The 56,531-nt window shown below is 54.5% G+C and carries 56 protein-coding genes and 3 pseudogenes (1 of these 59 running past the window's edge); 35 read left to right on the forward strand and 24 right to left on the reverse strand.

Translation table 11 applies throughout. The features are described 5' to 3' along the window. Window positions 1-271: 271 nt before the first annotated feature. From AC0B60_RS16700 to AC0B60_RS16710, 3 genes are all read right to left on the reverse strand, one after another. Window positions 272-712 (reverse strand): hypothetical protein, encoded by a 441-nt coding sequence (locus tag AC0B60_RS16700; RefSeq protein WP_069183772.1) that lies wholly within the window; start codon window positions 710-712, stop codon window positions 272-274. 271 nt (window positions 713-983) lie between these two features. Next, a complete protein-coding gene (locus tag AC0B60_RS16705; protein WP_465087078.1) occupies window positions 984-2,786 on the reverse strand; it encodes a ParB/RepB/Spo0J family partition protein in 1,803 nt (600 codons plus the stop codon). A gap of 212 nt (window positions 2,787-2,998) precedes the next feature. Next, window positions 2,999-3,235, reverse strand: coding sequence for a hypothetical protein (locus AC0B60_RS16710; protein WP_465087079.1), 237 nt, complete (start codon window positions 3,233-3,235; stop codon window positions 2,999-3,001). Window positions 3,236-3,941: 706 nt separating this feature from the next. On the opposite strand from AC0B60_RS16710, the gene AC0B60_RS16715 reads away from it, so the two are divergent. Next, complete coding sequence (locus AC0B60_RS16715) at window positions 3,942-4,568, forward strand: hypothetical protein (RefSeq protein ID WP_465087082.1); 627 nt, start codon at window positions 3,942-3,944, stop codon at window positions 4,566-4,568. After that, the gene (locus AC0B60_RS16720) at window positions 4,568-4,807 is read left to right on the forward strand and encodes a hypothetical protein (protein ID WP_069183777.1); all 240 of its coding nucleotides are present in this window, start codon (window positions 4,568-4,570) and stop codon (window positions 4,805-4,807) included. The genes AC0B60_RS16715 and AC0B60_RS16720 overlap by 1 nt, the downstream gene beginning before the upstream one ends. 44 nt (window positions 4,808-4,851) lie before the next feature. On the opposite strand, the gene AC0B60_RS16725 is transcribed toward AC0B60_RS16720, so the two are convergent. The 7 genes and pseudogenes from AC0B60_RS16725 to AC0B60_RS16755 form a co-directional block, all read right to left on the reverse strand. Next, entirely contained in the window at window positions 4,852-5,331 is a 480-nt protein-coding gene (locus AC0B60_RS16725; protein WP_465087083.1) for a hypothetical protein, read from the reverse strand. Between the two features lie 207 nt (window positions 5,332-5,538). Next, a complete protein-coding gene (locus tag AC0B60_RS16730) occupies window positions 5,539-6,048 on the reverse strand; it encodes a PD-(D/E)XK nuclease family protein (RefSeq protein WP_465087084.1) in 510 nt (169 codons plus the stop codon). Next, the gene (locus AC0B60_RS16735) at window positions 6,038-6,472 is read right to left on the reverse strand and encodes a CFI-box-CTERM domain-containing protein (RefSeq protein ID WP_069183780.1); all 435 of its coding nucleotides are present in this window, start codon (window positions 6,470-6,472) and stop codon (window positions 6,038-6,040) included. Before AC0B60_RS16735 ends, AC0B60_RS16730 begins: the two co-directional genes overlap by 11 nt. Window positions 6,473-6,475: 3 nt before the next feature. After that, the gene (locus AC0B60_RS16740) at window positions 6,476-7,888 is read right to left on the reverse strand and encodes a fused MFS/spermidine synthase (RefSeq protein ID WP_465087086.1); all 1,413 of its coding nucleotides are present in this window, start codon (window positions 7,886-7,888) and stop codon (window positions 6,476-6,478) included. Window positions 7,889-8,338: 450 nt separating this feature from the next. Then, window positions 8,339-8,554: pseudogene (locus AC0B60_RS16745) on the reverse strand (transposase); the annotation flags it as partial. Further along, window positions 8,547-8,651 (reverse strand): annotated as a pseudogene (locus tag AC0B60_RS16750) (IS5/IS1182 family transposase); the annotation flags it as partial. The pseudogenes AC0B60_RS16745 and AC0B60_RS16750, both read right to left, overlap by 8 nt. 84 nt (window positions 8,652-8,735) lie before the next feature. Then, window positions 8,736-9,665, reverse strand: coding sequence for a LysR family transcriptional regulator (locus AC0B60_RS16755; RefSeq protein WP_465087087.1), 930 nt, complete (start codon window positions 9,663-9,665; stop codon window positions 8,736-8,738). Between the two features lie 84 nt (window positions 9,666-9,749). On the opposite strand from AC0B60_RS16755, the gene AC0B60_RS16760 reads away from it, so the two are divergent. The 6 genes and pseudogenes from AC0B60_RS16760 to AC0B60_RS16785 all read left to right on the forward strand — a co-directional run bounded on the left by AC0B60_RS16760 (window position 9,750) and on the right by AC0B60_RS16785 (window position 14,710). Then, window positions 9,750-10,757 (forward strand): zinc-dependent alcohol dehydrogenase family protein, encoded by a 1,008-nt coding sequence (locus tag AC0B60_RS16760; RefSeq protein WP_465087088.1) that lies wholly within the window; start codon window positions 9,750-9,752, stop codon window positions 10,755-10,757. Window positions 10,758-10,788: 31 nt separating this feature from the next. Next, a complete protein-coding gene (locus AC0B60_RS16765) occupies window positions 10,789-12,096 on the forward strand; it encodes a flavodoxin (protein ID WP_465087091.1) in 1,308 nt (435 codons plus the stop codon). A 43-nt stretch (window positions 12,097-12,139) separates the two neighbouring features. Next, complete coding sequence (locus AC0B60_RS16770; protein ID WP_465087092.1) at window positions 12,140-12,289, forward strand: hypothetical protein; 150 nt, start codon at window positions 12,140-12,142, stop codon at window positions 12,287-12,289. 52 nt (window positions 12,290-12,341) lie between these two features. Next, a complete protein-coding gene (locus AC0B60_RS16775; protein WP_465087095.1) occupies window positions 12,342-13,127 on the forward strand; it encodes a class I SAM-dependent methyltransferase in 786 nt (261 codons plus the stop codon). A gap of 139 nt (window positions 13,128-13,266) precedes the next feature. Then, window positions 13,267-14,117, forward strand: a pseudogene (locus tag AC0B60_RS16780) (IS5 family transposase). 317 nt (window positions 14,118-14,434) lie between these two features. Continuing rightward, the gene (locus tag AC0B60_RS16785) at window positions 14,435-14,710 is read left to right on the forward strand and encodes a transposase (RefSeq protein WP_465087096.1); all 276 of its coding nucleotides are present in this window, start codon (window positions 14,435-14,437) and stop codon (window positions 14,708-14,710) included. Here the strand turns inward: AC0B60_RS16785 and AC0B60_RS16790 are convergent. Beyond that, window positions 14,707-14,919 (reverse strand): hypothetical protein, encoded by a 213-nt coding sequence (locus tag AC0B60_RS16790; protein ID WP_465087097.1) that lies wholly within the window; start codon window positions 14,917-14,919, stop codon window positions 14,707-14,709. The genes AC0B60_RS16785 and AC0B60_RS16790 overlap by 4 nt on opposite strands. Window positions 14,920-15,151: 232 nt before the next feature. Here AC0B60_RS16790 and AC0B60_RS16795 point away from each other — a divergent pair, with 232 nt between their 5' ends. The 6 genes from AC0B60_RS16795 to AC0B60_RS16820 all read left to right on the forward strand — a co-directional run bounded on the left by AC0B60_RS16795 (window position 15,152) and on the right by AC0B60_RS16820 (window position 20,140). Beyond that, entirely contained in the window at window positions 15,152-15,766 is a 615-nt protein-coding gene (locus AC0B60_RS16795; RefSeq protein WP_149600559.1) for a tyrosine-type recombinase/integrase, read from the forward strand. Window positions 15,767-16,122: 356 nt separating this feature from the next. Beyond that, window positions 16,123-16,743 (forward strand): glutathione S-transferase family protein, encoded by a 621-nt coding sequence (locus AC0B60_RS16800; protein WP_041654905.1) that lies wholly within the window; start codon window positions 16,123-16,125, stop codon window positions 16,741-16,743. A 63-nt stretch (window positions 16,744-16,806) separates the two neighbouring features. Then, window positions 16,807-17,475, forward strand: a complete 669-nt coding sequence (locus AC0B60_RS16805; RefSeq protein ID WP_008170339.1) for a cupin domain-containing protein — start codon at window positions 16,807-16,809, stop codon at window positions 17,473-17,475. Between the two features lie 43 nt (window positions 17,476-17,518). Beyond that, window positions 17,519-18,085, forward strand: coding sequence for a TetR/AcrR family transcriptional regulator (locus tag AC0B60_RS16810; protein ID WP_014422282.1), 567 nt, complete (start codon window positions 17,519-17,521; stop codon window positions 18,083-18,085). Window positions 18,086-18,163: 78 nt separating this feature from the next. Beyond that, complete coding sequence (locus tag AC0B60_RS16815; RefSeq protein ID WP_008170335.1) at window positions 18,164-18,970, forward strand: dienelactone hydrolase family protein; 807 nt, start codon at window positions 18,164-18,166, stop codon at window positions 18,968-18,970. An 84-nt stretch (window positions 18,971-19,054) separates the two neighbouring features. After that, entirely contained in the window at window positions 19,055-20,140 is a 1,086-nt protein-coding gene (locus tag AC0B60_RS16820; protein ID WP_041654908.1) for an aldo/keto reductase, read from the forward strand. 281 nt (window positions 20,141-20,421) lie between these two features. On the opposite strand, the gene AC0B60_RS16825 is transcribed toward AC0B60_RS16820, so the two are convergent. The 5 genes from AC0B60_RS16825 to AC0B60_RS16845 are packed head-to-tail and all read right to left on the reverse strand — an operon-like array spanning window position 20,422 to window position 26,412. Continuing rightward, the gene (locus AC0B60_RS16825) at window positions 20,422-23,460 is read right to left on the reverse strand and encodes an efflux RND transporter permease subunit (RefSeq protein WP_014422284.1); all 3,039 of its coding nucleotides are present in this window, start codon (window positions 23,458-23,460) and stop codon (window positions 20,422-20,424) included. After that, complete coding sequence (locus AC0B60_RS16830) at window positions 23,457-24,509, reverse strand: efflux RND transporter periplasmic adaptor subunit (RefSeq protein WP_041654911.1); 1,053 nt, start codon at window positions 24,507-24,509, stop codon at window positions 23,457-23,459. Before AC0B60_RS16830 ends, AC0B60_RS16825 begins: the two co-directional genes overlap by 4 nt. A 37-nt stretch (window positions 24,510-24,546) precedes the next feature. Next, the gene (locus AC0B60_RS16835; RefSeq protein ID WP_014422286.1) at window positions 24,547-25,449 is read right to left on the reverse strand and encodes an alpha/beta fold hydrolase; all 903 of its coding nucleotides are present in this window, start codon (window positions 25,447-25,449) and stop codon (window positions 24,547-24,549) included. Continuing rightward, complete coding sequence (locus tag AC0B60_RS16840; protein ID WP_014422287.1) at window positions 25,439-25,930, reverse strand: PaaI family thioesterase; 492 nt, start codon at window positions 25,928-25,930, stop codon at window positions 25,439-25,441. The genes AC0B60_RS16835 and AC0B60_RS16840 overlap by 11 nt, the downstream gene beginning before the upstream one ends. Continuing rightward, complete coding sequence (locus tag AC0B60_RS16845; protein ID WP_014422288.1) at window positions 25,927-26,412, reverse strand: PaaI family thioesterase; 486 nt, start codon at window positions 26,410-26,412, stop codon at window positions 25,927-25,929. The genes AC0B60_RS16840 and AC0B60_RS16845 overlap by 4 nt, the downstream gene beginning before the upstream one ends. Before the next feature lie 258 nt (window positions 26,413-26,670). Here AC0B60_RS16845 and AC0B60_RS16850 point away from each other — a divergent pair, with 258 nt between their 5' ends. Beyond that, window positions 26,671-27,285 carry a TetR/AcrR family transcriptional regulator gene (locus AC0B60_RS16850; protein ID WP_014422289.1) on the forward strand — a complete coding sequence of 205 codons (615 nt, stop codon included), beginning with the start codon at window positions 26,671-26,673 and terminating at the stop codon, window positions 27,283-27,285. 45 nt (window positions 27,286-27,330) lie between these two features. Here AC0B60_RS16850 and AC0B60_RS16855 read toward each other — a convergent pair whose 3' ends face one another. Continuing rightward, the gene (locus AC0B60_RS16855; protein WP_014422290.1) at window positions 27,331-28,398 is read right to left on the reverse strand and encodes an AraC family transcriptional regulator; all 1,068 of its coding nucleotides are present in this window, start codon (window positions 28,396-28,398) and stop codon (window positions 27,331-27,333) included. 129 nt (window positions 28,399-28,527) lie between these two features. Between AC0B60_RS16855 and AC0B60_RS16860 the strand changes: the two genes are divergently transcribed. The 5 genes from AC0B60_RS16860 to AC0B60_RS16880 all read left to right on the forward strand — a co-directional run bounded on the left by AC0B60_RS16860 (window position 28,528) and on the right by AC0B60_RS16880 (window position 34,581). Beyond that, a complete protein-coding gene (locus AC0B60_RS16860; protein ID WP_008170311.1) occupies window positions 28,528-28,848 on the forward strand; it encodes a 2Fe-2S iron-sulfur cluster-binding protein in 321 nt (106 codons plus the stop codon). 14 nt (window positions 28,849-28,862) lie between these two features. Then, complete coding sequence (locus AC0B60_RS16865) at window positions 28,863-30,275, forward strand: cytochrome P450 (protein ID WP_041654913.1); 1,413 nt, start codon at window positions 28,863-28,865, stop codon at window positions 30,273-30,275. Window positions 30,276-30,292: 17 nt separating this feature from the next. Beyond that, window positions 30,293-31,930 (forward strand): GMC family oxidoreductase, encoded by a 1,638-nt coding sequence (locus AC0B60_RS16870; protein WP_225316732.1) that lies wholly within the window; start codon window positions 30,293-30,295, stop codon window positions 31,928-31,930. Window positions 31,931-32,018: 88 nt separating this feature from the next. Further along, the gene (locus AC0B60_RS16875) at window positions 32,019-33,269 is read left to right on the forward strand and encodes an NAD(P)/FAD-dependent oxidoreductase (protein WP_041654915.1); all 1,251 of its coding nucleotides are present in this window, start codon (window positions 32,019-32,021) and stop codon (window positions 33,267-33,269) included. Window positions 33,270-33,555: 286 nt separating this feature from the next. Beyond that, window positions 33,556-34,581: an IS110 family RNA-guided transposase gene (locus AC0B60_RS16880; RefSeq protein ID WP_008170306.1), complete on the forward strand. Its 1,026-nt coding sequence runs from the start codon at window positions 33,556-33,558 to the stop codon at window positions 34,579-34,581. Between the two features lie 897 nt (window positions 34,582-35,478). Here the strand turns inward: AC0B60_RS16880 and AC0B60_RS16885 are convergent. The 6 genes from AC0B60_RS16885 to AC0B60_RS16910 all read right to left on the reverse strand — a co-directional run bounded on the left by AC0B60_RS16885 (window position 35,479) and on the right by AC0B60_RS16910 (window position 42,969). Further along, entirely contained in the window at window positions 35,479-36,150 is a 672-nt protein-coding gene (locus tag AC0B60_RS16885) for an OmpW/AlkL family protein (protein ID WP_008170303.1), read from the reverse strand. Between the two features lie 84 nt (window positions 36,151-36,234). Continuing rightward, window positions 36,235-37,920 carry a long-chain fatty acid--CoA ligase gene (locus AC0B60_RS16890; RefSeq protein ID WP_227716479.1) on the reverse strand — a complete coding sequence of 562 codons (1,686 nt, stop codon included), beginning with the start codon at window positions 37,918-37,920 and terminating at the stop codon, window positions 36,235-36,237. A gap of 37 nt (window positions 37,921-37,957) precedes the next feature. Then, window positions 37,958-39,556 carry a GMC family oxidoreductase gene (locus tag AC0B60_RS16895; RefSeq protein WP_014422295.1) on the reverse strand — a complete coding sequence of 533 codons (1,599 nt, stop codon included), beginning with the start codon at window positions 39,554-39,556 and terminating at the stop codon, window positions 37,958-37,960. A gap of 27 nt (window positions 39,557-39,583) precedes the next feature. Then, window positions 39,584-41,038, reverse strand: coding sequence for an aldehyde dehydrogenase family protein (locus AC0B60_RS16900; RefSeq protein WP_014422296.1), 1,455 nt, complete (start codon window positions 41,036-41,038; stop codon window positions 39,584-39,586). A 51-nt stretch (window positions 41,039-41,089) separates the two neighbouring features. After that, entirely contained in the window at window positions 41,090-41,608 is a 519-nt protein-coding gene (locus AC0B60_RS16905; protein WP_014422297.1) for a rubredoxin, read from the reverse strand. 137 nt (window positions 41,609-41,745) lie between these two features. Continuing rightward, the gene (locus tag AC0B60_RS16910) at window positions 41,746-42,969 is read right to left on the reverse strand and encodes an alkane 1-monooxygenase (RefSeq protein ID WP_197463861.1); all 1,224 of its coding nucleotides are present in this window, start codon (window positions 42,967-42,969) and stop codon (window positions 41,746-41,748) included. Window positions 42,970-43,365: 396 nt separating this feature from the next. Here AC0B60_RS16910 and AC0B60_RS16915 point away from each other — a divergent pair, with 396 nt between their 5' ends. From AC0B60_RS16915 to AC0B60_RS16950, 8 genes are all read left to right on the forward strand, one after another. Continuing rightward, the gene (locus AC0B60_RS16915) at window positions 43,366-45,810 is read left to right on the forward strand and encodes a LuxR C-terminal-related transcriptional regulator (RefSeq protein ID WP_227549427.1); all 2,445 of its coding nucleotides are present in this window, start codon (window positions 43,366-43,368) and stop codon (window positions 45,808-45,810) included. Window positions 45,811-45,842: 32 nt separating this feature from the next. Further along, on the forward strand, window positions 45,843-47,003 hold the full coding sequence (locus AC0B60_RS16920) for an NAD(P)/FAD-dependent oxidoreductase (RefSeq protein ID WP_041654924.1): 1,161 nt from the start codon (window positions 45,843-45,845) through the stop codon (window positions 47,001-47,003). Between the two features lie 133 nt (window positions 47,004-47,136). Next, complete coding sequence (locus tag AC0B60_RS16925; RefSeq protein WP_081496573.1) at window positions 47,137-47,403, forward strand: EAL domain-containing protein; 267 nt, start codon at window positions 47,137-47,139, stop codon at window positions 47,401-47,403. Between the two features lie 819 nt (window positions 47,404-48,222). Next, window positions 48,223-48,360 (forward strand): hypothetical protein, encoded by a 138-nt coding sequence (locus tag AC0B60_RS16930; RefSeq protein WP_157807853.1) that lies wholly within the window; start codon window positions 48,223-48,225, stop codon window positions 48,358-48,360. 289 nt (window positions 48,361-48,649) lie between these two features. Further along, window positions 48,650-48,886: a hypothetical protein gene (locus AC0B60_RS16935; protein WP_100689807.1), complete on the forward strand. Its 237-nt coding sequence runs from the start codon at window positions 48,650-48,652 to the stop codon at window positions 48,884-48,886. Then, window positions 48,886-49,227 carry a hypothetical protein gene (locus AC0B60_RS16940; RefSeq protein ID WP_465087110.1) on the forward strand — a complete coding sequence of 114 codons (342 nt, stop codon included), beginning with the start codon at window positions 48,886-48,888 and terminating at the stop codon, window positions 49,225-49,227. Before AC0B60_RS16935 ends, AC0B60_RS16940 begins: the two co-directional genes overlap by 1 nt. 2 nt (window positions 49,228-49,229) lie before the next feature. Continuing rightward, window positions 49,230-49,694: a single-stranded DNA-binding protein gene (locus AC0B60_RS16945; RefSeq protein ID WP_465087112.1), complete on the forward strand. Its 465-nt coding sequence runs from the start codon at window positions 49,230-49,232 to the stop codon at window positions 49,692-49,694. Window positions 49,695-49,775: 81 nt separating this feature from the next. Next, complete coding sequence (locus AC0B60_RS16950) at window positions 49,776-49,967, forward strand: hypothetical protein (RefSeq protein WP_342632640.1); 192 nt, start codon at window positions 49,776-49,778, stop codon at window positions 49,965-49,967. Here AC0B60_RS16950 and AC0B60_RS16955 read toward each other — a convergent pair. Continuing rightward, window positions 49,954-50,274: a hypothetical protein gene (locus AC0B60_RS16955; RefSeq protein ID WP_465087115.1), complete on the reverse strand. Its 321-nt coding sequence runs from the start codon at window positions 50,272-50,274 to the stop codon at window positions 49,954-49,956. The genes AC0B60_RS16950 and AC0B60_RS16955 overlap by 14 nt on opposite strands. A 57-nt stretch (window positions 50,275-50,331) precedes the next feature. On the opposite strand from AC0B60_RS16955, the gene AC0B60_RS16960 reads away from it, so the two are divergent. The 7 genes from AC0B60_RS16960 to AC0B60_RS16990 all read left to right on the forward strand — a co-directional run. Then, window positions 50,332-51,288 (forward strand): recombinase RecT, encoded by a 957-nt coding sequence (locus AC0B60_RS16960; protein ID WP_465087116.1) that lies wholly within the window; start codon window positions 50,332-50,334, stop codon window positions 51,286-51,288. Between the two features lie 74 nt (window positions 51,289-51,362). Continuing rightward, window positions 51,363-51,656, forward strand: coding sequence for a hypothetical protein (locus AC0B60_RS16965; RefSeq protein WP_227521132.1), 294 nt, complete (start codon window positions 51,363-51,365; stop codon window positions 51,654-51,656). 71 nt (window positions 51,657-51,727) lie between these two features. Further along, the gene (locus AC0B60_RS16970; RefSeq protein WP_465087121.1) at window positions 51,728-52,732 is read left to right on the forward strand and encodes a YqaJ viral recombinase family nuclease; all 1,005 of its coding nucleotides are present in this window, start codon (window positions 51,728-51,730) and stop codon (window positions 52,730-52,732) included. Between the two features lie 302 nt (window positions 52,733-53,034). After that, window positions 53,035-53,994, forward strand: coding sequence for an AAA family ATPase (locus tag AC0B60_RS16975; protein WP_069183803.1), 960 nt, complete (start codon window positions 53,035-53,037; stop codon window positions 53,992-53,994). A gap of 2 nt (window positions 53,995-53,996) precedes the next feature. Next, complete coding sequence (locus AC0B60_RS16980) at window positions 53,997-54,737, forward strand: hypothetical protein (protein WP_465087123.1); 741 nt, start codon at window positions 53,997-53,999, stop codon at window positions 54,735-54,737. A gap of 90 nt (window positions 54,738-54,827) precedes the next feature. Continuing rightward, window positions 54,828-55,742: a DUF3150 domain-containing protein gene (locus tag AC0B60_RS16985; protein ID WP_069183805.1), complete on the forward strand. Its 915-nt coding sequence runs from the start codon at window positions 54,828-54,830 to the stop codon at window positions 55,740-55,742. A gap of 10 nt (window positions 55,743-55,752) precedes the next feature. Continuing rightward, window positions 55,753-56,531, forward strand: partial view of a vWA domain-containing protein gene (locus AC0B60_RS16990; protein WP_465087124.1) — the 5' end (the start) only. It continues 994 nt past the right edge of the window; 779 of the gene's 1,773 nt are visible here — the first part of the coding sequence; it begins with the start codon at window positions 55,753-55,755; its stop codon lies beyond the right edge, outside the window.

A 56,531-nucleotide genomic window follows, 5' to 3' on the forward strand; every position in this document is an offset into this window, starting at 1 on the left:
AACGCTAATTTTTTCTTACGATCGCAGGAGCCGGATTTTTCCAACTCTGGGTGGGCCTGATACGTGATTAGGGCAGACTGTAGTTGCCCCCAGCTAAACACAGAATTCGAATGTTCGCTTTGCGACCTTGGCGTCAGCTCAAAACGGAATCTGAATGTTCGCTTTCGACCAGCTTGCATTGATTGCGAATAGCGAACCGGTTAAATATCTATCTTGAACAGTTCTGCTTCTAAAAGGGATCAGTTAATCGCCGGCGATTTTACCCAGTATGTTATCTGTCGAAAGGAGAGGGTGGTTCGTGCCCGTAGTAAGCCTCGTGCGATTGATCGTAAACAGCATCTGTTGGGTGCAGCGGATCTTTGAATACAGATCCAGGAGTTCGGTGATCGTGATGCTCATCAGAGCCATCACCCCGCAGTATTCGCCAGATGATTGAGATGCCAGCCAGAACGAGAGTGAAAACAGCGCTGATCAGCCACACCATAACTTTGAACCACCAGTATTCGCGGTACTTCTGGGCAGACCGCTCGTAGACCTTTGAAATCGGGTGAATCGCAGCAAATCCGCACAGTATGCCACCGCAAATCCATCCCCAAGTCTCTTTGAATGAAACACCATCACCGGCAGATAGGCTGACCAGAAACAGCAGCGCGACGCCCGCGCCAAGGCTACACTTTCGTGCTATTCCGTTGTGAACGATTGTCTTGTCCATGACGCTGAATCCCGCTCAAAAAATGATCGATTGTGACAGGTCCAAGTAAGGTCTGCGCTGGACGACCGACAGCGCACTTTATCAATAAGGTTATCCACAGAATTTGTGGAAAAGTCGCCGATCCATTCGGTTTCAAAGCCAGTTTATGGTTATGCAAGTCATGACTTTTTTCCGCTGTAGTCCTTAGGTATACACGACTATGCTTCACTGGCAAGCCCGAAACAAAAAGGGAGCCGGAATCAGGCTCCCTTTTTTCACTCTGATTGCGCCCCTATGCTGCTTTGGTGAGTGAATCGGGGAGCCAACCTTTCGTTTCATCCAGTTCATCCAGAATCGTCGCCAGATCGCCTTTCTTGGCGTCAGCCTGAGACAAAGCGAACTCATCGCCTTTCAGGTCTTTCAGGATTTCGATGAGCTTGCCTTTCCTGATCCTGTTGAAGTAATTCGCCTTCGTCGGTTGCCAGTGCTTACTCAGGTCGAACTTGATCTGTTCAGCAACGTATTGCTCAACTTCATTGGTAGCGCAGCGGAGCGTTTGAGCACTGCAATGGGCGAGGATGTTCAATTTGCTCGCTCTGGATAGTTTTTGGAATGTTTTGAACTGTTCCAAGTCTCCTTCTTGGGCCAGCCAGTTCAGTTCTAAGGCATCACGATGCTTCCGAATTTCAGCAGCAGCGGAGGTTTCCTCAATGTCTTTGGTGGCAGAGAAGGTGTTCACATCCAGATCGATTCCAAGGGGTCTCCGGTACCACGTTGAACCCGCAAGCACTGTCTTGGCCATTGTGAAAATGGTCATGTCCAGACAGATTTCTGCTTTTTGCATGATCGCGGCTTCAAGTGCCTGGAGCCGGTATGCCTCAAGATCGACTTTAAGCGCGTTGCTCTCGGTAGGTTGAGGTGTCTCGGCTATAGTGCCATCTCCGTTTTGCGCCTTTTCGGACTCCTTTTTTGGCAAAACGATGCCAACCTTTGTCACCAGTTCGCCTGTCCGGAAGTCTACGGAAAGCAGAACGCCCGTTGACTGTTTCTGTTCGTTGGAGAATGCACGAGAAGCGTCGATGGTGTCCTTCAGGTCACTCAGTTCTTCATTCAGTTGACGGAACCGTTCGTTGGTTTCTTCGTCCTCGTGATCCGAGGCCGCCTCCATCAGGGCCTCAAGCTCCCGTTCCTTCGCCTCATAATGCTGAACTACAGAGTCTGGTGCGGTGATGGTTTCACCTTCGATACACGGAGCAAACCGAAGTGGGTGGCTGTACCCACCATCCAGAGTTGCCTCCACGAAGCCCCAGCCCTCAGCCTTGAAAGACTCTTGTAGCTTTTCGAGCTTTTCATCGGCCAGACGATTCAGGAGGTCGACGTCGTTGACGTATTGGCTGTCCGCGAACAAGTCTTCGGACAGCGTGCCACCGGCGGCCTCGTAAGCCTCTTGCCCGACAAATTTAAAGGTGGTGTCCTCAGTCGTAACATCGGTGTTGAGCAGCTTTTGACGCACGAATCGGGGAGAAGGGTGATACTGCTCTTTTACCTCTGCGAAGACGGAATCCTGAGCCTTCTGATCGTCCGTGACGGTAAAGGCCATGACCATGTCAAAGTTCATCTCCTGTGATCGGAAGGCGTCCAGAATCACCGGCGAGACAGCCCCAAGTTTCAGGAGTTTCTTAACTTCGGTGACAGGCTTACCGAATCGTTTCGCGATGTCCTCGATGGATCGTCCTGCATCCAGCATGGCCTTGTAGGCAACAAAGCGATCAGCGGGATGCATATCCGAGCGATAGTTCTCGGCCAGACTGGCTTCGATGGCTTCAGATTCCGTCTTCACGACGCACCGGACTGGAAATTCGGCATCGATCTTTCCTTCGGCAAGAAGGTGGTTCAAGGCGCTGAGTCGGCGTCCACCGGCAATAACCTCATACCGTCCCTCGGCATCGGGTGACGGAATGACAATGAGATTCTGCAGAACACCCTGCGACTCTATCAGAGCGCGGAGCTGCGCATCTTCTTCAGCCGATGTTTTAACTTTCCGGACGTTGAGCGGTGACAGGGTCAGATTCTTGAGAGAGATTTGAGTTTCCATTTCGTGATTCCTCTGAGTGAATTTCGTTGGTGTTCACTCTTAAAATCTCATGGAAATGACCACGGCCAACCCCTGAAAACGCTATTTATAACAATAATATATCTATATAATAAGCCTCTTCCATAGCCATTCGTAATACCTTTTTTGAACGTCGATTTTGGGTCGATGGTGGACATGGAATCCCACCAACGATCCCTTTTCTGGTCAGCGAATCAGACCAGTCTGAACAGCACCTCTCCTTCATCGCTTGTCGCCGTTCCGTCTTCCAGAGTTCCTGCGCTTACCCAGAGGTCGCGCTTTCCGCACGGGGTCTCATCCGCAGGTATTCGCCCGAAAACTTCACCATTGCGAATGTCCGTAAAGGAATAGAGAACTTCTCCGTTTTTGTCTCGGATGTGGACTCCGCAGAGCCGGCCGAGTATTTCACCTTGCTTGGTTGTTGCATTCATCGTGTTGACCTCCTCAGTTGTCCGGTAATGGGTCATCCCTGACTCTAAACACGTCCGCAATAAAATGTTGATCTTTTTCTGGTTAGCCTGGAAGGCAGTCCATCTGCAATAATGCTGTATATTCAAACAGTATATATTTCATGGAATTCAGACGCCGTCACAATTGTGTTTACAAAGAACTCGGGGCCTTCGCGAGCTGCGAACCGATTGGGTTTTGCACGGCTGATGGCATTGAGATAGGTAATTGGATCGGTATTGCCGATCGTGAAGTGGTTCGGCAGCTACCTTCGGTCCGTCCTGTACTTCTGGATATTGAGTCTTGGCGCCGCCACTTGCTTGAACCTTATCAGCGCCTGGGGCCCGGGGTGTATATGGTGGGCATCTGTCTCGGAGACTCATCCTCAGTGTTGGGCGTGATGGATCGCAAACAGCCAATGCTTCGACGGAAACCTGGTAAAGATATTCTGGGTCGGAAATAAACCTGAAAATTCTTCTTACCGGGGGTTGGCCGCGAAGATTTCCATGAGATCTTGAAATGACTAGCGAGCGTGGCTCCTGGGTGAGAGAGAGTGAGGGTTGGCCTTTCCGCTTGCGGGAAGGCCTTTTTTTGTCCCCGCATTCTAAACGGTCATAGGTCACTGACTTTTTGAATCTCATCCGCGGCATGAGCCAGGCCTAAGATCTGGTTTTTGACTCGGATATCACCATGAAAACAAAACAATCGCTCTGTCTGATTCTGGCCTGCTCGACCCTCGTTGCTTGCGGGGGAGGGGGTTCTTCATCAAGCTCTGGTCCCTCGGCGCCGGCACCGGATGTTGAAGAGAGGGAGTTGGTCTTCGAATTCTCTGAGGCCCCATTAGAGCCAACCGTCTTCAATATTGCTGCTGGCACCGGTGATCCTGAGGATCATTTTTCACCGAACGACACGATCAGCATTACCTGGAAGATGGAGGTGTACTACGATGATCAGTCCGTCCCGGAATTCAATGAATCCTTTCCGTATACGGCGTCGGTCTACCTGAGTGAAGACGGTGTTTTCCAACAAGAAGATGACCTCGAGCTCTTCAGCATTTCCTGCATGTGGCCATCGGACTCGGACTACGCCTGCGGGCAGTTTGCCTCATTCGATTGTGATTACGCGCCAGGCAATCAAAATGTGATTTCCTGCTCGAGCATTCCCGTAGGCCGCACCAACGGCATCAACGATCTGACCGTCGACACCTCCGCGTTTCTGAACGTGATTCCCAAGAGTTCCGACGTGCTCTATGTGGCATGCCTGGACGAACAACCGAACAAGTGCACAACGTTCACCGGTTCGCTGCAGCTCAATTGATGTCACCTCTGTTGATCAGCACCTGTTCCGACAAGTCCGAGCTCGCCTGGGCGATTGAAATTGCACTGGGCGTTGCCACGATCAATGAGGATCGTGACTACCCATCTGACAGGTGCGAATTCCAAATCAAATTGAGGGACGTGAGGACCGTTGGTGAATTCAATGCCATTGCGATGAGATTGAATACCAGCTGGTCAGAACTTGAGGCCCGGCGAAAACGACAATTGGTATTGTCATGAGCTTGTAGCTCAACGGAGTTGATGGCCTCTTATTTTCCATTGTTTCAGCGTCGATTGAGTATGTTTCGGCTATTCAAAAACGCTTCAACAGCCTTTTCAAACCCTCCCGATTCGTACCAGTTTTGTAGCAACTTTTTTGTTGTACCTCTGAACGCTGGGATTGCGATGTCTATGAGTTCGGATTCCGTTTTCGCGTCGGGAAAACGTCCTGACATGACGAAATTGATGCCATGGTCGGGAATGCTGAAACCAGTCACTCGTTCGCCGACGGTCAAATGGACGAAGTACGAGACTGTTCCCGCTCCCGTGGAGAATCCGCCCGCAACGTTGATCGCACCACCGAATGAATTTAGCCGTTCGCACATCTGCTCGCGGGCTTGCCACTGAGGGAGTATTGATCCAATGGTTAGTGCCCTCTGGACATTGCCATCCACGATCGTGAAATGAATCTGGCAATTACTGGCCTGGGCTATTGGCGCAATCAAACAGCAGGCAAGCAAGCTTGAGGTGAGTAATCGTTTCATCAGTCCTTCCCTTGAAATTCAGAACCACTGCTTCCCTGAAACTATCAACTTCTCGCTATTGATAGTTGGAGTTAAGATTAACGTTGAGTGCAAAGTCGCGATGGTTATTGGAGGGATTACCCTGACTAAGGGTATCTGCCATCAAATAACCTGATGTTGAACGAATTTCCTCAGCGATTTTGAGAGCTGCACCTCTTTTTCTGGGTTTCAGGCTGCCGAATCGTCGCAGTCCCCGCGGAAGCCACAGCTGCGACATTTCTTGAGCTCAGGACGGCTCGGTACCGCATGACCAAACTTTGCTTGTCGGGCATGGGCGACAGCGGGCTGAATGCGATCGAACAGCGCCTCGTCGGAAGAAGGAAGCTTAAATATTTCCTGGACGGCAGAGGTCTTGATCAGAACCTCAGTCACCCGGTATCCATCTCCCCGGGCAGCCAGGGCCGCACAAAAGGCTTGGGTGACATCGCTCTCAAACACTGGACCGTTTCGGCTCTTGTACTCAACAGAAAGAACACCGGTGCGAGTCCGATACAGCGCATCCGGCTTTCCAAAGACCTTGAAAGCTCCGTTGAAGAAGGGTTTTGTGTGGCGGCCGTCGTCGATCCATATCAAGTCGCCTTCAATGCCCAGCTCGTCAACGAGGCTGTTACGGCGCTGTCGCCAGACGATGAACAGCACAGCCACAACCGCGATAAAAATGAGCAGCTCATGAATCATGGTCTTTTCCTCGTCGTTCAGCTCGCAGAACAAGCCTGTCCACGATTCGCCTCAGCACCAGGTCAACCCAGGAAGACTTTTTGCTGATTTCGATGACCATCGGAGACAGCCGGTAATAGACTGCAATCAGGATCCGGCCGCCGGGCATGTTATCCAGTGTGTTGTCACGAAATTGGCGGAGAGTTTCCGTGCGCTGATCCTCCATTCCGTAAAGGTAAGAGGCCACGTAACAGCGTTTGTCTGTGCTGATCTGGCGATTGAACTGCTCATGCTTCAGGTTGCCCCGATCCTGAGCGGCAACGGCCCTTCGCGAAGGTTTGGCGCCGGCGTATTTCAGTGCGACTGAATTCGGGCAAAACTCGCTCCGGCCTACGTCTGAGGCTGAAATCCACTCGGAATTTCTCTTTGAATTGTCGTGGCGCATCGCTTATCTCGACGATCCATGAAGTGCCGACAGGTATCCGTCGACGGTTACCCTTGTTGTATCATCAAAATAAGCACGGGCAACTCTGTCCACGCCGGACGACCGCTTTCCGCACAAATACACCAGGTTCTGCAGGGAGTCTTTATAGCTGGTGATATCCGTGATACACCGTGAGAATGCCTGCCGGACTGTATTGTCCATCGTCTGGGAATACCGATCCGTAAGCCGCGGATTGGCAGCAATATTCAGAACAGCTTTCCCGTTTTCGGTTAGGCGCTCCGACACCAAGCTGAAAAATTCAAAGGTGGCTGTGTGCATGGGAATAGTGGCCGCATTGGTGTAGAGATCAACCACAATGACATCCCATCGCTTTTCATTGGTGAGCAGGAATGCTCTTGCATCCTGAGTAACGAAGTCTCCTTTGATGGGCTCGCCCAGAAAGTCGCCCTCTGCCACGGATTTCAGCATCGGATCGATGTCCAAGTAGGTGAAGTTTGCGCCTTTGGTGTCTTCGGCAGACAAGGTGAATCCGCCGGCGCCCAGGACGAGGATGTCTTTGCCAGCTACGTCGTCTGCAAATATCGCCGATTTGATCATCTCAATGTATGGCCAGCCCTGGCGAGTCTCAGCATCAATGAATGAAGCGGAGCTGCGGTTGATCACCAACCTTTTACCCCCGTCTGTGGCTTCAACCCGGATGTCGCTGTATGGGGTAGTAGCTGCAAAAAGCTGGTTTGGCATCCGGACGTTGGCGACGAACGCCACCGCCAGTGACAGACTTGTGATGCTCAGCAGCATTGGCTTCAGGACGGTTTTTTCTGGACGCAACACAAGCAAGACACAGAAGCTTAGGATCATGCAGTTCACCAGAATGGAATACCCGACGCCCAAAAAATACATCAGCACCAGTGAAGTCAGAAGACACCCGACGACGTTGCCCACGGTACTGATGGCAGTCGCACTCCCTGCAGCCTCGCTTTTGCGAGTCTCCTGGTCTGCAGTGTTCAACAACAGGGGGACCGTCTGCCCCAGCAAAAATACCAATGGCGACATGACCAAGAAACAGAACGCGAAGAGATGGACCAGGGGATTCCCCAGGATTGGCAGCCCAAAACTGATGTCGGCAATAGACAGAAAAAACATGCTGACAAAGGGGTAGGAGAGGCCAATACCAAACAACGCGATGGCGCCAACCAGGTTGAAAAGCAGTGCCCGGGAAAACTTTTCAGGCGCGGTCTTGCCGCCAAAGAAGTAGCCAAGGGCCAACGCACCCAGGAAACAACTGATGATGATCGACGTGCACAGTACCGAGCTGCCTACGAACGCGACGGTCTGTCGTATCGTGACCATTTGAACACCGCTGCTGGCGAGACCTTCCAGTAAGAGAATCAGATAAGCACGTTTCGTGGAGAACATGGATGCATGGTCCTGTTGGAAAGCAAAACCAGAGGCTATCAAGTGCTTCGGCTTGAGATGGGGTTTAAAAGGTCACGGCCCTGTGACCTTATAATGATGACTGGCAACCCGGTAATACCAAAATGTTAGCCAGACCCGCCACATCATTATGATATGACCGCTCTGTCGCACAGACGGGTTGCGGTTGGGCATTGTACGTTGGGGGGGTGCAGCCGGCCCCGGAATGTAGTTCGCACTTAAACAAAAGCGAACATTCGAGTCAGGTCATCGCTGACCCTTTCCGGGGCAAGCGATCTGTATTTGCGTCCCCAAGCGGCTTTGCGTCCATCGCAGTCGCTTGGCAACTTGCCGGGCCTTACAGTTCGTCGCATGATCGCGCCTAACAATTCATTCAAGCCGAACTTGCTTCGCAAGTCGGCTTAATTCAGCAACTGTCTTGAAGCTTGCCGCTCAAGCCACAGCCACGCGCTCCGCCTGCAGCTCATCGCGCCGCTTGGCATTGACGATCCCAAGCAGTTTGCGCATGCACGCCACCAGGGCCACCTTTCTAAGCTTCCCGCGTGCTCGCAGCTGCTGGTAATGCGCTTTCATGGTCGGGTCCCAACGCACGGCAGAGAGCGTCGCCATGTAAAGGGCGACGCGGACCGGGGCACGGCCGCCCCGGATCCGGCACGACGCGCTCCATCTCGGTCAAGAACACCTCTCGCCGTGTCTGCTTGCGCTTGCCGGCGTGCTCGGCGTCGGAGAAGCTCAACTGCGTCATTGCATCGCGCCCGTTGTCAGGAAATTGAATTATCGGCGATCTGGCCGGGTTTGTTCAGAGCATCCTTAGGCGTTGGGCGGAGCGTCATACCAACGCAGCGAGCCTGTCACGCAACCAGCTTTGTGCTGGATGGTTGGTGGTCCGGTCGTGCCAGATACTGGCGATGGCAAAGCCGGGGATGTGGAGTGGAGGTTCCACCACCTGCACCCGGTCTGACCAACCGTCTGCGATCCGACGTGGAATCACCGCGATCATATCGGATCGTGACACGATCTCCGGCACGATCAGGAAGCCCGACGTGGACAAGGCAACGGTACGACGGCGGCCGATCGCCTCAAGCGCCGCATCGGTAGGTCCGGCAAAGCCTCCGCCCAGTTTCGAAACGACGACGTGGTCCAGCGCGCAGAACAAGTCCAGATCAAGAACACCGTGCACGGCCGGATGCCCCTGTCGCGCGACGACCACATACTCCTCCGTGTAGAGCCGGCGCTGGCGCATCGCCGCCGGCGCTTCTTCGGGCCTTGCCAAGGCCAGGTCCGCCTCGCCACGCTCCAACTGTGTCGTGAGTGCCATTACGTCGAGCGCCCGCCAGGCGATGCGGACCATCGGCGCCTCGGCCCGCAAAACGACCGAGTAGCGTGCCAGCAGCGCGTACTGGACGTAGTCGCTCGCCGCGATCATCACGGTTGCACGCAGGGTCTCCGGATTGATCGGCGCTCCTTGCTCAACGACGCGGCGAACACCCTCCAGTGCCTCGTGCAGTGGCTCCATCAGCTCGAGTGCCCGCTGGGTCAGAACCATCCCGCGCTGGCCCGGGATCAGGAGCGGATCACCGAATGCATCGCGGAGTCTTGCCAGCCGTGCCGACAAAGCAGGCTGGCTGAGGTTCAGCCGGCTCGCGGCGCGTGTGACGTTGCGCTCCGCAAGCAGGGTCTCAAGCGTCACGAGAAGTCCGAGATCGAGGTTCCTAGTATCCATCGCGTCGATAACAACACATAAAAGGTTCGATTTCAATACCCGAGGTGATTGCGCTACTTTAGCTGGGAGCAGGTCAGATCCTGCGGTGCCACAATCGACGACACGGATACCAGTTCGCCTATGAAAGCTATCCAGGCTTATCCGCACCAAGGGCTCGACGGCCTGACGCTGGTGGATCTCCCCGACCCCGGCGAACCCGGGCCGACCGCCATCCGCGTGCGTGTGCATGCCACCTCCCTGAACTTCCACGATCTGGGTGTGGTGACGGGACGGCTGCCGTGCGCCGATGGACGAATCCCCATGGCGGATGGCGCCGGGGTGGTGGAGGCGGTCGGTTCCAAGGTCACGGAGTTCAAGCCCGGTGACCATGTCGTATCCACCTTCTTTCCGACATGGTTGGACGGCGAGGCCACCCTCGCCGACTTCGCCACCACGCCGGGCGACGGGATCGACGGCTACGCCCGGGAGGTCGTGGTGGCGCCGGCCACCTCATTCACGCACGCGCCGGCCGGCTGGAGCCACGCCGCGGCAGCAACCCTGACCACGGCCGGCGTGACCGCCTGGCGGGCCCTGGTGGTCAATGGCGGACTCAAGGCCGGCGACAGCGTGTTGGTCCTCGGCACGGGCGGTGTGTCGATCTTCGCGTTGCAGATCGCGCGGGCCATGGGAGCCACGGTGATCGCCACTTCCTCCTCCGACGAGAAGCTGGAGCGGCTTCGCACGATGGGCGCTGCGCATGTCATCAACTATCGCCAGGACGAGAACTGGGGCGACCGGGTGCGGGGCCTGACGGGCGGCAGGGGCGTGGACCATGTCGTGGAGGTAGGCGGCCCCGGCACATTAGCGCAGTCGATTAAGGCTGCGCGGGTCGGCGGCCACATCTCTTTGATCGGCGTGCTGACCGGGAGCGCGGGCGACGTGCCAACAGCCATGCTCATGGCGCGGCAGCAACGGCTCCAGGGCCTGATTGTCGGCAGTCGCCGGCACCAATTGGACCTGATCCGCGGTATCCACGCCGTTCACAGCCACCCGGTAATCGACCGCTCCTTTCCGCTGGCCGAAATCGCGGACGCCTTCCGGCTCCAGGAATCTGGCGGCCATTTCGGCAAGATTGTCGTCGAATTCTAGCAACCCCCCCAACTATCAGGAAGAGATATTCATGAAAATTCTCGTAGTTTACGCGCACCCCGAATCCACTTCTCTGACACGGCAGTTGGTCGACGTGACTGCCGAGACGTTGTCGGCAGCGGGACACACCGTGATCCATTCGGACCTCTACGGCATGAAGTGGAAGGCGGTGTATGACGCCGATGACTTTCCAGTGCGTGACAATCCCGAACGGCTGTCGTTCGTCATGGAGTCGGGCCACGCTTATGCAAGCGGGCATCAGACGCCCGACGTGATCGCCGAGCAGCAGAAGCTGCTTGAGGCCGACGCTGTGATCCTGCAATTCCCGCTGTGGTGGTACGGCGTGCCCGCGATCCTGAAGGGCTGGATAGAGCGGGTCTATGCCTTCGGCTTTGCCTACGGCTATCAGAATGGCTCCAACGATTTCCGCTTTGGCGAAGGCATCCTGAAGGGCAAACGAGCGCTGGTCAACGTGCAGGCAGGCGGCCCAGCGGCCGACTATGGCCCGCGGGGTATCAACGGGCCGATCGATCAACTGCTGTTCCCTCTGACCCATGGCGCGCTGTTCTACCCCGGCATGGACGTGCTCCCGACGCACGCGGTCTATGGCGCGGCTCACGTTTCCACGGCGGAGGAAGTGGAGGCGATCAAGGCAGCATGGCGTGCGCGTCTTGACGGGCTATTCACCGACACACCGATCCCCTTCCGGTCGCAGAATGGCGGTGACTTCCCCGATCGCCACACCATGGCCGACCATGTCGTGCCGGGCCAAACCGGCCTCGTCGCGCACGTTGCCGATCCGGCCGACGCATTAAGTACCATGATGAATGCGATAGATTGGCCGCAAGGTTATCTGCCCGGCACCACTGATAATTTCGTTTCTAACGAGGCCATCGTCGCCGGGCTGACCGCCGCCGAGATCTGGCCGTTCCTCGCCGAGCCGACGCGCTGGCCGAGCTACTATGCCAACAGCGCCAACGTGCGCTTCCCTAACGGCGATGGCCCGGCGCTCGCACTCGGCCGCCGCTTCTCTTTCGATACGTTCGGCTTCCTGATCAACGCCGAGGTAGTGGAGTATGTCGCCCCGGCCGGCGACCAGCCCGGCCGGGTTGCCTGGCACGGTTGGGGCGGCGAGGGCGATGGCCGCCTGGACGTTCACCACGCGTGGTTGGTCGAGGACCTGGAGGGGGGCCGTGTCCGCATCCTGACGCAGGAGACGCAGAACGGCGCGCCGGCCAAGGACTTGGCGACGACCTGGCCGAACCCCATGCTCAACGGCCATCAGGAATGGCTTGACGGGCTGGTTTCCGCAGCTGGCGCCAAGCTTGTCGGTCATTAAAGGTCGAAGGGCAGTGGCGGTACCGCAGACCGCAGCGCGGCTAATGTCGCGATCCTGTTGCGTCGACGCCGCCCGCGTCCAGCCGGTGAGCGACCGCTCCTTTCCGCTGACCGAAATCGCGGACGCCTCCCGGCTGCAGGAATCCGGCGGCCACAGATTGGACGTCGAGGAACCTCACCTGATTCCGGACTGAGACGGAGGGCGCTTTCGTCTTCCAGTAACCGCCACCAATCGGAGGAAACCAAATGCGCATTATGAAACCGCTCCTGCTCCCGCTTATACTCGCCGCGTCATTGCCGATAGCGACAGTCCAAGCCGCTCCCGCCGATGTGCGGGCGGCCGTCGCCGCTCCCGGGAGGCCGGCCGAGGCGGTTGCACTCGACGAAAGCCGCAAGCCCGTCGAGGTGCTGGAGTTTCTCGGGCTTGAACAGGGCGACCGCGCGCTCGACCTGTTTACCGGGACCTCGGCCCCGTTTACACGCGTCGGCTATTATGCCGAGATCATGGGCCGCGCGGTCGGTCCTGAGGGTGCGGTGGTCGCGTGGGAGCCGGCCAGTCTGCTCAGCGATGCAGGCGAGAAGAACTTTGACGGCCTGATCGCGCGCGTTCCCAGTGTCCACCTGATATCGAGCACTGCCGTGGATCTTACGCTCGACCCTGCGAGCTTCGACTTTGTGCTAATGCACCTCGTCTATCACGACACCTATTGGGAGAACGAACAGTTCCAGTTTCCGCGGATGGACCCGCACGCGTTCCTCGCCAAAATCTTCGCGGCGACCAAGCCCGGGGGGATTGTCGGCGTCGTCGATCACGTCGCCGCGCCCGGCGGCGACACACGCGCGGTCGTCAGAAAGCTCCACCGCATCGACCCGGCGGTGCTCCGCGCGGATTTCGAACGCGCGGGGTTTGAGCTCGAAGCCGAGTCCGATCTGCTGCGCAACCCCGCCGACGATCATTCGAAGCTGTCGCTCGATCCCGCGATCCGCGGAAAGACTGACCGCATCATTTACCGCTTCCGCAAACCCCGCTGAGGGCGCGCTGTCATCCCTGAAATTCCACGACCTAGGCGTGGGTGGCAGGACGGCAGCCGGCCGTCGATGGCCGCGCAGCTAAGGATGCTCTGAACAACTCCTTCGGAGACAATAGCGCAAGGTTCAACGGATGACGACGATGCAGCTGAGCTTCGGGGACGCGGAACACACGGGCAAGCGCAAGAAGACGCGGCGCGAGGTCTTCCTGGCAGAGATGGAGCAGGTGGTCCCGTGGAACGCGTTGCTGAAGCTGATCGCTGCACACTATCCGAAGATGGGCCAGCGCGGCCGCCAGCCGTACCCGCTGGCCACGATGCTGCGCATCCACTTCCTGCAGCAGTGGTACGCGCTGAGTGATCCGGGCATGGAAGAGGCGCTGTACGAGATGCCGGTGATGCGCCGCTTCGCCCGGCTGGGCGGATTGGACACCATCCCGGACGAAACGACGATCCTCAACTTCCGGCGCCTGCTGGAGACGCATGGTCTTGCACCGCAGATCCTGGAGCGCGTGAACGCGCCACCTGGCGCGCAAGGGCCAGAGCCTGAAGGCAGGAACGATCGTGGACGCGACGATCATCCCGGCGCCGAGTTCGACCAGGAACAAGGACGGCGAGCGTGAATGACGTGACGCAGGTGCACAAGCTGCTGCATGGCAAAGAAGACTAGGTGTGCGGGGACAGCGGCTACACCGGTGCGGACAAGCGTGAGGAACTGCAGGACGTGAAGGCCGCGTTCTGGATCGCGGAGAAGCCGTCGAAGCTGCGCGCGATGAAGAACAAGCGCGAGCGCCGCTACGCCGAACGTTGGGAGCACGTCAAGGCCAGCGTTCGGGCGAAGGTGGAGCATCCGTTCCGGGTGGTGAAGCGACAGTTCGGCTACACGAAGGTGCGCTACCGCGGCCTGGCGAAGAACACCTCGCAGCTGTTGACACTGTTCGCGCTGTCGAACCTGTGGATGGCGCGGCGAGGTTTGTTGCATCCGACGGGGTAAATCCGTCTGGCAGGCGGGGAAACCCGCAGAAAAATCGCCTGAAGTGGCGAAAAAATGATCAGATCGAGGCTCATCAAGCGCTCTGACGCAGAAATCCAGGCATCAAGGCGCTTTGATCAGGCCTTCCCTAATTGTCCTCAAGCTGACCGGTGAGGCGGCGTGGACAACCAGCTTCTCGCGCGACTGCCAAGATTGGCTCAGGAACAACCTCTAACAGCGTCTCTGCAGTGAGAGAGGCGCCTAACAATTCGTCCAAGCCGAGGCGGTAGTTCCTTCGCTTAAGTGGACACCCTGACCTGACGATCAGGAGTGTCTCGATGCCATCCCCAGGTCCCAGAACGACGTATCGCTACAACGATCATTTCAAGGCCACCGCCGTACGCTTGAGCCAGTTGCCCGGCGTGTCTGTCGGCGATGTTGCCGAGTCGCTTTACATCCATCCCTTCATGCTGTCTCGTTGGCGCAAACTGGCCCACGAAGGAGTGATCGTGACCAAGGGGATCGAGCTGGACAAGGCCGTGGCTGCCGAGCTGAAGGCGCTGCGTGAGACGAAGCGGAAGTACGAGCGACTGCAGGTCGAGCATGACCTTTAAAAAAAAGCCATCGCGTTCACTTCGAGTCCAAGGCCGACATCTTCGCGTTCATCGCACACCACCAGGAGAGCGCCCCGGTGAGGACGATGTGTCGCCTGCACGGCGTCAGCGCGTCGGGCTTCTACGCGTGGCAACAGCGCCCACCCAGCCCGCGATCGGTGGCTGATGCAGCGGTCACGGAACGCATCCAGCATGTGCATTGTAAACATCCCTGTTTCAGTTGCACCGCTGATTAGAGTTTTCCGCTCTTTGGTGCTTTGCCAGATACCCCATTGCGTCAGGCCTTCAAGTGAATCGTGGGAAGGAAACGGGATCACGCGGCTCGGGAAAAGGTCCACTTTGTGGTCGATCTGAATGTTCGCTTTGCGACCTGGCTGGCCAGCAGAAAACAATATTCTGAACCATACTTAAAGGCCTTTACCCTCCAAAGAGGGCCACGTCATGACATTTCCTATCAGCAAAGCTCCCTGGAACAAGGGAAAGCTCGTTGGCCAGAAGCTGCCGCTCAAACTCGAACAAATATGGGCTATCCGGATTCGGTTGGAGATTGCAGAGAACATCCGCGAGCTGGCGATGTTCAACATGGCAATTGACTGCAAACTCCGATCCTGCGATCTGGTAAAGCTATTGGTTCGAGATATTTCCAGAAACGGTGAGGTTCTGGACCGGGCGCAAGTCATCCAGCAGAAGACTAGTCAGCCTGTTCAGTTTGAGATAACCAAAAAGACGCGCGAATCGGTCGAGGCATGGATCGAGTTGCGCGGACTTTCGGGTATGGATTATTTGTGGCCGAGCCGGATGCGAAAGTTCGACCATATCACTACTCACCAATACGCCCGTCTTGTCAAAAAGTGGATTACCAGCATCGGACTTGACCCTTCAGTCTACGCAACCCATTCAATGAGACGCAGCAAAGCGACATTGATCTACAAGAAGACCAAAAATCTTCGAGCCGTTCAGTTGCTGTTGGGACACACGAATATGTCGAGCACCGTGCGGTACCTTGGTGTGGAGGTTGAGGATGCTCTGGAGATAGCCGAGAGTATTGAGATCTAAATGCGTAACTTGGCTCCTTGGTCGCTGGATGTTGCAGACGCTGGCAGATCCGGTTGATGAACACCTTCGGGTTTCGATCAGGCTCCTTCAGTCGTAAACATAAGCGAACATTCACGGCTGCTCTTTCGCACACGCTTCTTTCAACAAAAACACTTCGATATTTATCAAATCGTCTAACTGAGAAGCTGGCTTTTTGGTTTGGCTATGTACTGCAAGAAGGTCCGGGCTGTTCTTGGCGTTTGGAATGTCTTGTCAACAGCGCAAAGAAAAGCAGAACAATCAAATTGCCTCTTGCACATCTACCTACTAATAGGTAGATTAATTGGCGCATGTTTAATGACCAACAGAGGCAATCAATGAAAATCTACGATATCGAAGGCTTCCCGAACCCGCTCCGCGTTCGCATCGCTCTGGCAGAAAAAGGCGCAACAAACCAGGTGGAATTCGTCCCGGTCGATGTCATGGGCGGCGAGCACCGTTCCGAGGCGTTCAAGACGAAAAACCCGGATGCCACCGTGCCCATGCTGGAACTTGACGACGGCACCTGCATCGCCCAGTGCAATGCCATCACCGAATATATCGACGGCGTCTTTGATGGTCCGTCCCTTATGGGTACAACCCCAGCGGAGCGTGCCCGTATCGCAATGATGAATCTGCGGGCAGAAAACGGTCTGATGAACGCCGTGGGTGCCTATTTCCACCACGCGACCCCGGGGCTTGGTCCGGATCTGGAAACCTGGCAATGCGCTGAGTGGGGTAATAAACAGAAAGAAATTGCCAGCGCAACCATGGCCTACCTTGACAGCGTTCTGGCGGACAACGAGTTTCTCGCAGGCGACAGCTTCTCGGTCGCAGACATCACCGCCTTTGCCGGCCTGGGGTTTGCGGATTTCGCGAAGGTTGACATTCCCGAGTCTCTGACCAATCTCCAGGCCTGGCGCGCAAAAGTCGCAGCCCGTCCTTCAATTGCCGGGTAATCCGAAACCTTCGGATTTAATGCAAGCGCTGAAAACATGAAGGGCACAAAAGGGAGGAATATCATGGAGATTAATGCAGATTTCTCCAAACCGGTGGTTATGCATTCCGACCAGATTGAATGGCAGCCCTCGCCCATGAAAGGGGTGGAGCGGCGCATGCTGGACCGGATCGGGGACGAAGTTGCCCGCGCCACGACCATCGTGCGTTATGCGCCGGGCAGTCATTTCTCGGCGCATACCCATACCGGTGGAGAAGAATTCATCGTACTCGATGGCGTGTTCCAGGACGAGCACGGTGACTTCCCTGCTGGCACCTACGTGCGCAACCCCCCAACCACGTCACATATTCCGGGCTCTGAAACGGGCTGTACGATATTTGTGAAACTGTGGCAGTTCGACCTGGCCGACCGCACCCAGTTCAGCAAGAATATGGAGGCCGAGCTGGGCGCCCCAGTGGGCGGCGTTGCCACCGCAAAGCTGCATGAGGACGATCGTGAGATCGTGACCTACAGCCAGCTCGATGCGGGGGCGACACTGACCTCTGAGGCGCCCGGCGGAATCGAACTGCTGGTGGTCGAAGGTTCGGCTATCAGGGATGGCGAGGTGCTGGCCAGGCATGACTGGCTGCGCCTCCCTGAAGGACACAGGTTGTCCGTGACGGCCGGGGACGACGGCGCCAAGATCTGGATGAAAACGGGGCACCTGCGATTTGCCGGGGCACCGAGGGTATAAGCCCGGCAATAGCGGGATTGAAAAGGCAGACAGGTGAACAACCATGAACCGTGATACCAGAACAGCCCTGATGGATCTTGCCGAGCACACCGTCCGGTCACGGGGCTTTGACGGGTTCAGCTACGCGGATCTGGCCGAGGCCATCGGCATTCGAAAGGCCTCGATCCATTATCATTTCCCCACCAAGGCGAAGCTCTCCGAAGCCTTGATCGAGCGCTATCAGACCAGTCTGCAGCAGGGTCTGACCGAGATAGACGCAGCCCATGCCAGCGCTGGCGCGCGCCTCAAGGCACTCATTGCCCTGTACCGCGGGGCGTTGCATGATGGCCAGACCGTGTGTCTGTGCGTTGCCTTTTCGACCTGCCGCGAAAGCCTGTCCGACACCGTTATTGCCAGAGTCGGCGCCGTTCGCGCAATGGTTCTGCAGTGGATTACGGCAACGTTTGAACTGGGACAAAGGGATGGATCCGTCTCGGCCATCCTGGGTGCCGCCGATGAAGCGCAGGCGACCCTGGCGATGCTGGAAGGGGCCCACCTTGCCGCGCGCACCGAAGAAGACCTCGCCGTGTTTGATGCCGCAACGCGACTGCTGCGCGCCCGCTGCCAGTAACGACGGGACAGGAATCGCGCTTTGATGTACAGAATCGCTACGCAAATTGACTCATAACGAGCGAAAAGGAGCAAACAGATGATGAGCACCCTGAAAACAGCACTGGCAGCAGCCACGCTGTCACTCACTGTTGCAAGTACGCAGGTACTGGCAGAAACGCAAACCAGAACCATCGAGTATCAAGTCGGCGACGAGACCTTCACCGGCTACATGGCCTGGGATGATGAATTCGGGCAAAAGCGTCCGGGGGTTCTGGTGGTCCATGAATGGTGGGGGCACAATGAATTTGCCCGGAATCAGGCAGAACGACTTGCCTCGGCCGGCTATACGGCGTTTGCGCTGGATATGTATGGCTCTGGCAAACAAGCCGACCATCCCGATACCGCCCAGAAGTTCATGCAGGAAGCCACTCGGGACATGAGTCAGGTCAAGGCGCGCTTCATGAAGGCGATGGACATCCTGAAGAACCACGAAAGTGTTGATGCGTCCCGAATTGCGGCACAGGGTTATTGTTTTGGCGGCGCCGTGGTTCTCAACATGGCGCGCATGGGCGTCGATCTGGACGGCGTTGTCAGCTTCCACGGCGCGCTCGGCAGCCCCCTCACGGCTGAACCCGAGTCCGTGAAAGCCAGGATCCAGGTGTACACCGGCGGTGCCGACAAGCTGGTCCCCTCGGATCAGGTCGCGGGCCTGGTCAAGGAGATGCAGGATGCCGAAGTCGACCTGACACTGGTGAGCTTTCCCGGAGTACTGCACTCATTCACCAACCCAGGCGCCGACAAGATCGCCGAGGAGTTCGGCATGCCGGTTGGTTATGATGAAGAGGCTGCCAGCCGTTCCTGGGATGGCACCATGCGTTTCTACAAGGCCATCTTCACCCAGTAACACAAGCGAGTGCAAACAAACCGAAACCGGCAGTATTTACAGTGAATTCTGGAACACCAACCGAAAAGCATGATGAGGTGCAACATGGCAACTGAGAGTTTACCACTGTTCGATGGAGACAATCGTCCAGGCTACAAGTCGCTGGGCAACTCGGGGCTGTTCGTATCCGAACTGTGCCTGGGCACCATGACCTTCGGCGGCGATGAGGACATCTGGGGCCTGATCGGCCAGTTGCAGCAGGAACAGGCCGACGAACTCGTGAAGATCGCCCTGGAGGCGGGGGTCAACTTTATCGATACCGCCAACATCTATGGTTTCGGCGCCAGTGAGCGCATCGTCGGCCAGTCCCTGAAGAATCTCGGCGTTCGCCGCGAAGATGTGGTGCTGGCGACCAAGGTGCTCGGCCCCATGGGCGCAAGCCCCAATGCCCGTGGTGCTTCCCGCGGCCATATAATGAGCGAATGCAAGGCGAGCCTGGCGCGCCTGCAAACGGATTATATTGACCTGTACCAGATCCACGGTTTTGACCCGGCCACGCCGATCGAGGAAACTCTGGAGGCACTGAACACCCTGGTGCAGCAAGGCCATGTGCGTTACGTGGGCCTGTCCAACTGGGCCGCCTGGCAAGTGATGAAAGCCATCGGCATCACCCGGGCCCGCAACCTGTGCCCGATCATATCCATGCAAGCCTACTACACCCTCGTAGGTCGCGATCTGGAGCGGGATATTATTCCGATGCTGAAATCTGAGAACGTTGGTCTGATGGTGTGGAGCCCACTGGCCGGGGGTTACCTGTCCGGTAAATACGAGGGGCCGGACGTTTCCGAAGAAAACCGGCGCGCCAAGTTTGACTTTCCACCCGTCAACCGCGAGCGGGGCAGCGAAGTCATCAAGGTTATGCGGGAGATTGCCGATGGCAAACAGATCGACGGCGAACCGGTCAATGTGGCACAGATTGCCCTGTCATGGCTGCTACACCAGAAGCCTGTGACCAGCATCATCGTTGGCGCCAAGCGGCCCGAGCAGCTCAGGGACAATATCCGCGCGGCCCAAATCCGCTTGTCCGACGATGAACTGGTAGCCCTGGATGAAGTCAGCCGCCTGCCCGAGGAGTACCCGGGCTGGATGATGGCAATGATGGCCGGGTACCGAAACTCTACCGAGTCCTGATTCCAAAACCGACCCAACCCAACCCAACCTTCACATCGTGCTGCGCCCCGACGGCGCAGCCGCTATGCTGGAAAAACCGTTAATGCTGTCAAAACGTAGACGTCCGTGCCTACTGGCCACTTCGACGACTCTCCTGGCTGCTTCAACACCTGACTTTACCGGTTCTGGTGTTGTCGGCAAAACAGGTCGTGTGTAAGGGTTATTTCAGAACTCAATCACCTTCCTGGAAGACTTAAGTGAGTTGTAATTGCTAACAAAATTGGCGCTCATTCAAACCTACCTCAATCTTTTATCTGTAAGCGAAACCAAAGGGCATAAAGCGCCGGGACAAACAATAGCGTGATCAGAGTGCCCACTGCTACGCCACCTATAAGCACATAAGCCAGCGGCCCCCAGAACAGGTCAAAGGTCAGAGGAACAAACGCCAGAACGGCCGCCAGAGCGGTGAGCACCACGGGGCGGGAACGTTGCACTGCCGCCTCGACAACGGCTTCTCTCGCAGCCATCCCCGCTTTGAAGTTGTCCTGCACCTGCTGCGTCAGAATCATGGTGTTTCGCATCAGGATGCCGCCCAGGCCAATCAGCCCCAGCAGCGCGGTAAAGCCAAAGGGTTGATTAAACAGCAGCAGAGCCAGCACAGCCCCAATCAGCCCCAGTGGCGCGGTGGCAAGAACAGTCAATGTGCCGATAAAGGAACGCATCTGAAGCATGATAAAGATCAGCATCAACGCCAACATCACCGGTTGTAATGTCTGGATTGAAGCATTGGCTTTGGCTGATTGTTCCACCGTACCGCCGATTTCAATACGGTAACCCTCCGTCAACTGTTCGCGCAGGCCCGTCATCGCACTCCATATCTCCTTGGTAACATCCGGTGGCTGGGCACCTTCTACATCGGCCTGAACGGCCAGGAAGGGGTCACGGTTGTAACGCTTTATGACGGGGTCCTCGTAACGAACCTGCCACTTGCCCAGTTGCTGTACGGAAAGTTTGCGGTCGTCGCGGGTTTTGATTTCAAGATCTTCCGGCATGATCACTTCGCCACGGGCATTACGCGCCACCAGTTGAACACTCCTTATGCCCTGACGTAGTTCGGTGACGGCCACTCCGCGGAGTTGGAACTGCAGTTGCCGGGCAACTTCCGCCGGGGTCAGGCCCATCCAACCCAGGTTTTGCGGGTCCATATCAAGATAGAGAGTGGGCACGCGCTCATCCCATTCGAGATGCGGCATGACGATATTCGGATGCCCGGTCATGAGAGTGCGGATCTGGTGCGCGATCTCTCTGAGTTGATCGGATTCCGGACCCAGCACACGAAAACTGACCGGCCAGACCACCGGGGGACCGTACAGCAAACGCGTCACCCGCACTCGTGCCTCCGGAAATTCACCCGCCGCGATTCTGGTTTCCAGCGCCGAGATGATGCGATCGCGCCCTTCAACGTCCTGCCCAATGGCAATCAACTTGGCAAATGCCGGGTCCGGCTGCTCGGGGTTGGCCGATACGAAGAATCGGGGCGCACCGGCACCGATGTAAGCAGAAAGGCTTTTCACCTCCGGCATGTCCATCAGAATCGCTTCCAGGCGTCTGACACTTTGATCCGTGGTGGCAATAGCGCTCCCCTGCGGAGCATAGACACTGATCAGAACTTCGGGGCGATCAGAACTGGGAAAAAATTGCTTCTGCACCTGGGTTGCCATACCGAAAGCACTGATCGCCAGCAAACCCACTGTTATCAAAACAACGGTTTTCCGGTACTGTACACACGCTGTGATCACCCCGCGCAACCGCTGATAAAACGCGCTTTGGTATAGGTCCTGGCCCGTATGCCCGGTGTAATCGGGCAAGAGCTTGACGCCCAGATAAGGCGTAAAGGTTACCGCCACCACCCAGGAAATCAACAACGAAAAAGCCAGCACCCAGAAGATGTTGCCGGTGTATTCTCCCACCCCGGACTGGGCAAATCCGATGGGAACAAATCCGGCCACCGTCACCAGCGTTCCAAACAGCATGGGCGCGGCGGTTACGCTCCAGGCATGACTGGCTGCCCGTACCCGGTCCCAGCCGCTCTCCATCTTCACAATCATCATTTCAATGGCGATGATCGCATCGTCCACTAACAGGCCTAGTGCGATAATCAACGCACCCAGGGTGATGCGATCAAGGTTAATGCCTGCCATTTTCATCAATAAGAAAGTCAGGCCGAGAGTCACGGGAATCGCAATACCCACCACCAAACCCGCGCGCAGACCGATCGCCAGTATGCTGACCCCCATCACCACGACCAACGCAACCAGAAACTTGACCTGAAAAAGATCAACCGCCTGAGTGATGGCTTCCGCCTGATCGGTCAGGGTCTGTATTGACATTCCCAGCGGCAGCCTGCCCTGTTCGGCACTGACAAACTCGCGCAGCCGCTCACCAAACTCCAGGCCATTTTCACCCGCGCGCATGACGACACCTAACAGGATCGCATCCTCACCGTTGGAGCGGACGATGTAGCTCAAAGGATCTTCATAACCTAAACGCACCTCGGCCAGATCAGACACGGTGATAAGCTGGTCTCCGATACGCAGAGGTACTGAGGTGAGGCGCTCAAGGTCAGACAGGTCGATGTTGCTGCGGACATAAACCCGCGGGCCGGCAAGATCAACAAAGCCAAGAGGCTGAAGACGGTTGTTGGCCTCTATCGCCTGCAACACCTCTTCTGCCGACAAACCGAGGTTGTTGAGCCGGTCCTGATCAAATTCGAGATACACCCGCTCAGGACGCTCCGCCAGGAGCTGTGCTTTTTGCAAGCCGGGCAGCCGTTGCAAGCGATCCCGTATCGATTCTGCCTCTCGGGTCAGTTCACGCATTGGCATCCCGGGTGCCGTCAGCGCCAGCAGGGAGAAATACACATCCGCGAAATCATCGTTGACGATGGGGCCGATCACACCCCGGGGCAGATTGGGCTTCTCATCGAGCATGCGTTTGCGGACTTGATAAAAGAGGTCCGGCACTTTTTCGCTGGGCGTCGAATCCTGGAATCGGATAAGCATGGCGGCCTGCCCGGGCCGAATGGTTGTTTCAATGGTATCGGTATACGCCACCTCCTGAATTTGCTTTTCCAGACGATCCACGACCTGATTCTGCAGCACCTCGGGGGTTGCTCCTGGCCAGGCTACCGAGACCACCATCGCCCGGACGGTGAACGCAGGGTCTTCCGCCCGACCCAGGGACGAGAACGCGTAGAAACCGGTAACAACGGACAGCAAAAGAAAAAAGAGGGTGACCGAACGCTCGCGCACTGCCAGCGCGGAAAGATTCGGTAAGCTCATTGAGCCAGCTCCCGCACCGCCATGCCAGGCGTGAGTAGGTGTGTCCCCAGCGCGACGATGGGCGTTCCCGCCTTGATGTCGACCTTGATCTTCGCATACTCCTCACCCAGATCGATAACATCGACCGCCAGGGGCGTTACCGTGCCGTCGGAAACCAACCAGATCTGCGGCGTTTGCCCTCTCTCATCCAGGGCACCCAGCGGTACGCGATGGCTGGGGGCGGTTTGCTTCTGCGCTAACCGCACACTCACCACCGACCCCAGGGTTAAAGACGAGGGGTAGGGCCCCTCCAGGCTGTATCGGGCACGCCAGCTCCGGCTTGCGCGGTCGGCAGCCCCGGCAATTTCTCTCAGGCTTACAGCTAGCTGTTCGCCATTGGGCAAAGGAACATAACCACGCCTGGCCGGGTTACTGCCCTCTGGTAAAAAAACTTCCACTTCCAGCGATTGATCTTCGGCCAGAACGGCAAGGGTTTGTCCGACACCCACAACCTGACCGGGTTCAACGTTGACCTCAGTGACCACGCCTGCATGGGCGGCTTTCAGTTCCGCATACCCCAGGGCATTCTGAGCCTGCTGATTGCGTGCAGAAGCCGTTTGCACCTGGCTGCGCGCCTCACGCTCTGCCAATTCAAGGCGTTGCAGGGTTTGTTCGCTGACAAACTGACGCCCCACAAGTTGCTGTTGGCGCTGGAGCTCATTGGTGGTAATTGCCAGGGCCGCTTCTGCACGCTTCAGATCCGCGGCGGCTCCCTCCGCCGTTGCTACAAGGTCTCGTGTATCGAGTTTGAACAGTAAGTCGCCTTTTTCCACGCGTTGACCGGCATCAATGTAACGATGTTGAATCCGACCGGCGATCTGAAAGGCCTGAGGAACTTCGTGGCGGCCTCGCAGGGTTCCTGAAAATCTGTGCGCTGTTGGGCCGGCGTCCTTTAGTTCAACTGTTTTTACCCAGGGGATAGGGGCGCGGGCCTCTGGGGGCGGTTCCGAAGACTGCTGACAACCAGACAGAATGAGCAGCGAGATAAACAGTGTCAGCATACAGCGCATGGCAGGTGTCCCGATTGGCAAAATCAAGGTGTGGGTATCAGTTCTCGCGGTGTCTGGACAAAGCAAGTTGCAGGATGGCATCGCGAACGGCTTCCTTCTGTTCCATGGGCAGAAAATGAGTCGTACCCTCAAGAACCCTCACGTCAGCCGAGGGCAACAAGGTCTGCAGACGTTTTTGCGCCGCCGGCGAGAAGGTTGACCCGCGTTCCGCCGCCAGCGCGATAACCGGGCACCGCAACTGACGAATACCGGGCCAGGGGTTGTGTTCGGTATGGGCAAAGGTGGTGCTCTCCCACTCCGGCGCACACGCCAGGCGAACTTGATCGTCCTGCGGCAGAAAAGCGTGTTGGATGTAGGCCTCCAGCCATGCATCGGGCCAGGTCTTGAAGCCACCGCGGCCCCGATAGTTGTCCAGCGCAGCAGCGTGCGAGTCGAATACCCGGCGCCGACGGGCGGCTCCGGCGGCCAGTGACAACCGATGTGACTGGCGTAGCAGCTTGGCCAGCCACAACTTCAGGCCCTGCCCCGGATCCATGATCACCGGTTCCGCCAGAATCAGGCCCAGCACTTTGTCTGGCCGTCGGGCAGCGGCCATGATGCTGGTGGTGGCACCGATAGAATGGCCGGCGAGCCAGACCGGCTCGTCCAGGCTACCCAGCAGAGCGGTCATGTCGCGATAGTAGGTTTCCCAGCCCCGGAATGTCGAAAAGTTCGCCGCACCGGCGCTGGCCCCGTGCCCCCGCATGTCCCAGGCCAGGACATTGACGTCCGTGGCAAGCCCATCAAGGAGGGGGCGGTACAGGCGGCCATGGAAACCCGTTGCATGCGCCCAGTGCACCGTGGGGCGCGCTTTGGATTGCGGCCAGCGCCACAGTGCGATCTCCGCGCCATCCGGCGCCTGGAATTGGTCGCGTTCAGGGTTGTTGTGCTTATTGTTCATGAAGATCTGCTTCTTTGGCCGCCACTGTCGGGAGCAACAACTGAACCTGACCGCTGGCGATCGGTTTGCGCTTATCGCCCTGCCAGCAGGTCACCCGGACCAGGCTGCTCCGCCTGCCTTGTCGAACAATTTCGGCGCTGGCGAACGTCGATCGGGCCTGCGCGGAACGGAGGTAGTTAATGTGGCTGTCGAGAATGCGTGGGCAACGTTTGTCGGTATCCTGGCTTTGCGCAGCGACCCGCGCGGTGAGTTCGATCAGGGCGCCAAGCACGCCGCCATGGAGGGCGGGTAGCATAAAGTTGCCAATGAGCGCTTCACGACACGGCATATGAACCACTAGACCTACATCGTCGCGTTGAACCTCAAGCCCAAGGTGCCGTGCGTAGGGAATGCGCTCCAGCAGAGCCTGCCAGTCGGAACATTCTTTCCCGCTTTCGGTAGGGCCTGAGATGGGTTGTGCCGAATCGCCAGTCGTGCTCATGCGCCCTCCTTTTTTCGTCCACCGGCCTGGAATCGCTGGCCCTGGGTGTTGCGCATGAAGGTGGCGTTTGCCGTCGCTAACAGTGCACTATCGCTCTCGCTGAGGATGTCGCAATGGATGAACGCGACCTCGTCCGTTAAATGACGACAGGTGGCCACCGCCAAGAGGGCACGGTCGCCGATGGCGGGCCGCAGATAATCCATGCGCAGATCCAGCGTGGCAATGGGCATCAACTCCAGGGCCCCCGCGAATACCGCCAAGCCTCCGGCGGAGTCGGCCAGCGAGTAGAGCACGCTGGTGCAGATTTCTTTTGTATCCTCTTCGGCGAACATCCACGGCTGTGGGGTCAGGCGCATGCAGACCTGGTTTCCGTTCACAGAGACAACCTGCATACCCAGATCCCTGCCGTGGGGAACCTGTTCGGTGAACTGCCACGCCGTCGTCACAGCGTCACTGTGCTGAGCTCTGTTCGACTCCGTCATCAGATCTGCCCACCCCGGTTTGCATTTCGCACAGGGGCGGAAGTGGCGGGAAACAGCTGATTGTCATATGTCATTGCCATGTCAGTTTCTTCCGAATAACATTGTTGCTGGATTTTGGTTGGTTAACCAACCAAAAGTCAAGAATCTGTTGAGGCAAATGGCACGCCACCCGTGCAATGGCGTACGATCAGTGTAACAAGTCAGGTGGTGGCCGCTCTGATGAATAACGAACTGGCTTGCTGAGGAGATACTTAAGCGATGGTTAACAGACAGATGGCTCCTCCAAGCAAACTGGGCGACCAGGGCGACGTTTTGTCTAACGCAGCCAGGCTTTTTCGTGAGAAAGGCTTTGAAAGGACGTCGCTCAAGGAGATTGCCGAGGCCTGCAATATGCTGCCCGGAAGTCTGTATTATCGTTACAACAGCAAGGAAGCGCTGCTTGTCGAGCTGATGCGCCGGGGGGTGGACCTGGTTACCGCAGAGGTCGAGTCGGCTTACGCCAGTTCGGATGACCCGGTTGAGCGTTTACGTCTTTGTATCAACGCGCATCTGCGAGCCCTGTTGGTCGATTCGGACGCGGTTTACGTGCTGCTGTTTGAATGGCGGGCGCTGGGCCCGGAGGCTCGCGAGGAAATCATCGAACTGCGTGACCAGTACGAGTCCCTGTGGGCCGGTATCCTCGAAACAATGATTGCGCAGGGCGTGGTCCGCAAGAATATTGATGGCCGCCTGCTTCGCCTGATCGGCCTTGGGGCGCTCAACTGGGTTGCAACCTGGTTCGACCCGAACGGGGCTCATTCACTCGACACCATTGGCGACTTGATCTGGCAGATCGCTATGGACGGTGTGATCAATAAAGGGGGGCAGGCATAGGTTCTGGCTTCACAAACGCAAGCAAGTAGCCTCTGTTTATGATCGCTAATCATGCGGATGCACGGTTTGTGATCTGACATTTTGCCTGAACTGCTCAGGCGACTGGTCAAACCAGCGCTTGAAGGCGCGTCTGAAATTGGCACTGTCGTGATAGTTCATCAACGCGGCAATGGCCTCGATTGACAGCTGGCTGTCACGCAAGTAGGTCGCTGTCTGCTGGGACAGAATCTCGTCGCGAACTTTCCGAAAACCGCTGCGTTCCTGTTTGAGTTTGCGTGCCAGGGTGCGTTTGCTCATGAACAACGAGGCTGCTGCTTCGTCTTCACTGAGCGTTCCGGGCGGTCGGGACAACATCATCATCTTCAGCTGGGTCTGATAGCTCGGTTTATCCGACTGAAGTTGCGCAAGCATCGATTCACACTGTTGCAAGGCCAGACGATAGTTTTCGTGATTGGCGGAGGCATTCGGTTCCTGACACAACGACATCGGCAACGTAAGTTTTAACTGGTCGCAATCAAAGCGAATCTGCCCGGGCAAAAAATCGGCATACATTGCCTGATACGGGGGTTCAGGATGAGCGAAGCATATTTCAGCCTCATGCAAAGGGCGACCAATTATAAACTCGCCAAATTCAAAAAGGGCCTTAACCATCGCATCCGACAGGCACCGCTGTATGTCATCGTCCAGCGACTCCTGGTAGTCCAGAATACATTCCAGGCGCTCGTTGACTTGCCGCAAATGCAGTTGGATGAAGCTCGCGCGCGTGGGCAGAAAAGTATGAATCGCTTGCAGCGCAGTGAGAAAGTCGGGGCTGCTGTAGGCCACGAATCCCATCGCACCATGGGTTGCCGGGGTCAGTCGCTTGCCTAGCCATAACCCTAATTCCGGCTGGCCGGACAAATCCAGTGCGTTGCGCAGAATCCGCACCTGCTGCGCTGCGGTAAGCAGGCTTTCCTCGCTCAGGAATTGCGTCACACCAAGCCCGGTGCCGAGCAGCAGACGTGGCAGTTGTTTGGCTGTTAAATCGAGCTCACGTGCAATGAGCCGTGAGTAATTCGATGGAATACCGGGACCGGATTTTTGCAAATCACCCGTCTTCTGCGTCGTCATCATCGATCTTCCCCGTCCTAAATGATCGTCATTTTGTCTTTAAATGACCTCAGCTTGTCAAGAAATGACCTGACAGGAGTGTCGTCAGACAGACAATATCTATTACTGAACACTACTGGCAGGAGAACAATAATGGGCAAGATTACTTTTATAGAACATGATCAAACTGAACATGTTGCTGAATTCAAAGCTGGTTCCTCGGTAATGCAAATCGCCGTTGACAATCTGATTCCCGGTATTGACGGGGATTGTGGGGGAGAGTGTGCCTGTGGTACCTGCCACGTGATCGTCTCGGACGATTGGTTCAGAAAGACAGGTACGCCTGGTGGTGAGGAAGAGCAAATGCTGTCAATGACCCCGGAGCGGGCAAGCACTTCGCGCCTGGGCTGCCAGGTGGTCATTACTGATGAAATGGACGGCATGACCGTGCATTTACCCGAGTTCCAGATGTGAACATAGGAGGACGCATGCCAACACTGTCCAAAACATTTGACGACATTCAGTCCCGAGTGATTAATGCTACCTCCAGGGTGGTGCCGATGCACAGGCAGATCCAGGGGCTGAAACTGTTAATGGGCGCCAAGAAGAAGGCCTTCGGCCCACGCCGGCCCGTGCCCGAATTTGTTGAATCAGCCATCCCGGACGTTAACACGCTGGCCCTTGAGGACATCGATGTCAGCAATCCGTTTTTATATCGGCAGGATCAGTGGCGCGCCTATTTCAAACGGTTGCGTGATGAGGCTCCGGTCCATTACCAGAAGAACAGCCCCTTCGGCCCCTTCTGGTCGGTGACTCGCTTTGAAGACATCATGTTCGTGGATAAGAGTCACGACCTGTTTTCCGCCGAGCCGCAAATCATTCTGGGTGACCCTCCAGAGGGGCTGTCGGTGGAAATGTTCATAGCCATGGATCCGCCAAAACACGATGTGCAGCGCAGCTCGGTTCAAGGCGTGGTGGCACCAAAGAACCTGAAGGAAATGGAGGAGCTGATCCGATCGCGTACCGGCGATGTGCTTGACAGCCTGCCTCTGGGCCAGCCCTTCAACTGGGTGCCCACTGTATCGAAGGAACTCACCGGTCGCATGCTCGCAACCCTTCTGGATTTTCCTTACGAGGAACGTCACAAGCTGGTTGAGTGGTCGGATCGGATGGCCGGGGCAGCATCGGCAACCGGCGGCGAGTATGCCGATGAAGAGATCATGTTTGACGACGCGGCTGACATGGCCTGGTCCTTCTCCAGGCTCTGGAGGGATAAGGAAGCGCGCCGCGCGGCGGGCGAAGAGCCCGGTTTCGATTTGATCAGCCTGCTACAGAGCAACGACGACACCAAAGATCTGATCAATCGCCCGATGGAGTTTATCGGCAATCTGACGCTGCTTATCGTTGGCGGCAATGATACCACTCGCAACTCAATGAGTGGTGGCCTGGTGGCCATGAACGAATTCCCAAAGGAGCTCGAAAAACTGAAGGCAAAACCGGAACTGATTCCGAACATGGTGTCGGAAATCATCCGCTGGCAAACGCCGCTGGCCTATATGCGCCGAGTCGCCAAGCAAGATGTTGAGCTGGGCGGCCAGACCATCAAAAAGGGCGATCGCGTTGTGATGTGGTACGCCTCGGGCAACCGTGACGAGCGCAAGTTCGAAGACCCCGATCACTTCATTATCGATCGCAAGGACGCACGAAACCATATGTCATTTGGCTACGGTGTTCACCGTTGCATGGGCAACCGCCTGGCCGAATTGCAACTGCGTATCCTATGGGAAGAGATTCTCAAACGCTTTGACAAGATCGAAGTCGTCGGCGAGCCGGAGCGCGTGCAGTCCAACTTCGTGCGGGGCTATTCGGAGCTGATGGTCCAGCTGACACCAAAAAGTTAATGAACAGGCTAACCAGGATGACGACCGAACAATTTGACTATGTCGTGGTTGGCGCGGGCTCGGCCGGATGTGCTGTCGCCAGCCGCCTGTCGGAGAGCGGTCGCCATTCTGTGCTGCTGCTTGAAGCCGGTCCGGAGAGCCGCCGCAACCCTTTCGTGAACATGCCGCTGGGTTTCCTGCAGCTAATGTTCAGCCGCCGCTACAACTGGCAGTTCAATACCGAACCGCAGCGTCACATGCACGACCGGGCGCTTTTTCAGCCGCGGGGCAAGATGCTTGGCGGTTCCAGCGGCATGAACGCGCAGGTCTATATTCGCGGGCATGCCCGGGACTACGACGAGTGGGCACGGCTGGGGTGCAAAGGGTGGTCATACGCCGAGGTGTTGCCCTACTTCCGCCGATCGGAACATTTCGAGCCCAAACTTACGCCGAATGAGGCAGAATTTCATGGTCAGGGTGGTCCGCTGAACGTTGCCGAGCGCCGCTATACCAATCCGCTGAGCACGGCGTTTGTCGAGGCGGCGACCCAGGCAAAGTACCGGCTCAATACAGATTTCAACGGCAGTGAGCAGGAGGGCGTGGGCTTCTACTACGCCTACCAGAAAGACGGCACACGCTGTAGCAACGCGCGGGCCTATCTCGAACCCGCCACGGCGCGTTCCAACCTGACGGTTTGCAGCGGCGCGTATGTCACCCGGGTGCTACTCGAAGACACCCGCGCCACCGGTGTCGAATACCGCGATACAAAGGGGCTGACGCAGGTTCGTGCCGGGCGCGAAGTTGTGCTCTGCGGCGGCGCGTTCAACTCGCCGCAACTGCTGATGCTGTCCGGGATCGGTCCGCGGGAGGAGCTGTCCCGGCATGGCATAGAACTGCGCCATGCGTTGGAGGGCGTCGGGCAGAATCTCCAGGATCATATCGACGTGTTCGTGCGCGTCAGCGCCCGCAGCCGCCAAAGCATCTCGATGCATCCGAGCTACTGGCTCAAGGGGCTGTGGGGCGCTTTGACGTATCTGAGCGGTCGGCGGGGCGTGCTGTCGAGCAACGGCGCCGAGGCCGGCGGGTTCATCCGCTCCCGGCCCGAGGAGCCGGTACCCGACCTGCAGCTGCACTTCGCGCCAATGCTGTACGACGATCACGGGCGAGACCTGAAGACCGCGATGAGCGGTTATGGCTACGCGGTGATGATCTACGGGCTTAGGCCGTCGTCGCGCGGGCGCGTCGGTCTGCACAGTGCCGACCCGTTTGCCGCGCCGCTGATCGACCCCAACTACATGGCCGAGTCCGCCGATGTCGAGCGACTGGTGCGCGGTGTCCACCTGGTGCGCAAGATCCTGGCGCAGGCGGCGTTTGCCCCGCACCACGAGGTTGAGGTCTTGCCCGGGCCGGCGCTGCAGAATGACGACGATCTCGCCGCATGGGTACGGCGCAGCGGTGAATCAGCGTACCACCCGGTTGGCACCTGCAAGATGGGTGTTGATCCGATGGCGGTGGTCGATCCGCGCCTGCGCGTGCATGGCCTGCAATGCCTGCGGGTGGTCGATGCCTCCATCATGCCGACGCTGGTCGGCGGAAACACCAATCAGCCGGCAACCATGATCGGCGAGAAAGGTGCCGCGATGATACTTGAGGATGCCGGGGAGATGGTCGGCTGAGCTCCGCGCGCGCGGGCGTCACAGGGCTCAGTTGGCATCTGGACTTCTGATCAATCTGATTCCAAAGAACAGTAGAAAGAGACAGGCTATGGCAAACCAACAGAAAGAGACGACAGTCATCGTTGGCGGCGGGCACGCAGCAGGTGCGCTCCTGACAACCTTGCTGCAAAAGAAATATCAACATGAGGTGGTCCTGGTGGGCGAAGAGCCACATCCACCCTATCAGCGGCCGCCCCTGTCCAAGAACTACCTGGCAGGCGAGGTGGATCAGGAGTCGCTGTACCTCAAGCCGCGCTCGGTGTACGAGAACGCCGGCCATCAGTTGCGGCTCGGTGTACGTGCCGAACAAATTGATCGGGACAACAAGACCATCAGTTTGTCGGACCAGAGCACATTGAAATACGATCGACTGGTCCTGGCCACGGGGTCACACGTTCGACGCCTGAACGCACCCGGGGCTGACTTGAAGGGCATTCATTACCTACATGACATAGCTGACTCGGATGCCCTGCGTGAACAACTGGTTCCGGGGAAACGCTTGGTCATCGTGGGTGGTGGTTACATTGGCCTTGAAGTGGCAGCCAGCGCTACCAAAAAAAGCGTTGATGTCACGGTACTGGAAGCGGCCGAGCGTCTTATGCAGCGTGTAACAGGCCCGGAAATGTCGGAGTTTTTTTACACCAAACACAGTAACGCTGGCGTGGATCTACGCCTGAACACGGCGGTAACCGGTTTCGAAGCTAGCGATCAGGGGCATGTGGCTGGCGTGACATTGGCGAGCGGCGGCACTGTACCGGCCGACATCGTGCTCGTTTCAGTGGGTGTTGTGCCGGAAACCGCGCTGGCTGAGGCCGCCGGCCTGCCCTGTGATGACGGCATTATTGTTGACGAGTTTACCCGCACAGAAGATCCAGCCATCCTGGCGATCGGCGACTGTACCCGCCACCGGAATCTTTTCTTCGAGAAGATGCAGCGCCTTGAATCTGTCGCCAACGCGGTTGATCAGGCCCGGACAGTGGCGGCAACCCTGATGGGCGAGAAGAAACCCTATAATAGCGCTCCATGGTTCTGGTCGAACCAGTATGACGTGCGTCTGCAGATGGTGGGGTTGTCGCAATATCATGATCAGCGTGTGCTGCGCGGAAGCCCGGAAGACAAGGGATTTGCGGTGTTCTATCTCCGCGATGGCTGTGTCATTGCTGTTGATGCGGTCAACCTGCCCATCGCTTTTATGGTCGGCAAGACCCTCGTTCAACAACGCAGGCAGGTCAATCCTGAAATGTTGAAGGATCCGGATATTGAACTGAAGTCCTTGGTGAGCGGTCAGTCCATAAATTGAAATTGACGACCGAGTAGAGCTGTGCCCTTAGTTTGCCCAAAATTGCGAAAGCAATGCACAACTCATACGGCCTATGGATATCATATCCTACGACCGACAGCTTTCAGTGAGCGCAAAGGATGCGTGAGCCACAACCGGCGGAATTTCCCGTAGCCAGACACATTACTGTTGCTCTGGTAAACCGAGAGCACCATAGCGAATGATATGGACTCCCCCTGCTCCCACGGCATCGATGTGCCACATTGAAGGTGTCTGACATCTTCAATCAAAAGCAGGAGGAGTCATCATGAATGTTACAACCATTGGCATCGATCTGGCGAAAACTGTGTTCAGTATTCATGGCACCGATCAACACGGCAAGGTCGTGGTTCGCAAACGACTGAACCGGCCCAAGCTGTTGCCTTATATCGCTCAGCTCCCACCCTGCCTGATTGGCATGGAAGCCTGCTCGGGTGCCCACCATTGGGCTCGGGAAATGACCAAACTCGGCCACGATGTCCGAATCATTGCACCCCGGTTTGTCGCGCCCTATCGCAAGAGCAGCAAGAACGACGACAACGATGCCGAGGCCATCTGTGAGGCAGTAGGTCGGCCGAATATGCGGTTTGTTCCAATCAAGACCGAAGACCAGCAAGCCGTACTGTGCCTGCATCGTATTCGCCGTGGACTGACCAAAGAACGCACCGCGCAGATCAATCAGATTCGTGGGCTGCTGGCCGAGTTCGGACTGATCATTCCCCAGGGCCGTTACGCCGCACGGCGCCGGGTTCCCGAAATCCTGGAGGATGCCGAAAACGACTTACCCATGCTCGCTCGCCGCTTAATCAACAACATCAACCAACGCATTCGACAGCTCGATGAAGAAATCCTGGCTTACGATCGGGAGGTCGAAGCGATGGCCCGGAGCGATGAGCAGGCCAAGCGCCTTATGGCCATACCGGGTATCGGACCACAGACCGCAACAGCCCTGCTGGCCAGTGCGCCTGACCCCAGACAGTTCAAAAGTGGGCGACACTTTGCCGCATGGTTGGGTCTGGTGCCCCGACAATACTCGACCGGTGGCAAGGTGCGACTTGGCCGAATCACCAAGCGCGGGGACAAATACCTGCGAACGCTGCTGATCCATGGCACCCGGGCAGTGATTGCAAAATTACCGGATAAGAATGATCGACTCAGTGACTGGGCCAAAGACCTGGTGGAACGACGTGGATACAAGCGGGCCGCCGTTGCGATGGCGGCCAAGAACGCCCGGATTATATGGGCACTACTCATGAATCAAACCGAGTTTAAGACACAGCCTGTGGAGGGCTAAAACCGAGCACCAACGACAGGCAGAACAAGCCTGCCAGAAGAGTCTTGCAACGGCAAGCGATGACGGAACGGTCAGACCGAGAGTGGGAGAACCTGTTTATTTCTGCGGCTCAGCGAAGCCGACTAACGAATAAGGTCCCCGCTCACACGCATCATCATCCTGGCCCGGGCAAAAACGCCCACAAAGAGGCCGAATGTAGAGCCGCAGTCTCAAACCGCTTCGGATTCAAATGGCGTTGCTTGACCGCAGGGGGAGTCCATGTAGGTGAAATAATTCTCTATATGTCCCACTAATAACCTCACCTTGCAATTACCGACGAAAATATGAACTTGATTTTACCCACAAAGAAAAAGCGAAGTCTCTATCGGCCATTATGGGTAGAGGTTCCGATCACTCAATCCTTCATAAGCAACATCGCCCATTCGGTGTCGACCTCTTGTTTTGGTTCATCTGAGCATATGCTTTTTCATGCGGATGGGTGGTGGCAGCCAAGACAGGGCTTTTCAGACTGCAAGCTTCAAGCGGTGTGTAAATCAAACACAGTAAGATTCCGGCTTATTGATGGTGGACATCAAGAACCGATAGTTACGAGCGGTATTAATGTTAAGACACTTGCTCGATTAAATGAAACTTGCGGGACTACTGAAAAGGTTTTCTATAGTAAGGACGTGCCGGTCCTGATGGCTATATACTACTCGACTAAACGATACGAGACCTTTAAATGATGCATAAGGCTGGGGCTATATACCTAAGGAAGATCTGAATAACCGCTGGTTTTTGCCCCTTTTCCGCAATCTTGGCGGAAAAGGGGCGCATTGGTCTTACGCTGCAGGTTTTTATCAATCAGCAGGTTGCTGAAAGCGACCAGCAAATGCAGACGGTTGGTATACTTGGCATTTAAAAGCGATATGCAACACCGATGCTCACGATAGTGGGGTCCACTTCCACTTTTGCCTGAACAGGGGCCGGGCCCAGGTTACCGGTGATATCCGCCTCGAAGGGTGCATATCTAACGTCAAAATTTGCCGACCAGTTATTGTGTATCCTCCAGCGAAAACCAGCCTGAACCGCAGGGGCCCATGTATCTTCGACGTCGAAGTCGGTTAGTGCGCGATCCTTCTCATCTAAAAAGAGAATCCGTCCTACACCCGCTCCAAAGTACGGAGAGAAGTTGCTACCCGTCAAAACATGATACTGAAGCGAAAGAATTACCGGACCATAATCTGTTTGACCAAGAAAAAGACCGGAGAGAGACTCTTCGCCCTGGAGGTCCGCACTAGCGGGAATGCCGCCAAAAATGTTAAATGCCAGCTGATTACTCAGAAAATACGACACGTCGAATGATACGGTCGTATCGTTGTTAATAGACAGGTTGGAATTTGGAACGGGGGCACTCCCCGCAGAGGCTGATCGCAAATCTTCATCGGTTAGAACTCTAGTGGCATTCAGCCCAACCACCCAGTCGCCTCTACTGTAAACCGGCTCAGATTGAGCGTTGGCCAGGCTCGCAGCAAGTGAAAGTAAAAGGAACGCCACTAACGAGACTTTACTAATTATTTTAGGTTTCATTTTTTATTATCCTTTTTGGTATTAAAACAAATTGGCTTTAGGTAAAACTGCAATTTTTCGTAACACAAATGCCACTCATTGAAGCTAGCTTGCCGGTTTATTGACTAATACTTCCCCATACTCAGAACGCAGCTTGTTTTTTAATACTTTCCCAGTGGCATTGCGTGGCAATCCTTCCACAAAGATCGCGCGATCCGGGATCTGCCACTTGGCGACTTTCCCTTGATAATGAGCAAGAAGTTCCTCCTCAGTAATATTTGCGTCGGGTATTTTTACTGCCAACAGGATCGGTCGTTCGTCCCATTTATCATGGGAGGCCGCCACTACGGCAGCTTCATTGATGGCAGAATGGCCCATTGCGATTCCCTCCAATTCGACTGTAGATATCCATTCACCACCAGATTTAATAATATCTTTTGAGCGGTCACGTATTGTCATAAATCCATCATCATTGATCGAAGCAACATCACCTGTCTCGAACCAACCGTCTTCCTCAAGAGTCTGATTTGGTTCAACACCGAAGTAATCGGCTACCACCCAATGACCACGGATGCGGAGATTTCCCTGAGCAATGCCATCTTCGGGCAGTTGATGGCCGTCTTCACCCACAATTTTGAGCTGCACCCCGTAGGGAGGCCGTCCCTGGCTTTCACGGATTTTGTTTCTTCCTTCCTCCGAAAGAGTATTGTGTTTCGACAGCAGTGCATTGACGGTTCCGATCGGTGATGTTTCTGTCATTCCCCATGCATGGACAACTTCTACGCCATACTTACCACGAAACTCCGACATCATTGAGGGCGGACAAGCGCTACCCCCTATCACCGTCCGTTTAAGCGACTGTGCCGAGGAGCCAAGCTCGTCCAAAGCCGAGAGAAGTCCCTGCCAAATCGTAGGCACACCCAGCGCAATCGTTACGCTTTCTGAATCGATCAGCTTGACCAAACTTTGCCCATCCAGGCCAGGACCAGGCAACACCAGTTTGGCTCCAACCATCGCCGTAATGTAGGGTACCCCCCACGCATTTACGTGAAACATAGGAACAACCGGCATCACCACATCCCGTGCCGATAAATTCAGTGCGTCGGGTTGAGCAGCTACCAGCGCGTGCAGAACGGTGGAGCGGTGTGAATAGAGCACCCCTTTGGGATTTCCAGTGGTGCCCGATGTATAGCAGAGGCTTGAAGCCTGGTTTTCGGCGATTTCAGGCCAATTCGCGTTAGGCGTTCCTCGCTGGAGAAACTCTTCATAAAACAACAATCCTGGAAATTGCGCTGCAATTTCTTCGTCCGGTTCGGACATCAATACAAATTCCTCAACCGTCTCCAGTCGGTCTCGGATATTTGAAACAATGGGAAGGAACGTTTTGTCAAAGAATATGACTTTGTCTTGAGCATTGTTGATAACGTAAACGAGTTGTTCTGGAAACAGTCGCGGGTTAATAGTGTGACACACCATCCCGCCACCAGAGATGCCAAGATAACATTCCAGGTGCCCCACGTTATTCCAACAAATGGTCGCGCACCGATCCCCCTGGACATAGCCTGCCGTTCGAAGCGCTGACGCAAGTTGTCGCGACCGCTCCGAAACAGTTGCCCAGTCAGATCGACTGGGATTTCCATCCGTTCCTATCGACACAATCTCAGCGTCTCCATGGTAGCGAGCAGCATGGTCGATCAAGGAATTCACGGTGAGCTCCATGTTCATCATTTGGCCAAGCACGTTTATCTCCTGTCGTTTTTGTAGTTGGTTGACGCGAGTATCTGGCGTCATTAAGGTCCAATGTAGAAGGCATAATCCGGGTTTGAACCTAAACATTTCCCAAGAGGATGTCGGCTGCATTTTCGGCAATCATCATGGTGGGTGCGTTGGTGTTACCGGCAACCAAACTGGGCATTATCGAGGCATCGACAACTCTTAGCCCTTCAATCCCTCTGACTTTCAATTCCGGATCAACGACTGAATCCGGATCCGCGCCCATACGACAAGTGCCAACGGGGTGGTAAATAGTCTCTGCATTTTCCCGGATAAAGTCCGCAATCTGACCGTCCGAAGACACCAAGTTTCCGGGCTTAATTTCTCGTTCACTATGTAAAGCCATTGTTGGTGCCCCGAGTATCCGTCGTCCAAATTTAACGGCCGAGATCATTGTTTTGATGTCTTCGGGGTTACTGAGATAATTGGGTTGAATCAACGGGTCGGCCAATGGGTCAGGGCTTTTGAGGCCAATAAAACCGCGGCTTCTGGGCATTAGATCGCAAATATGCAAGGTGTACCCATACCCGGCCATCACTTTTCGTCCATGATCCTTCAGGTAAGTTGGCAAAAAGTGGAATTGCACATTTGGCCGTTCGCACGAGCGCTCGGATTTAACAAAGCCTCCGGACTCGGCAACATTACTGGTAAGAAATCCACGTCGCGCAAAGATATATGAGAATAATGCGCTCACGCCCCGAAACAGGAAACTGGGAGCAACGCCAATGGGCAAACGTGAGTTCGCCGCGTGCATGATCGTAATATCCAAATGATCAACCAGATTCTGGCCGACCTCAGGAAGATGATGCACAAGGGGGATCCCGTGTTTTCCAAGCTCTTGGCTATCACCGATTCCCGAAAGCATCAGCAGTTGTGGTGAATGAACCGCACCACCAGACAATATGATTTCACCGCCGTTATTGAGTCTAAGCTGGCGATATTCGCCCCCCTGGTTCAGTGTCACACCGACTGCCCGCTTACCGTCCATTACCACCCGGGTTACCCGCGCGTCCGTTAGCACATCAAGATTAGGCCGGTTCTCCGCGACACGCAGAAATGCCTGCGCTGAACTCCAACGCCGACCATTTTTTTGTGTCACCTGGTAGAGTCCCAATCCCTCTTGCGTCTCTCCATTAAAGTCCGTGTTTACCGGGAGCTCTACATGAGGTGCCGCTCGAACAAAATCTCGACTCAACGGATTGACTGATTTGAGTTCACTTACGGTGAGCTCACCGCCCTCCCCATGGTAAGAATCTGCGCCAAAACGTTTATTATCTTCCAGTCGACGAAACAATTTTAAAGCGCGATCCCATCCCCAGAGGTCGGTCCCGGCAACTTGACCCCAGTGGTCATAATCGGCTTTGTGACCTCTGATATAGACCATGGCGTTGATAGAAGAGGACCCGCCAAGCGTTTTACCACGAGGCCAAAACAGGCGGCGCTCCTTCAGATGTTCTTGAGGTTCGGTTTCAAGAGCCCAATTCAGCTTTTTACTATTGGAAAGGAGTGCTATACCTATAGGCATATGTATGAGTGGATTTTTATCCTTTGGGCCCGCTTCTAGCAACACTACTCGCTTTGAAGAGTCCGCCGTAAGCCGATTGGCCAATACACAGCCCGCCGATCCCGCACCGACAATAATGTAATCGTACATAATAACTCTCTTATTATTTGATTATGCTCAGCCCAGAATTCGAACAGCTGCCTCTATAAGACGCCGGACCCAGGCTGTATAGGGTGGGAAAAGAAGATGCATAAGAGAATGTTTATCCTCCATCAACGCCTTTTCATGCGAAAAAGCGCGGAAGCCGTATTCACCGTGTGCCGCCCCTATCCCGGAATTATTAACTCCACCAAACGGCAGACCCGGATGTAGAAAATGCACAACTGTAAGGTTGACTCCTACAGCGCCGGAGCTCGTTCGCTCGATAATATCCGTGGCAAAAGACTCTTTTTTGTCGAATATGTAAAGCGCAAGCGGTTTAGGGTTATCGTTGATTTTCTTGATAACCAGATCAATATCGTCGAATTCAATAACGGGTAAGATCGGGCCGAATAACTCCTCACGTGAAATATCCATGTCACTGGATACATTTGAAATTAACGTCGGAGCAATAAAATTCTCTTCAGCATCTGTAACACCGCCTTCAAAGACTCTTGCACCTTTGCTTTTGGCATCATCTATCAGGTTTGAAACTCGCTGGAAATGACGTCGATTTACAATCCGGCAATAGTCGGCGGTCGATTTCTGGGCTTCTGGTGTTTTTCCATAGACTCGCCCAATTTCCGTTTTAAGTGCTTCATTGAATTGATCTGCGATATTAACGTGCACAAAAACATGATCTGGGGCGATACAGGTCTGTCCATTATTGGCAAACTTACCCCAGACAATGTTTCTTGCAGCCCTCTTTATGTTGGCATCTGGACCGACAATGGTCGGGGACTTACCCCCCAATTCCAGTGTCACTGAGGAAAGATTCTTGGCGGCAGCCTCCATGACCAGCTTGCCGACCGCAGGACTGCCCGTGAAGAATATATGGTCGAAGGGCAAGGCCAACAGTTTCTGCGCTACCGCGGCATCACCCTCAATCACGGAAACCAGATCGGGAGGGAAGGTTTCGGCGACAATGTTGGCAATCACCTTTGAGGTATGGGGTGTCATTTCCGAGGGTTTAATGATGGCTCCGTTCCCTGCAGCTAACGCTGAGACGAGAGGTCCGAGCGCAAGATTGAGCGGATAATTCCACGGTGCAATAATCAGGCACACTCCCTTTGGTTCTGGCCGAACATAAGATTTCGTGCCCAGAACACCAACGGATGCAGCCACTCGCTTCGGACGCATCCATTTACGCAAGTGTTTTTTAGTGTGTCGAATTTCCTGAAGCACCGGCAGGAGTTCAGTTAATTTGACTTCTGGAGCGGGTTTTCGAAAGTCCGCCGCGCACGCCGCAATGATGTTTGATTCGTGGCGTTTAATTGAATCCCGCAGCTGGTCGAGCTGCGCTATTCGAGCCTCCAAGGTAAAGCTTCCGCGACGCGCAAGTTGTGCCCGCTGTAGGGCCGCGAACGTTGAATCAATCGTATCGCTGGTTGACACATTGGTCACCCCAACCTCCGCCAGACTAGCAATCTGCATTATAAAATCACCTCTTGCTGAACGAGACTGTTGTTATTTTCAATCGGATTACTAGTCTTCATAGAGGACATAGTCCTCTTTTGTGGCACCACAGTCCGGACAGCACCAATCGTCTGGAATATCTTCAAAACGAGTGCCCGCAGGGAAGCCTTCGGCTTCATCTCCGAGAGCTTCATCGTAGATATGGCCGCAAGTGATGCAGACCCACTTCCGATAGGTATCTTTTTGAGTCGAGTCTTTGGGCGATTTTGAAGAGGTGGGCTTCGGTTTCGCTTTGGGCTTTGTTTTATTTTTAGCTGAAGGAGTAGATGCGTCCGTTGCTTTCTGCGATGCTCCCTCGGTCTTAGCTTGGCTGGCAGGGCGGACCGCTGTATTGGTTGCGGACACCGAAAGTTCCGGGTTCGCTTCTTGAAGCGCAACGAAGTCAACCTTATCCCTGACGGCACAGTCTGGACAGGACCAGTCTTCAGGAATTTTTTCCCATGTCGTTCCTGCAGGAAAGCCTTCGTGCGGATCACCAACCACTTCGTCGTATACATAACCACAATCAGGGCATTGATATTTAGCCATTTAGAGCACCTTTCAAACGATATTATTGTCTTTGTTTTGGTAGCGCCCGACGCGCACCCTCTTTCAGGTGCACGTCAGAGGCTCTTTTTCTGCAACGTAAATAAAGTAAACGAGGTATATAAGTTCCGATTAGCCGATCATTTAGCCGCGGCGGTATCGACTGATTCAGAATCAGTCCCACCAAATTTACGCTCATAGAATTCACGCTTGCCGGGTTGAATCTGAATCTTGTCGAGATCTCCTTTAGCCCAATCCAGCACCCGGTGGTCCATTATCGAACGAAACCATGAGGGAAACATTGCGGCCAGGAACATTCCGGGATATCCCGAAGGTAAGGAAGGCAGGTCTTTGAAATCGCGAAGCGATTGATAGGACCTTGTAGGATGGGCGTGATGGTCGGAATGTCGTTGCAAATGAAACAGAATCAGGTTCGACATAATATGGTTTGAGTTCCATGAGTGGTGCGGTTGTTGACGCTCATAACGTCCATCCGACATCTTCTCGCGCAGCAATCCGTAATGCTCAATGTAGTTGGCGCTGGTCAGCTGCCACCAGCCAAAGGCCATTTGAATGGGCAAAAAGATCAGCATTAAGGGACCAAAAAACGCCAGCAATCCCGCATAAAGCACAGCGGTCAAAATCATAGGCTGAAGAACTTCGTTCTCCAGGCTCCAGACACTTTTTCCACAACGACTGAGGCGCTGTTCCTCTAAATCCCATGCCCGCTTGAAAGCACCGGGAATTTCACGCAGTGAGAATGAGTAAATGGACTCACCCATGCGGGATGTCGCCGGGTCCATCGGCGTAGCCACATCACGGTGATGCCCCTTATTGTGCTCAATGAAGAAATGACCATATCCGACCACGGCGAGGACAAGCTTCGCCATCCAACGGTCAAACGTTTCTTTTTTATGGCCAAGTTCGTGGCCTGTGTTCAGAGCCAGGCCATTCACGATTCCCAGGGAAAGGGCCAATGCCAGAAACTCGAAAACACTCATTGGTTGCGTGGATACCCACCAGGCACTGACAATCAAGGCGGCATAGTGAATAGGAACCGTCAAGTAGGTCAGTACCCGATAGTAACGATCCTGTTCAAGCCGAGGCACAGCCGACTCGGGGGGGTTTGAAAAATCCTCTCCAAACATGGCATCAATCAAGGGAACTGCGCCATACCAAAGGATCAACACCAATCCGTACCAAATGCTCCATCCAGTCTGGGATACCAAATAAAGGCCAATAAGAGGCGTCGCTGGCCACAGCACAGAAAGGACCCAGAGGTGGCGTTTTCTGTCGACATAACCTTCGGCATCAGGGTCTCTCTGAAGAGACTCTGTTGTTAAGACATTTTCTGACATTGACATTAGGATCACCTTATTGTTTTTCAGCTTGATCATTTTTCTACATTGTGCGAACACCGAGTCCCTCAGGTGAACTGACAAGTTGTAGGCATGAACAGGTTTGGCCAGAACCGGATATCAAACAACTACCCTAAGGGGTAGTTTTCGCACTAGACATCTATCAATATGCTTTCACCCCATAGCGCCCTCGCGTTTCGGGGAGACGAAGCAGGAGATCGGATTGTCATGACCCGCCATAGCTTGGAAGACTGGTGTCGGAGGATGTCTGAAAGGATGTGGGCTCGTCAGTGTTTCATTACTCAAGGGTGTTTAGACCGCTATTGCCTGAGCGCTTCTGCTACGCCTGAATCAAAGGTAGTTCTGTATCGGGCCCCGCCAGGCTATGGAAAATCTGTACAAGTGGCCTTTGCAGCAAACACTCGCGAACTGGAACTTGAGAGCGTCGTTTACATCAATACCCGATCTTTCCCTGACTCATATGGCGTTAATGACAGTTTGTTTGCAGCGTTAGTTTTATATCAAATCGAAGGAGTTGAATCTTGGCGCACGATAAAAAGTGACATCGACACCATCGAAGCTCTTCGAAACGCACTGTGTAATGCAAAAAAGACGATAAGAATTTGCCTTGATGGGATTGGCGAGGCTAAACATACCGCGGATTTGATTGAGGATTTAATCTGTGAAACACCGAGCAATGTGAAATTTTTCATTGCACCGAGTCGCGTCGGGGCGTTGGCGCGTTTGTCTATGATGACGGGTGTTGTAACGTATGGTGCTGATGAACTTGTATTTACAGAAGAGGAGGTTAGTGAATTATCGGGTATGGGTGGCCCCGAAGCCAGCAACATCATAAAAGCCACCGGTGGATGGCCAGCACTTGTCAGGCTTATGTGCCAAACCCCAAACCCAAATCTCCCCGCAGCGACTTGGCCGGAAACTCGCTCGTATTTCAGGGACAACCTCTTAACTGCATTACCCGATAGTACGAGGACCTTTCTTTGCAATGCAGCGATGCTCGAAGTAATCAGCGCTGAATGCTATGGCTATGTCTATAAGACAGAAGAGGCCGACCGGGAAATTACGTTTCTTAACGAACATTATGCTCTTTTAGCTCCCACCGGAACTTCTGGTGATCGTATGGATATGCACCCTGTGCTGCGAGAGTATTTGCGTAGTTTATTTAACACCACCCAACGAGAACGTCGCTCGTATGTACTGAAACGGGTCGCGTTCTGGCATTGGCGTAGGGGAGAGTACCTCCATTCAATCAATGCAGCTCTGGAAGCCAGTGACCATCGTTGGGCTCGCGTCGTAAGTGACAGCATTATTCTGGACGTGGCTCTGAGGCAGGGTGAAATCGAAGTACTTCGCACCTGGTTTGGAAAAGTACCGGCTCGTACGATAAAAAAAATCGCTGCCTTGAGCATAGGTTACGCGTGGATTTTGTATTTCAGCCAACAAGCTCGTCAAGCAGAGGAAATACTGGTTAGTTCGCTTCATCCGAGCTCCAGGGGGGTGGGCAATCTTGATGAGGAAGGATGGCGGGAATTGGTTAATGCGATAGGCAAAGCTACACAGGATGAATTACTGGAGAGTCAGGTTCTCTGTCAAAAATGGATAGACTCCTTTGGCGACCGTAACATGGTTGGCAAAGGCGCAGCACTTACTTGCCAGGCATTCATTGCCTCCAGTGGACGCCATTTTGAAGAGTTGGAGCGATTGTCCCATCGAGCGGCTGTGGCCATCCAGTCATCCAATCAACATTACGCTTTTATCTGGCTTAAAACTGCAGAAATTCAGGCTGAACTGTTCAAGGGTGACATCGCCCGAGCAATGAGTGTGTTGATCCAGGCGAATAAAACAGCAGAAAAGATTCAGGTGCCAAAAACTTTTTTAAATAAAATGTTTGGCACCCTTGAGTTACAAATCCTGCACGAACAGAACCATCACCTGGTTACCCAGGAATCTGCACAGGCTTCGTTCGATTTCGCTTTGAACTATGGCGTTACAGATATTCTGTGGGGGTGTACACAGGCCTACAGCCGTTTTCTGTACCACCAAGGGTTCCGAGATAGAGCCATGGCCTTGTTGGAACAATCCCGCTTAGCCTCCTGCGAGCGAGAGCTCTCTCGTCTAAATATCCTGACTAAAGTTCAGTTAGCTGAGTTTACTCTCCTGAACAACGAGGAATTGGGTCCACCCATACTCCCCGATGAATGTGAGCTGACGTTCCTGCCAAATCAAAACCAGGCCATTCAAGCACGTATGGCCCTGGTAACCTCAATGTATAGACTACGGCTTGGGAAACAGTTTGGTGTCGCCGAAAAATATGCCAAACAAGCACTACAAAGCGCCAGCGCAATTTCAGACGCTAGAACCAGGATCGCCGCCCACTATTGTCAGGCCCTGGCAGCGTTTGCCCTCGGCTCATCAAAATCGGCGAAGCGCATGATTCTTGATGCAAACCTACTTTCGGAACATTTGAACTGTCACTTCACACGGCTCTGGATCAAAGAAGCGCTACTTTCTCTTAGCCCCCTTGCTCAGGATCTTTTTAACGATCTGCCAGACGACTCTGAAGCTAAAGCTACGAAGGATCCCGATGTCAGAATAGAAGACTCCAGCGTGCCACCTGTGCCCGGCAATGCCCACTCAACTATCACGATAAAGCAGATTTCTCTGTTGAAATGCGTAAGCAACGGAATGACCAACAGAGAGATCGCTGAACGGCTTCTCGTGACGGAGGATACCGTCAAATGGCATATGAAGAAGATTTTCAGCGAACTTAAAGTAACCAACCGGGTTCAGGCAGTCACTGAAGCTCGACTGCGCGGACTTTTATAGTGCTACAAAAACAAAAGAGGAATCGAGCGAATATGCAAAAAATAGTTATCATTGGCGCTGGAATAGCCAGCCTGACCGCCGCAGAGGCTCTCCGCCAGAATGGATTCGACGGAACGATTACCATTTTGGGCGAGGAAAACACGCTGCCTTACCAGCGTCCCCCGTTGTCCAAAGCCTATTTGACCTCAGATGAGTTGCCCTCGCCAACTCCGATCCGTTCTCCTAATTTCTTTCGGGACAACAAAGTTGAATTTGAACAAGGCGGTAAAGTAATAGCGCTTGAACGATCGGCAAAGCAAGTAGTGATTCAAGGCGGCAGGAAAATTAAATACGACACGCTGATTTTGGCAACAGGAGCGAGGCCACGTCCTATTGATTTACCTGGTGAGAGCGCAAAAAATGTTTTCTATCTCAGGAATCTTGACCACTCCGCCGCATTACGTAATGCCCTGTTAGCCCCGGAATGCGAGAAGGTGGCCATTCTCGGCGCGGGTGTTATCGGGCTTGAAGTCGCCTCCGCTGCCAATCTACAGGGAAAACAAGTCTCTGTGTTTGAGGCCAACAGCCGAGCGATGTGTCGAGTAGCGTCACCATTAACAAGTAATTTTGTCAGAAACCGCATGGCCTCCGCCGGCGTAATGTTCTACTTCAATGCTAGCGTCAACCAGATTCTCACTGAGGGAGACCGAGTTTCCGGTATCCGTTTGTCCGACGGCACTACGAAACCCGCAGACGTCGTTGTTATCGGTATAGGAGCCATCCCCAATGCTGAACTTGCGCAAGACGCAAACCTGGATTGCGACGGTGGTATTATAGTAGACAGCGGCATGCGTAGCTCTGACCCTGACATATTTGCGATCGGAGATTGCGCTAAAGCCGTCAACGTTTCCACCAATACACCCATCCGAATAGAAACTATTCACAATGCCATGCTTCAAGCACAAATTGCGGCGGCTCATATTTGTGGTAAACCGTCTCCGCCTGCCTCTCCTCCTCGTTTTTGGTCAGATCTCAACGGCATGAAAGTCCAGTGTATTGGAATCGCCACTGGATACGACCGAATTCAGCGGCGTCCCACAGAGAGTGACAATGCCTGTGAATTCTGGCTCTTTTCCGGAGACCGGATGATCGCAGCTGAAACGGTCAATCTTCCCACCCGGCAAGCCAAGCTATCTAAAGCTCTCTCCGGGTAAGTGTAAGCGAGATGGGATGCAACTCATTCTCATCTCTGAGATTTCTATGTGTCGAGCCTCGTGACTGAGCATATCCAGCTGCAGGGGGATTCTGGCCCTCCCACAAGCTCTGCTGTAGAGCAGGAGATACAGAATCGCCCAGCCCAGCTGTGATGGCCACAGTGACCAGTCATTCACCCGGGGCTTACCTAACGACCAGGAAAGTGGAGCAATTGCCAAAGCGATTATTCAGATGGGACATAGCCTAGGACTCGATGTACTGGCCGAGGGAATTGAGACCAAAGAGCAAGAAAACCATCTCCGAATCCTTGGCTGTGATGCGGGACAAGGCTATCTATATGCTAAGCCGCTCTCAGTCAAAAGGTGCGAGGAGTACCTACAAGTTACTGACTGGGTTTAATTGGCCCGATGGTGGTCATCGAATCAATTTGGGATCACCGAACGCTTAGTGTGCGCCGGCGTTATCGCACCATCTGAACGTTCGCTTTGCGACCTCAGCCTGCATTTCGCAGAAATTCAAGAATTGTGGGCGTCGAGACAATATTTTGCCTTGTACCTCGCACAAGGCTGGTGTAATTTTCAAATAGTGCCTCACCGGGTCATTCGGCACACCGCCTCGTCGGGACCCATCTCTCCAGATCGCGCACCTCCGCGCACCTTTACCCAAAAGCAGATTAAACAGACCTCTTTGATAATCCCACCCCTTTCCTGAGGGTGTTTTGCCGTGCCTGTGAGTTTCTCAGGGCAGGGCAGACCGCCTTTTGGTTTCTCCGGATCTTGTTGCTGTTTGTTCTCTGAACAACGGCACCTGATAAGCATCCTCAATCTAGCCACGAAACGGATGCGATCGCCACGGCGATTTGGCTTAACACTAAACCGGAGAAAATTATGTTTACTGCAAAAGAAAAACTCTTCATTCGAAATTCTGAACTTCATGCACGATGGAGGGCAGCAATGTTAAGTGTCAACGCAAGTTCGATGGCACCAACATCTGTCGCTCTTTGGGAGTTGCTGATTAACGGCGACCTCCTTCGACTGGCAATCTATCTCGTTCTCACGACAGTGATTGTGAGCCTGAATATCATTTGCGCTGGCAAAATTGCTCACTACAAGCAATCCGTAGAGCGAATCCGAATGCGACTGGATCACCCGCCCAACAGGTCTGAAAGACTTGAATAGCGGATAAAAATCCACCAACATTCACAAGGAGACGTTAATTATGGAGCTTTCCATGCTTATTTTTATGACGTGCTTTGCAGCTGTCGTAGTAAGCAGCGTTTTGATAGCGGCCCACATCGACTCGAAGAACGAGCAGCTATTGATTGCTGAAGTCGAACGCGAAGAGAAAAACCTCTAGGCCTACGGCCTTAACTCTGTTCGTTTCTACGAACACATCCCCGACAGACCGCATGATCCTCAGTTGATACTCAACTGCTTGGTTTCGTGCGTCTGTCTTTCCCAACTCCCTCACGAGCATTGCGGCCTGGACCCGTATCGGATCCAGACTTGAATGCTTTTCCTGTGATTCCTCGAATCTTGTTGCTGCAGTTCAACTGAACTCGGCACTTGATCAGCGTCCTCACCTAGCCATGAAACGGACGCGGTTGCTACGGCAATTGGCTTAACACTCCATAGGAATCACTCACATGAATCGAAGTGAACACGATGCCAACAGGCATCTCTCTCAATTCGTCACCCAGGTTGATGAAGTCATCCAACAGGCAATCGAAAAGGCGGACAAAGGACGTTTTGTTGTTGCCACTTCTGAGGCCGGCAATGTGCTGCTACTGCCGCACTTTAATGCCTCTCTGAGACAGGATCTGACTTGGGTTTATGACACCGAGTTCGGGTACGTCTTCTCACCTGAGAAAAGGAGTGCCTGATGGAACTCATTTTGGGTCTATCTGCAATCCTGGTCCTGATGTTCGGTGGCAGGATTCTGCTTTTCCTGGTCGACCTCGGTTTCGAAACTGGAGACCGTTTTCTCGCAGCGTGTGAACGTCGTTTGACGCTGTATACGAAAGCTTTGCTTCGAGGAATGGTCTTCGCGATTCGCTGGGTTTTCCATCGATTCTACAAGCCTGAACCAGAGCAAATGACCATTCGGTCAATCATCGATTCTGCTGCAGAACTTCAGCACATGAGAAATCAGCACCTCCTTCAATCCCGCAAGCGTGCGCCTGTCGAGATTGAATACTCTCAACCGAAGCTGAAAGGGAAATAGTCATGCTCAACAAAACACAGCTCATTGGCCGTCTCGGTCAAAAAAATGTTCGCTCCACTCCAAACGGCATGCAGGTGGTTTCTTATTCAATCGCTACAACCAAGTCTCTCAAGGACAGGGAAACTGGCGAATGGAAAGAGAACACTGAATGGCACCGTTGCGTCAGTTTCAACAAGACTGCTGAGCACATCGGCATGAACGTTGAACCTGGTGATCTCTTGTTCCTTGAGGGCGAGTTGAGAACCAGGAAATGGCAAACCCAGAGCGGCGAAGATCGTTACACCACAGAAATCGTGGTTAATGATTTTCCGCGCAAGCTGCCGAAGTATTTTTCCAAGAATGGTTCGCAGCAGGCCGCTCCCACGCCACAGCCCCAACAGCAGGCTCATGCTTCACCGAGTCAGCCTGGGCATCTGGAACAGCCGCCAGTTGAAGCCTATGGCTTTGACGACGACTACCCGTTCTAGTAACCGGCTTTTTAACCTTTAACCCGAATGGGGCTTCTACCCCTGACGGGAGAGCCCCATCTTCTCAATGGAGACATCATCATGGGGTTCTCAAGGAAAGAGGTTTATTTCTGGCTGGAAACGGCAAGTGATGAACAACTTCAGGCGCACCTTCGCAATTCTCAGGAAATGCTGGTGCTTCTCACCGATCGGGAACAGATCAAATCGTTGAAATGGCTTCGTAGTCGCATCATCGAGGAAATCAATGCCCGCAAGGAAGCTAAACAGTCTTAAACGACTGTTTCCGCTTCATCTTCTCAATCAGAGCTTTCTGCTCTTCGTCTGACCCAAACGCTATGGATCTGATGGCTTGCCACTCAACGGTGTCCGGCTTTCCTTCCATCATGCGGTCAGTTTCGTCTCTGAGGTAATCCATAAAGTAAGGCCCCGCGGTCTTCCTGGCCTGGATATATGCCTCATACGTCTTGATGGATGTGGGATCAATGCCGGCTCTGGCCAGCAGCGGTCCTTCTACCTCAAGACCCACCGATGTGAACCTGAAATTGCCCTCGTCATCGACGATGTAGTGGTTGGTCTGCATCTCTCTCACCTCTCCGGGAATTATCACCCGGAATTCTTGACGCGCAAGGACCTTTTTATGAATCAGGCACCTCAGGCAGTACAACCCGCTCAATGGCATCAGATCATTGAATCCTCCAAAGATAAGTTCAACAGCTCCAGTTTGGATTTCAAGCAGGAGCAGATCTTTGCCACCCAGCAGTTGATGAACAACTCCTATCTGCTGGATGTGGCTAAGAAGAACCTCTCATCACTTCGGCTTGCGATGTACAACGTCGCCGCGGTCGGACTGACGCTCAATCCCAACCAGGGCTTGGCATTTTTGGTCCCCCGTCGTCTACGCCGCAATGAAGACGCCAAGGTCATGCTCGATATTTCCTATCGGGGATTGATTGCAATTGGCGTGGAAACCGGTGCGATTCGTTGGGCCAAGGCTGAACTGGTGTACGAGAAAGACCAGTTTTCCTACAAAGGCCCCGCCGAGAAGCCAGATCACGTCTGTGATCCCTTCTCAACGGATCGTGGCTCCATTCGGGGTGGTTACTGCATCGCAGAGCTACCTTCCGGGGGCGTTCTCGTCGAAGCCATGTCGAAAGCTGACATGGACAAGATTCGGGACGTTTCTGAAGCCTTCAAAAAAGGTTTTGGACCCTGGGTCGACTGGGCTGAACAGATGATGTTGAAAAGCATCGTGAAGCGAGCCAGCAAGTGGTGGCCAATCTCGAACCCTCGCATGGCACAGGCACTCAGGATCCTCAACGAGGAAAACGGAGAAGGCCTGGCGATCCTGGCAAACCAGCACAAGCCGGTTACGCCTTCGGCGCTTCCTGCACCACCGCCAAGAGAAGAACTCTCGGCCCAATTGCTCAACACCGTGAAGAATCTGGTGGACCGGGCAAAAACCCAAAACGCTTTTGAAGCGTGCAAAGAGGTGATGGTGGAGAGGATCAAAGATCCCTCTGAGCTGGCCTACGCTCTGGACGAATTGGATAAGGCAAAAGCCCAACCCGTCCCGTCCGCAGCGGTAAATCAATAAAACCTAAACCCACTTGGGGCATGGACCCCAACACGGGTGTTCATGCCTCTTATCTCTACTCAAGAGGAATAATCATGAACGCTCAAACTCAACCAAAGATGACGATGTTCTACTTCGATAGCCTGGAGAAGATCCGCGACTACGACTCCTTCCGAGTCAAAGCCGTTTATCTGTCTCACTCGGAACCTCAGCGCAACGACGGCCGACCGAACTTCTATTCGGTCATCGGCCACCTCCGGCCCGGTGTTCAGTTTCAATATCCGGAATTCCCGGTCGCTGACTTTCCATCCGAAAGCTACGCGAGGATGTTTGCAGAACTCTGCGAACAGTACATCAAAGACTTTCCGGCCATGAGCCAGACTGCCTAAACACTCACTCTCTCAACCCAATGGGGTAATGCACCCCTTGGGCGGCATTACCCCTCTTATGGAGATTCGTAATGCCGAAAATGACTGTGGTTGACCTGAACCAACGCTCTGAAGAATGGCTGAAATGGCGAGCCCTGGGGATAACCGCAACAGACATTCCGGTGATCCTCGGACTGAGCCCCTATAAAACCCCCTGGCAACTTTGGGCTGAAAAGATCGGACGGATTAACCCGCCAGACCTTTCAGGCAACCCGAACATCCAACGAGGCGTCGCCCTCGAGGATAAAGCACGTCAATTGGCCGAATCCCGCTACGGTGAGTTCCTGCTTCCGATGTGCGGTGAGTGTGCCAAATGGGATGTGCTGCGCGCCTCGTTTGATGGTGTGGACACACAGGACCAACCCTTCGAATTCAAGGCGCCTTCCAAAACTGTTTGGGATGACCTTGAGGCAAACGGAGTCGAGTCCACGGCCTTCAAACTGTATGAGGCTCAGGTTCAGGCTCAGTTGACTGTGGCCGGCCAGAGCATCGGACGACTCATTTTCTACCGGGAAGATGGTGCGGACCAGGATTTCGAGATTCGGTTAACTCCCGAACGGGAAAACCAAATCATCGAGGCTGCCAAGCACTTTTGGCAACTGGTCCAGGCTGGGCAACCCCCTGAATTGGATCCTGATCGCGACTGGTTCATCCCGGAAAGCGGAACGGAAAAATTCAAGTGGGAAGCTCATGCGGAAGCCTGGCGAATGCAACAGGAACAGATCAAGTCTCTGAAGGACAAGCTTAAGGCTCTTGAAAAAGACCAGAAAGATGTCCAAAAGGCCTTGATCAACCTGATGGGGCCTTTTCGCCATGCTGATGTCGGCGGCGTTAAGGTCACTCGCTTCGAGAAGTCGGGATCGGTCGACTACCTCAAATACCTTCAGGAAAACTTTCCTGACCTGGATTTGAGCACCGAGCTGGAGAATTACCGCAAGCCCTCTCGCGAGGAAGTCCGGTTCACTCGTTCTGAGGATGAACTGGTCAACCGCGACATGAGTGAGGTGATTACGCCAGTCAAAGCGGCTTACTTCTAAACCAGCAATGGCTGTTCCGGGGACTTTATCCTCGGAACAGTTCCATTTTTCGTGTCTGCCTTCTCTAGGGCCCTACCAACCAGGGTGTTATGGAAGGCGGTTACCACACCAGGTAATCCCTTGAGCATTTTGATCGTGCTTGCACGACAAAATAAGTGTCCACACCGGAATTTGAAACGGACACGTCAGCCACGGCTGTAATTCCTCTCTCAAAAAATCTCACTTGCCAGAAGGCCATCATCACCTTCTGGTGTGTGATGCCGCTCTGGAATAAGTGAACTCTCACTGAAAAGGAGCTTTCTATGACCGTTCGCGACAAGGCACTGCCCATTCGCAACACCTTTAACCTCGACGTTCCAGCTGAAGTAATCACAGCCGGTTTCGCCGATTCCACCAATCCCTACATTCCCAAGCGAAACGATTCCTACGTTTTCCGCAGGGAGACTCTGCGAGACATCCTGAACTTTCTGGATGATCCCGACGACGATGGGCTCTACTTCTCTGGCCACTACGGGGCAGGGAAGACGACCTTGCCTTACCAAGTTGCGTCACGACTTAACTGGCCGACGCAGAGCTTCACCGCACACTCGCGCATGGAGTTCGACGACCTAGTAGGCACCTGGAAATTGGTTAACGGCACGATGGAGTTCGTTTACGGACCCCTTTCTGTTGCCATGCGTGATGGTCACCTGTTCATTTTGAACGAGGTCGATCGAGCTGATCCCGGTCAGCTTGCCGCTTTGCATGATGTCCTCGAAGGACACCCGTTGGTCATTGCGACAAACGGTGGCGAAGTGATTCACGCTCATCAAAATTTTCGGTTCATTGTGAACGGCAACAGCGTTGGTTCTGGCGACAGCACCGGCCTGTATCAGGGTGTAAACCAGCTTGATATTGCCTTCCTTGATCGATTCCGGATGGTGCACGTGGACTATCCAACCGAGGACGTTGAACTAATGATCCTTGAAAAGAAGGCACCAGACCTTCCCGAAGAGCTGCGTAAGAAGATGGTTCGCGTTGCGAATCAGATTCGGAAGCTGTTCATCGGGGGTGAGGAAACAGCGACGCCGCTGACCATCACCATGTCCACGCGCACATTGTGTCGCTGGGCAAAATTGGCACTGGCCTTCCGAAATGCACCAAATGCTCTGTCTTACTCGCTGAACCAAGCTTTCCTAGCTAAAGCGGAACCGGAGCAACGGATTGCAATCGAGCGCATCGCACAGGACATCTTTGGTACCTCCTGGTCCAAGGGAGCTTGAGCATGAACCTTGATATCAAAGTCCTTCACTATGCGGATGAAACGTCCGATAAGATTTGGGCGATTGACCCAAAACCGAACGCCAATGGTGGTCACGATGTCTGGTATGGGCGACGTGGCAAGGTCATGACGTTCAGACCCACGGAGAAGTCAGACTGGATACGCCTCCACGATGCGAAAATTCGCAAAGGCTATGAGCGCTGTTCAGGACTAACTATCGATCGCAACACCAATATGGTGGTAGCAAGAGGTGATCCAGAGAGCAGCATTCCAAACCAGTTTTGGTTTCGGATCTCGACTCAGGTTCCCGAAACCCAGATCGCCAGCTTCTTGGCGTCTGTACTCAACACGTTCGCGGAGCAATTCCGTGACGAGGCAACCACGCTGGCATCACTGCCGGTGTTTAAAAGCCTTTTAAGTGGCAGTCATAGCGGTGGCGCGGAACTTTCCGAGGGTCCATTGGCAATTCTGTTGCTGTTTGCTCTTCGTCGGCATCTGACCGAGCAAGGCCCCTCAGCCTCGCTCTCATTTGCACCCATAGAAATTGTGGACGACGACAACACTCTCCTGACGGACATTTTCGATGAGCTCGTAGAGCTTTACGGTACGTCCAAGGAGTTCTCGGACATGCGTCAGAGCTGTCCCACTGCTGACTTCAGAAAATACGCGATCGCACTAGGCGCAATTGAGGCACCGATTGATTTGACGGTAATTGAGTCAAACACAAAGGCCGCCTTTTTCTGAGTCTTCCCTCGACCTCGGTTCTCTGAACCACAACTCACCGCCGGCCTCCGGCGGTACACCCTCTTCTCATAATTGCTAAGGAGATAACACATGGAATTCATCCATGGAACCACCCTTGTCCATCTGAAAATGCGGTGCTGGAGCGGTGAGAAAAAAGCCTCTCGCGACAGTGATATTCGATTGGGCATAGACGGCAAGTTGCCACCACAGAAACTGCTGGATTTGGGGCGAAAGAAGATCTTTCCTCCCAAAGCTCTCGATCCGTTGCTCAGCAAGCGCAAATCGGCAGAAAGGGCATGTCTGGCTGAAGGAACACGTTTCATGGGCGGATTCGCTGTGCGCGATGAAGCAATTGATGACGTAGTTGCCAAACTCGAAACCGTGAAGGCCGGCTTTGAATCCGCGTTGCAGCAATTTCTCAATGACTTTGACCGCAACAAGGAAGACTGGATCGCGGAGAACGAAGAGTACGCTCACATCATGCGGGATCAGGTTCCTGACCGTGAAACCGTGGCGAGCGCATTCAAGTTCGAATTTAAGCTCTACAAAATGCAGCCCCTGGAAGGCTTCGAACCGGATGAGGCAGAAATTGCCGATCAAATCCTGCACGAAGTCGGACTGAGCTGTCGTGAGATGTCCGATCGTCTTCTGGAGCGGAAACGCGCCATCGGCGGAAAGACACTTTGCAAACAACTCGACCCATTGGTGACCAAGCTGGACACCCTGAGTTTCGGCAACGGCCGGATTCTTAGGGTTCTTGGCGAATTCCGTGCGCTGCGTAGCTCCATTCCAGCGGAACGAATCGACCAGGATCATCCCGTGTTCGGCAGGGTACTGACGTTCCTCACGATGTGTTCTGACGATAAAAAGTTGGAGCGGATCGTGTCTGGAGAATTCTCGGTGACAAAACTGATCGCCGGACTCCAGAGCGGAAACGCACAGCCCCAGGTTGCACCTTCCTCAACCCCTCCAACCACTGCATCAGCAATGGGCGCCTACTTCTAGGAGCGGAACTATGAACCAAAGACAATCCGCTCTCGAGCGGGCATTACCAATCGTGGCAGCTGCCTATGGTGAGCAATTTGGTGTGCGCGTCGTGCTTTCGGGCTCAGACGCCATGACGGATGGCAAAACCATTGTGCTGCCTATGCTAGACAACATGAGTGAGATGAAAGATGTGCTGTTTGGCTATCTCTCTCACGAAGCAGCTCATATTCGCGAGTCCAGTTTCGACACCTTAAAAAAGTGCCGGTCTGAGATCGAAAAGAGTATGACCAACTTGATTGAGGACATCCGGATTGAGCGTGCTATCCAGCCCGCCTTTCCCGGGACTCAGTTCACGCTGGAAGCCATGGAGAATTACATCCATGAGCGAGGCTGGACACCCGTACCGACCCCGGCAGAAAGCGAGGCATCTCAACTGTTTCGTTACCTCTACCACCGGTTGTATGGGGAGTTTCTGGATCGGCAGGTCTACCAACCGCTGATTTCAGAGTCTTTGAAGGTCTTGGAGCAGACGTTTCCCAGAGGCTTCTTCGTCCGTTTGGACGGGCTGCTGGCGAAATACATGTTGTCCATGACAACCAGTGATGACGCTCTAAAGGTGGCCCGGGCCATTTTGAAAGCGTTAAAGGATGCCGAGAAAGAGGAAGAGCAGGAGCGAAAGTCCGGCCCGGATAGTGATTCGTCACAGCCGCCTGATCCGTCACCCGACGGCCAGGGGGATTCGTCGGACCCGAACTCCAACTCAGAAAATTCCTCATCTGAGAATGGCGACACTCAGGGAGATTCCTC

The organism is Marinobacter sp. V34, assembly GCF_055524115.1.

Coding starts and splice junctions, on each gene's coding strand:
- AC0B60_RS16715 (WP_465087082.1), top strand. CDS start 3,942: ATGAAAACAAAACAATCGCTCTGTCTGATTCTGGCCTGCTCGACCCTC.
- AC0B60_RS16825 (WP_014422284.1), bottom strand. CDS start 23,460: ATGAGCTTACCGAATCTTTCCGCGCTGGCAGTGCGCGAGCGTTCGGTC.
- AC0B60_RS16775 (WP_465087095.1), top strand. CDS start 12,342: ATGCGCATTATGAAACCGCTCCTGCTCCCGCTTATACTCGCCGCGTCA.
- AC0B60_RS16870 (WP_225316732.1), top strand. CDS start 30,293: ATGACGACCGAACAATTTGACTATGTCGTGGTTGGCGCGGGCTCGGCC.
- AC0B60_RS16800 (WP_041654905.1), top strand. CDS start 16,123: ATGAAAATCTACGATATCGAAGGCTTCCCGAACCCGCTCCGCGTTCGC.
- AC0B60_RS16795 (WP_149600559.1), top strand. CDS start 15,152: ATGACATTTCCTATCAGCAAAGCTCCCTGGAACAAGGGAAAGCTCGTT.
- AC0B60_RS16810 (WP_014422282.1), top strand. CDS start 17,519: ATGAACCGTGATACCAGAACAGCCCTGATGGATCTTGCCGAGCACACC.
- AC0B60_RS16785 (WP_465087096.1), top strand. CDS start 14,435: ATGCCATCCCCAGGTCCCAGAACGACGTATCGCTACAACGATCATTTC.
- AC0B60_RS16955 (WP_465087115.1), bottom strand. CDS start 50,274: ATGCAGACCAACCACTACATCGTCGATGACGAGGGCAATTTCAGGTTC.
- AC0B60_RS16855 (WP_014422290.1), bottom strand. CDS start 28,398: ATGATGACGACGCAGAAGACGGGTGATTTGCAAAAATCCGGTCCCGGT.
- AC0B60_RS16845 (WP_014422288.1), bottom strand. CDS start 26,412: ATGACGGAGTCGAACAGAGCTCAGCACAGTGACGCTGTGACGACGGCG.
- AC0B60_RS16765 (WP_465087091.1), top strand. CDS start 10,789: ATGAAAATTCTCGTAGTTTACGCGCACCCCGAATCCACTTCTCTGACA.
- AC0B60_RS16960 (WP_465087116.1), top strand. CDS start 50,332: ATGAATCAGGCACCTCAGGCAGTACAACCCGCTCAATGGCATCAGATC.
- AC0B60_RS16880 (WP_008170306.1), top strand. CDS start 33,556: ATGAATGTTACAACCATTGGCATCGATCTGGCGAAAACTGTGTTCAGT.
- AC0B60_RS16860 (WP_008170311.1), top strand. CDS start 28,528: ATGGGCAAGATTACTTTTATAGAACATGATCAAACTGAACATGTTGCT.
- AC0B60_RS16740 (WP_465087086.1), bottom strand. CDS start 7,888: ATGTTCTCCACGAAACGTGCTTATCTGATTCTCTTACTGGAAGGTCTC.
- AC0B60_RS16730 (WP_465087084.1), bottom strand. CDS start 6,048: ATGATTCATGAGCTGCTCATTTTTATCGCGGTTGTGGCTGTGCTGTTC.
- AC0B60_RS16950 (WP_342632640.1), top strand. CDS start 49,776: ATGGGGTTCTCAAGGAAAGAGGTTTATTTCTGGCTGGAAACGGCAAGT.
- AC0B60_RS16835 (WP_014422286.1), bottom strand. CDS start 25,449: ATGAACAATAAGCACAACAACCCTGAACGCGACCAATTCCAGGCGCCG.
- AC0B60_RS16770 (WP_465087092.1), top strand. CDS start 12,140: ATGTCGCGATCCTGTTGCGTCGACGCCGCCCGCGTCCAGCCGGTGAGC.
- AC0B60_RS16975 (WP_069183803.1), top strand. CDS start 53,035: ATGACCGTTCGCGACAAGGCACTGCCCATTCGCAACACCTTTAACCTC.
- AC0B60_RS16865 (WP_041654913.1), top strand. CDS start 28,863: ATGCCAACACTGTCCAAAACATTTGACGACATTCAGTCCCGAGTGATT.
- AC0B60_RS16920 (WP_041654924.1), top strand. CDS start 45,843: ATGCAAAAAATAGTTATCATTGGCGCTGGAATAGCCAGCCTGACCGCC.
- AC0B60_RS16930 (WP_157807853.1), top strand. CDS start 48,223: ATGGAGCTTTCCATGCTTATTTTTATGACGTGCTTTGCAGCTGTCGTA.
- AC0B60_RS16840 (WP_014422287.1), bottom strand. CDS start 25,930: ATGAGCACGACTGGCGATTCGGCACAACCCATCTCAGGCCCTACCGAA.
- AC0B60_RS16875 (WP_041654915.1), top strand. CDS start 32,019: ATGGCAAACCAACAGAAAGAGACGACAGTCATCGTTGGCGGCGGGCAC.
- AC0B60_RS16980 (WP_465087123.1), top strand. CDS start 53,997: ATGAACCTTGATATCAAAGTCCTTCACTATGCGGATGAAACGTCCGAT.
- AC0B60_RS16970 (WP_465087121.1), top strand. CDS start 51,728: ATGCCGAAAATGACTGTGGTTGACCTGAACCAACGCTCTGAAGAATGG.
- AC0B60_RS16725 (WP_465087083.1), bottom strand. CDS start 5,331: ATGAAACGATTACTCACCTCAAGCTTGCTTGCCTGCTGTTTGATTGCG.
- AC0B60_RS16900 (WP_014422296.1), bottom strand. CDS start 41,038: ATGCAGATTGCTAGTCTGGCGGAGGTTGGGGTGACCAATGTGTCAACC.
- AC0B60_RS16720 (WP_069183777.1), top strand. CDS start 4,568: ATGTCACCTCTGTTGATCAGCACCTGTTCCGACAAGTCCGAGCTCGCC.
- AC0B60_RS16885 (WP_008170303.1), bottom strand. CDS start 36,150: ATGAAACCTAAAATAATTAGTAAAGTCTCGTTAGTGGCGTTCCTTTTA.
- AC0B60_RS16850 (WP_014422289.1), top strand. CDS start 26,671: ATGGTTAACAGACAGATGGCTCCTCCAAGCAAACTGGGCGACCAGGGC.
- AC0B60_RS16705 (WP_465087078.1), bottom strand. CDS start 2,786: ATGGAAACTCAAATCTCTCTCAAGAATCTGACCCTGTCACCGCTCAAC.
- AC0B60_RS16890 (WP_227716479.1), bottom strand. CDS start 37,920: ATGACGCCAGATACTCGCGTCAACCAACTACAAAAACGACAGGAGATA.
- AC0B60_RS16790 (WP_465087097.1), bottom strand. CDS start 14,919: ATGTTTACAATGCACATGCTGGATGCGTTCCGTGACCGCTGCATCAGC.
- AC0B60_RS16965 (WP_227521132.1), top strand. CDS start 51,363: ATGAACGCTCAAACTCAACCAAAGATGACGATGTTCTACTTCGATAGC.
- AC0B60_RS16805 (WP_008170339.1), top strand. CDS start 16,807: ATGGAGATTAATGCAGATTTCTCCAAACCGGTGGTTATGCATTCCGAC.
- AC0B60_RS16820 (WP_041654908.1), top strand. CDS start 19,055: ATGGCAACTGAGAGTTTACCACTGTTCGATGGAGACAATCGTCCAGGC.
- AC0B60_RS16935 (WP_100689807.1), top strand. CDS start 48,650: ATGAATCGAAGTGAACACGATGCCAACAGGCATCTCTCTCAATTCGTC.
- AC0B60_RS16895 (WP_014422295.1), bottom strand. CDS start 39,556: ATGTACGATTACATTATTGTCGGTGCGGGATCGGCGGGCTGTGTATTG.
- AC0B60_RS16985 (WP_069183805.1), top strand. CDS start 54,828: ATGGAATTCATCCATGGAACCACCCTTGTCCATCTGAAAATGCGGTGC.
- AC0B60_RS16905 (WP_014422297.1), bottom strand. CDS start 41,608: ATGGCTAAATATCAATGCCCTGATTGTGGTTATGTATACGACGAAGTG.
- AC0B60_RS16710 (WP_465087079.1), bottom strand. CDS start 3,235: ATGAATGCAACAACCAAGCAAGGTGAAATACTCGGCCGGCTCTGCGGA.
- AC0B60_RS16735 (WP_069183780.1), bottom strand. CDS start 6,472: ATGCGCCACGACAATTCAAAGAGAAATTCCGAGTGGATTTCAGCCTCA.
- AC0B60_RS16940 (WP_465087110.1), top strand. CDS start 48,886: ATGGAACTCATTTTGGGTCTATCTGCAATCCTGGTCCTGATGTTCGGT.
- AC0B60_RS16910 (WP_197463861.1), bottom strand. CDS start 42,969: ATGTCAATGTCAGAAAATGTCTTAACAACAGAGTCTCTTCAGAGAGAC.
- AC0B60_RS16830 (WP_041654911.1), bottom strand. CDS start 24,509: ATGCGCTGTATGCTGACACTGTTTATCTCGCTGCTCATTCTGTCTGGT.
- AC0B60_RS16815 (WP_008170335.1), top strand. CDS start 18,164: ATGATGAGCACCCTGAAAACAGCACTGGCAGCAGCCACGCTGTCACTC.
- AC0B60_RS16760 (WP_465087088.1), top strand. CDS start 9,750: ATGAAAGCTATCCAGGCTTATCCGCACCAAGGGCTCGACGGCCTGACG.
- AC0B60_RS16945 (WP_465087112.1), top strand. CDS start 49,230: ATGCTCAACAAAACACAGCTCATTGGCCGTCTCGGTCAAAAAAATGTT.
- AC0B60_RS16700 (WP_069183772.1), bottom strand. CDS start 712: ATGGACAAGACAATCGTTCACAACGGAATAGCACGAAAGTGTAGCCTT.